The sequence below is a fragment of the Stenotrophomonas sp. YJH_SMC_127 genome (assembly GCF_059372445.1).
In genome coordinates this window covers 1-46,031 of record NZ_JCAFVO010000015.1, presented here as the reverse complement: position 1 = coordinate 46,031, position 46,031 = coordinate 1, and the positions used below count along the sequence as shown (strand labels likewise).

Below are 46,031 nucleotides of genomic sequence, written 5' to 3'. Positions count from 1 at the left end.
GGCGGTTCAGGGAGAATCCGGCGTGGGGACCCAAGCTACTTCTCGGTCGCAAGACCTGGATCCACACGGTCGCCCACGCCGGGCTCTCGGCCCCCAAGGTGCCAGATCGGCAAGAGATAAGATCCACGCCATGCGTGGATGCTCTTGCTGTTGATCTTGACCTTCCAGTCCGCCTTCAAGCGAGCCGAGCACCGGAGGTCCGGCGAGGGCGAAGAGGTGCGGGTGTCTGGGCGCAGCGAGTTCCCGCGCCGTCCCTCGACGGACCGAGGAGCGCAGGGCACCGGCGTGCGAAGCACGCCGGCTCGCGGCCGGCGGAGCGTTTCTTTGGTTACTTTCTTTGCGCGCAAAGAAAGTGCCCCCCCCCGCGGTCGCGGAGACAATCCGCCGGGAACACCCGGCGAACCCCATCAATCCTTCCCGCGCGCCATCGCCTGGAACACCCCGTCACGCCGCACCCACAGGTGGAACAGCGCCGCACCCACATGCATCAGCACCGTGGCAAACAACACATAGGCCAGCAGGCTGTGCGCATTGCGCAACGCGGCATACAGTGCCGGGGTATGGGGCACGATCGGCGGCAGGTGCACGCCGCCCCACAGCACGATCGGGTAACCGCCGGCCGACAGCATCGCCCAGCCGATCAGCGGCATCGCCAGCATCAGCGCGTACAGCATCCAGTGCGAGGCCTTGGCCGCCATCACCTGCCACACAGGAAGATCCGCCGGCAGCGGCGGTGGGCGATGACGCAGCCGGTTGTACAGGCGCAGCAACACCAGTACGCCGATAGTGATGCCCAATGGGCGGTGCAGGTCGATCAGCATCGGCCGCAGGTGCAGCGAGGCGACCATGGTCACGCCAATGAACAGCATGGCGACGATCATCAGCGCCATGGACCAGTGCAGCACCCGCGCGAGCAGGTTGAAGTGGCCGTTGCCGGTGCTCATCGTGCGGCCTCCTTCCGTTGCTCGACGTTGCCGGTGGCGCGCTCGCGTTCACGGCGGTTGAAGGACTGCGAATACACGGCCGAGCGGGCCGCCAGGATCGGATCGTCACTGCCACGCACGCCGCTGGGCAGGATCAGCGGATCGAAATTGATCTGCCCACAGGCGCCCTGTTCCTGCGACTGCATGCGGTCCAGGCTGAGTACGCCGGCCACTACCTGGTCACGCGATTCGGGCCACGGTACCGACGGATCATCGATGGCATCGCCAGGCTCGGCGGTGGTCACGACCAGGTTCCAGCGCACCGGGCCGCTGGCCAGGCGCTGCTGCAGTTCCTGGCTGAGGAAATCGACGCTGGCCTGCTTGCGGGTTTCCGCATCCATCTCCACCACCGGCGCCTGCGGCTGCCAGCGCCAGCGCACCGCGCGCTTCTGGCCCTGCGCATTGGTGAACCAGAAGCTGTTGACGCTGTTGAAGGTGGTGTCGGCCCAGCTGCTGGTCCACGGCGCGGTCTTGGCCCACTGCTGGAAAGCCTGCGCACTGGGGTATTTGGCCAGCACCGCGGCCATCTTCTGCGGATCGGGCTTGCCGGTGGCCGGGTCGGGAATGGAGGCGCGGGTCTGCTCGTAGAACGCCTCGGCGCTGGGCACGGCGAAGAACGGGAAGCTGTTCATCGCCATGCGCCATTCCTGGCCATCATCGCTGACCATCTGCACCGCGAGGCTGCGCACGCGTGCAGTGTTGTCGGCACCGTAGGGGTCGCCGCCGCCGATCGACAACCGGCCCATCACCGGCACGCGGCGCTGCGAGAACACCCGTGCGCTGGACAGGGTGGGCGCCTGCGCGCTGGGTTCGAACCAGCCGCTCACGCAGATGCCCTTGCTGTGCGCGCGGCGGAAGCCCGGGTGGGCCGGGCCGGTGGCCTCGATGGTGTCGGTGAAGCGCTGCGCGGTCAGGCGGTTTCCAATCCAGCCGGCCAGCCAGGCGAAGGCCAGCGCGACGGCACCCAGAATGAGTGCGATCAGTGCGATCCAGAGCAGGGGGGAATGCTTGCGTGGCGCGCCCGGCGTCTGGCCAGCGCGGGTGTAGCGGAAGAGCGACATGGTCGGAGTCCTGCCTTCACGGAGCGTGTGGGTGGTCGACCCACACATCCTCGCAGAACCCGGCCGGGGCCGAAATTCAATTTTTCGTCAGATTTTCCGGGGACGGGGTGCCGACCAACGGTCGGCACCCACCCGATCAGCTGTAGCGCTGCTTCAGCATCGCCCACGCCGAGCGCAGCGCCAGCGCTTCGCCACCGGCCGGACGGCCCGGGCGCTCGCCGTCGTTCCAGGCATACACATCCAGGTGCGCCCAGCGCTGGCCGTCTTCCAGGAAGCGTTCCAGGTACAGCGCGGCGGTCACCGAGCCGGCCATGCGCGAACCGGCGTTGGCCAGGTCGGCGATGCCGCTGCTCAGGTAACGCAGGTAGGGGCGCCACAGCGGCATGCGCCAGACCGGGTCGCGGGTCGCGTCACCGGCCTGCAGCCACTGCTGGGCCACCGTGTCGTCGTTGCTGAACAGTGCCGGCAGGTCCGGGCCCAGTGCGATGCGCGCGGCACCGGTGAGGGTGGCGAAATCCAGCACCAGGTCCGGCTTCTGCTCACCGGCGAAGGTCAGCGCATCGCACAGGATCACGCGGCCTTCGGCATCGGTGTTGTCGATCTCCACGCTCAGGCCCTTGCGGGTGGCGATGACTTCGCCCGGGCGGAAGGCATCCGGACCGATCGCGTTTTCCACCGCCGGCACCAGCAGGGTCAGCCGCACCGGCAGCCCGCGCGCCATCACCAGGCCGGCCAGGGCCAGTGCGTGCGCGGCGCCGCCCATGTCCTTCTTCATGTTGCGCATGCCGTCGGCCGGCTTGATGTCCAGCCCGCCGGTATCGAAGCACACGCCCTTGCCCACCAGCACCAATGCCGGATCGGTGTCCTTGCCCCAGCGCAGCACGACCAGGCGCGGCGCACGATGCGAAGCGCGGCCCACGGCGTGGATGGCCGGGAAATTCTGCTTCAGCAGTTCGTCGCCGGTAATCGCCTCGACCTGCGCGCCATGTGCATCGGCCAGCGCGCGCGCGGCGTCTTCCAGCTGCTGCGGGCCCATGTCTTCGGTCGGGGTGTTGACCCAGTCGCGCACGCGCAGGCTGGCGGCGATCAGGTCGGCCACTTCGCCGGTCGGCGAGGCCACCAGCTGCGCCGGTGCGCGATTGCGCTTGCGATAGCGGTCAAAGCGGTAGCTGCCCAGGCCCCAGCCCAGCTGCAGCAGCGCCAGTTCGGCGGCCGGCAGTTCATTGGCCAGCTGCCAGACGCTGCCTTCCGGCAGCGCGTGCGGCGCATGCGCATAGCTGTAGGCATCGGCACGATCACCCACGCCCATCACGGCACCGGCCAGGCCATCGGCGCCCGGCAGCAGTGCCACGCTGTGGGCGCCGGCGTTGAAGCCCTGCGATGCCAGCCACGCCTGCGTGGCAGCCGGCTGGCTGTCCTTCCAGGCGGCGAACTGCTCGCGGTCCAGCACGTACAACGGCAGCGCCGCAGCGGTGTCGGCAGTGAAACCAGTGATCTCGCTCATGCGTCAGGTACTCCGGGGTGCGGCGGCGTCGAGGTTGGCATCCAACCAGTCGGCCAGGCCGGTAAGGGTGTCGAACTGCAGGTCCGGCTGCAGCTGCGGATGGGTCCAGGTGGCTGCGTCGCGGTTGATCCAGCAGCCGCGCAGGCCGGCGGCAATCGCCCCGGCCACGTCCATGTCGGCATGGTCGCCGACGTGCAGCACCTGTGCCGGTGCCACACCCAGGCGGGTGCACGCGGCATGGAAGATGCTGGCTTCGGGCTTGGCCGCGCCGTGTTCGCGCGAACCCAGCTGGAAGGCGAAATGATGGGCCAGGCCGATCCGCTTCAGGTCGGCATTGCCGTTGCTCAGCGCCGCCACCGGTACCCGTGCGGCAATGCGCGCCAGCGCGTCGATCGCATCGGGATAGCACTCCACCTGGTTGCGCGCGGCGTAGAACACTTCATACGCAGGCTCCAGCAGATCGAGGCTGGCACCGCTGGTGTGCAGTGCTTCGTGCAGGGTCAGCCGGCGCAGCGCACTCAGGTCGTGGTGGAGGTACGGATGGGCGTGGTACAGCCGCTCGCGCAGTTCGCGCATCGCCTCCACCGGATACATCGCGGCGGTAGCGGGGCTGTGTTCGCACATCCAGGCGTGCAGGACCTGTTCGATGCGGGCGCCGATCGGAGCGAACGGCCACAGCGTGTCGTCAAGGTCGAGGGTGATGGCTTGGACGGGGAAATTCACCTCGCCATTCTACCCCTGCCCGCGCGGGCTTTCATGCGACGCGGCGGGCGGGTGGGCACTGTGGCTGGGCCGGGTCAGCGCAGGTTGTACGAGCAGGCGATGGTGGTCTGGCCGTCGAACTGCTGCACGTCCAGGTTGTGCCGCCCAACTTCCTTCGTGTAGGTGCCTGCTACCGGGTCGGACATCTTCGCCAGTGCCGCGACCTGTTCCACACTGGCCGAGCTGAAGTACGCGGTGAAACTGTCGATGCCATCCTCGCCGCTGTCGCCGTCATAGGACTGCAGCCGGTTCACGGGCTGGCCCAGCACCATCAAGGGCGTGGTCAGCCGGAACTCGCCGCTGGATTCGCCGTCCTGCGCCCTTGCCGGGGCCGGTGCCAGCATCCGGGCCATGGCGTCGAACTGCATGGGCGTGAGGTGCCGCTTGCAGGTAACCGCCTCAGCAAGCTGGGTGCGCGCCTGATCGGCAGTCGGCGGTGTCGCGGCGAACGCGGGAGCGGCAATGCAGGCCAAGGCAAGGCAACGCGTGGCGAGAGAGTTCATACGAGCGGATCCATCCGGGTAGGGCGCAATAGTCTGCCACTTCGTCCCTGTTTCTGGTTCCGCCACCTGCGTCAATCCGTTGTTGATGCCGTCACTCCAGCAGGCGTGCCCAGCCCTGCATGCCATCCAGGCGTGCCAGCACCAGCTTGATGCACACCAGCAGCGGCACTGCCAGCAGCAGCCCGATCATGCCCCAGGCCCAGCCGAACACCATCAGCGCCAGGATCAGCACCAGCGGCGACAGCTTCATCCGACGGCCCAGCACGATCGGGGTCACCATCTGCCCTTCCAGGGTGTGCAGGCCCAGGTAGGCGGCGGCCGGCAGCAGGGCCTGCAGCGGGTCGCGGAACTCGACGAAGCCCATCAACAGCATCAATGCCACGCCGATCAGCGGGCCCACGTACGGGGCGAAGTTCAGTAGTGCAGCCACCGTGCCCCACAGCAGTGCTTCCTGCAGGCCGATGCCGAGCAGCATCAGCACGCCGGCGAACACCAGCCCGACCAGGGTGTTGATGACGCTGATGGTCAGCACGTAACGCGAGACCTCCCGTTCGATCGAACGCAGGATGTCGGTGGTGAACCGCTGCTGCTGGCGGTTCGGGAACAGGGCGATCGCTGCGCGCTGCAGGCTCTGCCCGTAGATCATGAAGAACAGGGTCAGCAGCACCACCGCCAGCACCGACGCGGCCAGGCGCGGTGCACGGGTCAGCATGCGGTATGGATCGTCCAGCTGGGTGCGGATCACCTGCACCTTGTGGTTGCTGTCACCGCCGGCCACGCGGGCGAAGTTTTCCGCCGCCTGGTTGGCCTGCTGCACCGGCTTGGTCAGGTCCTGCACCTGCCGGGCCACCTTGCGCAGCTGCTGCGGTGCTTCCTGCGCCCATTCCATCGCCGGACCGATCAACTGCACCGCCAGCGAACCGGTCACGCCCAGCCCGGCGCCGAGGATCAGCAGTGCGCCCAGCGCGCGCGGAATCCACAGCTTCTGCAGCAGGCGCAGGATCGGGTTGCCGACCAGTGCGAAGAACATCGCCAGCAGCACCGGCAGGATGATGTCCTGCGCGGCCCACAGCGTGTAGCCCACCGCCAGGGTGGCCAGGACCACCAGCGACATCGGCCCGCGTGGACGCGACGGGGGCGGCAGCGGCGCCTCCGCACCCTGCGGATCGGCTGGTGACGGGGACAGGAGGGACTCGCTCATCGACGCACCAACCGGGAAGGGGAGCGCATTATCCGCCGGCCGCGATCGGCGCGGCGGAGTGCGTGGATCAACGTTCGGACAGCTCGGTGGCGGCTTCGGCCGGGCGCGGTTCGCGCGGTTCCGGTTCGGGTTCCGGGCGGCGGGCAGGTGCCGGCCGTGCGTTGGCGGCGGAGGCCGCCGCCTGTGCCTGTTCGCTGGCATCGTCGGCTTCTTCGGCCGCGTCATCGGCGGTCGCTGCAGCCTGTGCCGCCATCGCCGTGGCGAACGCCGCCTGGGCACTGGCGAACAGGTTCGAGACCGAACCGACCATCTGCAGCCAGCGCGCACCGTTGACCTTGCCGGGCACTTCCAGCTTGCCGGCGATGAAGCCACCGGCCAGGCCGACCACCACGATGCGCAACGGCGACCAGCCCTTTCGCCAGACGTCGCTGAGCGTGGACCAGTGGTCCTGGGTCTCGCCCAGGCGCACGGTCACCACCTGTTCGCAGCGTTTCACCCGCCGCTGCAGCGCGCCGAACTTCATGGCTTGCCCTCGGGCAGCTGCACGCCGGCATCGGGGTCGTCTTCGCTGGGCTCGTCGAACAGGCCCAGGCGTGACAGCTGGCGCCGGGTGGCATGCATGCCGGTGTGGTGGAAGAAGTAGGACACCCGCCAGATCGCGTAGCCGGTGACGGCCAGGCTCAGCAGCGAGGTGATCAGCAGCGCCTGCAGCCAGCTAAGGCCCCAGCTCTGCAGCAGGGCGATGAGGGTGGCCGCCATCAGCAGCCAGGCCGAGGCACCAAATACGATCGCCACGCCGGCCCAGGCCAGCGCACGGCCGAAGGCGCTGCGGGCCAGGGCGAAGTCGGCCGAGGCCAGCCGGCGCAGCGAGCGCACGGTGTGCTTGGCCGAATCGGCGGCGGCACGACCGGCCGCGCCGACCTGGCGGATGCTCTCATCCAGCGGCGGGGTGGCCGCCGGATCAGGGGCTTGCGCGTTGTCTTCGCTCACGCCGCGGCTTACTTGTCGCTGCTGCCGCGGGCCAGCTTGGCGATGATCCAGCCGGCAGCGAAGGCGACGCCGAACGAAGCCAGCGGACGCTCACGGATCAACTCGGCGGCGCTGTCGATCAGGTCCTTGCCCTTGTCCATCAACGCGTCAACCTGTTCCTTGGCAGCGGCACCACCGAATTCGGCGGCGGCCAGACCAGACAGTGCGCTGTCGGACAGTTCGGCCTTGACGTTGGCCTTGCCGATGCGCAGCTCGTCGGTCGCGGCACCGGTTGCGCCCTTGATCGCACCGCCGGCGGCCGTGGCGGCCTGCTTCAGGTGGGAACCGGCTTCACCCAGGTGTTCCTTCAGGTTCTCGGTATTGGTGGGGCTCATCGAATCACTCCTGTTGCGATGGGGGAACGAGTGTCGGCGGTGCCGACCTGGACTGACAGCAATAGCATTGCCGGGGTATAGGGGGTGTTACGGCAGGGCGATCAGCGCATCACGAGCTGGCCCTGCTGCTGGCCATTGTTGCGCAGCACGCGCACCACCAGGGTCGGCGGGCGCTGCTGGAAGTTGGCGCGCCAGCTGGCCAGGTCGGCGAATTCACCCACGGTGGCGTCGGTGATGATGTCGCCCTGCTGCAGGCCGTTGCTGGCCGCGCGGCTGCCACGCTTGACCTCGCTGACCAGCACGCCGCCGACACCCGACTGTCGCAGCGACTCGGGCAGGTCGACGAAGGTGGCACCGGTCAACCGCGGGTCCAGGCTCTCGCCGGTGACCGCACGCGCCTGTTCCTTCAGCGTGGCCTTGATCTGCACGGGCTTGCCTTCGCGGCGTACATCCAGCGTCATCGGGCTGCCGACCGCAGCCAGGCCTTCCACGTTGTGCAGGGCTTCGGCGCTGTCCACGCGTTGGCCGTTGGCCGAGACCACCACGTCGCCCGGCTTCAACCCGGCCGCGGCGGCCGCCGAACCGGCCAGCACGCGGGTGATCAGCGCACCGCGCGTTTCGCCCAGGCCCAGCCCCTGCGCGATCTGCGCGGTCAGGTTCTGGCTCTCCACGCCCAGCGTGCCGCGTACCACCACGCCGTGCTTGACCAGCTGGTCGACCACGCTGCGCGCCAGGTTGGAGGGAATCGCCAGGCCCAGGCCGATGTTGCCGGCCATGCTGCCCTGCGGGTTGAAGCTGGCGGTATTGATGCCGACCAGCTGGCCCTGCAGGTCGACCAGGGCGCCACCGGAATTGCCCGGGTTGATCGACGCATCGGTCTGGATGAAGTTCTGGTAGCCCAGGCCACGGATGCCGCTGCGGCCCACCGCCGAGACGATGCCGGAGGTGACCGTCTGGCTGAAGCCGAACGGGTTGCCGATGGCCACCACGAAGTCACCGACCCGCAGCTGGTCGCTGTTGCCGAGCTTGATGTCGGTCAGGTTCTGCGCCGGGATGCGGATCAGCGCGATGTCGGTATCGCGGTCCGAACCGAGGAACTCGGCCTTCACCGTGCGCCCGTCGGCCAGTGTCACCTGCACGTCATCGGCGTTGTCGATGACATGGTGGTTGGTCAGCACCAGGCCTTCCTTGGCGTCGATGATCACGCCCGAGCCCAGCGATTCGTTGATGCGCTCCTGCGGGATATCCGGGAACAGGCGGCGGAAGAACGGGTCGTTGAAGAACGGGTTGCGCACGCGCACCACCTGCTTGGTGTTGACGCTGACCACGGCCGGCATCGCCTTTTCCAGCATCGGCGCCAGCGAAGGCACCGCCTGTCCGGCCACCGCGGCCGGCAACGCGGCGGTGGTCGGCAGCACCGCTGGCAGCGGTGCTGCATCGGCACGGTTGTCCAGGTGGGCATTGATGCCGGTGGCAACGAAGCCACCGAAGGCGGCGGCGATTGCGAGCGTAAGCAGGGTGGGAAGCGGTCGCATGGTTGTCGGTTCGCTGGCGTGGGTGGGGGCGGTTCGGCCCTACGGTAAAACAAGCTGAATGAGTGTGTCGCGATCTGGATAAATGCGCCATGAAAACCGCAGGCCGCGAAAGGCGAGTGAGGAGGCTGACAGCATGGCTGTGGCGACACCGCACAGGCGACGCCTGCACCACCGAAGACGATCGCCGGGGGCGCCGACACAGACCGATACCTGCGCAGTTCCGCGCAACCGGGTGCCGCAATGCGCCACAGCACGCATCGGATGCCGCGTCCGTGCAACGGCACGCAACGGCCATCTTCGACCACGCGCTTGCTGTGGCGTAGTCCTTAAAAAAAGCGGTTTCCTGTCAACCCGCCGCTTCTGCGGCAGTGGTGGGCTACACCATGGCCGTCGCATCAGATGCGATTGCGGGCGCGTGCCCCGTTCCACGATCGTCAATGTCGGTATAGCATCGCCCCGTTTTGATACTTAAGGCCCCCAGGAGGGCAACATGAGCAACGGTAATGGTGTGTCGGTCGTGACCGACGCCGTCGAGAACGTCAAAGAAGCCGCCACCAACGTTGGCGAGACCATCGCCCACGCCGCCGAAGACGCCGTGAAGTCGGTCAAGAAGACCGTCAAGCGCGCCACCAAGGCGGCCGGTACCCGCGTTGCCAAGGCCAAGAAGGCCGTGGCCAAGGTCGAGAAGACCGTTGCCAAGAAGGCCGACAAGGCCGCCAAGTCGGTCGGCAAGACCGTTGCCAATGCCAAGAAGAAGCTGGAAGCGGCCAAGAAGAACGCCAAGGCCGAAGCCGCTGCCCTGAAGGAGGAAGTGGCCAAGAAGAAGGCCGCTGCAGGCAAGGCTGTGACCAAGAAGGCCGCTGCCGCCAAGAAGACCACCAAGGCTGCCGGCAAGAAGGTCGCCACCGTGAAGAAGGCCGCCACCAAGAAGGCCGCCGTCGCGAAGAAGACCGTTGCCAAGAAGACCGCGGCCGCCAAGAAGGTGGTCGGCAAGAAGGTCGCCACCGCCAAGAAGGCTGTGGCCAAGAAGACCGTCGCCGCCAAGAAGGTCGCCGGCAAGAAGGCCGTGGCTGCGAAGAAGGTTGTCGGCAAGAAGGTTGCCGCCACCAAGAAGGTCGCCACCAAGAAGACCGCGGCCGCCAAGAAGGTTGTCGGCAAGAAGGCTGCCGTCGCCAAGAAGGCTGTTGGCAAGAAGGCCGCCGTCGCCAAGAAGGCTGTCGGCAAGAAGACCGCCGTCGCCAAGAAGGCGGTGGGCAAGAAGGTTGCCGCCACCCGCAAGACGGTCGCCAGGAAGGCTGCGCCGCTGAAGAAGGTCGCCGCCAAGAAGGCTCCGGCCAAGAAGGCCGTGCGCAAGGTCGCCAAGCGCAAGTAATCGCGCCGTGACCGAAGGCCCTGCCACCCACCGGGTGGTAGGGCCTTTCGCGTTTCTGGGGCGCTACCTGGGGCAAGATGCAGGTTCTTCCCGCCGGAGCCCCGACCATGCGCGGTATCGACTTCAGTTCCTGGCAGGGCGTGCTGTCCACGTTGGCCGGCCTGGTCCTGATCACCCTGCTCGGCGTCGGCATCCGCCTGCTGGTGATGCAGACCCTGCAGCAGCGCCGCGAGCGCGAGAACCGGCAGATCAACGAACGGCTGCGCACGCTGATGGCCGCCTACAAGACCCTGGGCGGTTCGTTCACCGGCGAGCTGGGCGTGGATCCCAGCCATCGTCGCGACCTGCGCCAGCGCGAAGATGCCGACGGCATCGCCGAGCCGCGCTCGGACCGTGCGCGGCGCATCCGCGATGCGGTCGAGGCCGCGCTGTCGGACATTCTGCTGCTGGGCACCGACGAACAGGTGCGGCTGGCCACGCGTGCCGCCAACGAACTGGCACAGGGGCGGCCGGTGCATACCCACGAACTGGTGGTCTCGCTGCGCGACTTCGTGCGCGAAGCGCTGGATCTGGCCCCGATTCCGGCCGATCTGCAGATTCCACCGCAGGGGCCGACCCGGCCCGTTGCCAGTGGTGGCGGCAAGGGCCGTAACGACGGCGATGCCAAGGGCGGCCGTGCAGGCGGTGGCGGTGGTGGTGGAATGGGCGCCGGCATGGGCGGCATGGGCCTCGGTGCCGGCGCCGCACTGGGCGCCGGCCATGCTGCTGCCAGCGATGAAACGGACGCGCGCTGAGCACGTCCGCCGGGTTCAGCGCGTCAGCTCGTAGAGCGGCACGAAGCCGCCGTAGATCATCCGCGCGCCGTCGAACGGCATCGGATTCTTCGTTGGATCAAACCGCGGGTCCTCCATCATCTTCTTCATGCCGGCGTCGCGGGTCGGCTTGTCCGGCCATTCGATCCAGGAAAACACCACCGTCTCATCCGGCGTGGCTTTCACCGCGCCGAAGAAGTCGGTGGTCTTGCCGTGCGGCACGTCATCGCCCCAGCACTCGACCACGCGCAGCGCGCCGTACTCGATGAAAACGGGATCCCCTGTGCGTGCATGGGCGAGGAACTTCTCCTTGTTGGCGGTGGGCACCGCCAGGACGAAACCGTCGATGTAGCTCATTGCCTGCCTCCGGATGGACCGTGCCACATGCACGGCCTTCAAGTACACGACGAACCAGCGCGTAGGGAATCGACATCCCGCGTGCGCCTGTTCAGCCCGGGCCACCCGGGAGCGGGGCCAGCACCGTATCCGGTGGCTGCTGGCCGGCCAGGTGGCGCACGAAGTAGTCCCACATGCGGTGCGTGTAGGTGGCGTCGTTGCGGAACAGTTCGTGGTCCTGCCGGGCCAGGTACAGCAGGTCGTAACTACGCTGGGCCTTGTTCAGGGCCGCGGCCAGCTGCAGGGTCAGCGCCGGTGGCGCGTTCTCGTCCAGTTCGCCATAGACCAGCAGCAGATGCCCGCGCAGGTTGCCGGCCAGTGCCGCATTGTCGAGCCCGGCAAAGGGGGCCGGCACGCCATCGGCCATGGCTGCAGCTGGCACCACGCCACCGAACAGCCGGTCCATGCCGTGCAGGGCGCCGCCGTACATGCCCTGGAAATTGTGGCTGCCGGCCGAGGCCACAGCCACCTTGTAGAACGCCGGGTGGCGCAGCAGTGCACGCGCCGCGCTGTAACCACCGAACGAATGCCCGTAGATGCCGACCCGCTGCAGGTCGATGCCCCGGTAGCGTTCGCCCAGCTGGCGCAGCGCGGCCACATGGTCATCGAGCTGCACATCGGCGCCGTGCAGGAAGCTGCTGTCATGGAATGCCTTGTCGCGGCCGCCGGTGCCGCGGGCATCGATGCTGACCACCACGAAGCCGAGCTCGGCCAGGCTGGCGCGCGATACCGGGTTCTGCGCCGAAACCGCTTCGGCATAGGTCACCGGCGCATTGCTGATGAAGGCACCGCCGTACATCGCGTCGATCACCGGGAAGCTGCCGTCATCGCGATAGTCGCGGGGCAGGTAGACGGTGGCGAAGATCGGCGTGCGCCCGTCGGCGGCCAGCAGCCGTTCGCGCCGCGGCGGCCGCCAGCCAGCAGCGATGATCGCCTGCGCATCCGCAGCCTCCAGCACCATCACTTCGCTGCCATCGTCGCTGGCGCGCAGCACCGTGCGCGGCGGCTGCGCGAGGCTGGACACGGTATCCACCAGATAGCTGCCGCCGGGCGACAGCGCCTGCGGCGCGCGTCCGCCGAACAGCATGCCGGTGCCCGCATCGGCCAGGTGGTCGCTGCCATCGGCGGCCAGGCGCTGCACCGGCCCACCGTGCAGTGCTACCCGGTACAGGCCACGTACGTAGGGATCGCCGCCCTCGACACCGCCAGCACTGAAGTATGCCCAAGCGCCTGCGCTGTCCACCCCGAGCAGGTCACGCACCGCCCACCGGCCGCGGGTGAGCTGGCGCATCACCTTGCCGTCGGACAGGCGCACCCGGTACAGATGGCCCCAGCCATCACGCTGCGAGAACCACACGGCGGTGTCCTGGCCGGGCAGGATCGCAACCGAGGCACGGTTGTAGGAATACAGGCTGAGCTGCAGGCGCGCGTCGCCGGCTTCTTCCAGCACGGTGCGCAGCGCACCGCTGCCGGCATCGATCTCCACCAGGCGCAGTCGTCGCGGCGCGCCGAAGTGCGCGATCGCGGCATACAGCCGGTGGCCGTCCCAGCCCAGCACGCCGGCCTCGCTGAGGGTGTTCCAGCCCTCGGGCAGGGTGATGTCCTGCTGCCGGCCGCTGCGCACATCGACGATGTACAGGCTGTCACGCACCTGCTGTGCATCGCCCAGCAATCCCAGTTTCACCGTGTGCACGCGGGGCCGCGCGCCGCCGGCCGGGGTGCTTTCCAGATAGGGGTAGTCCCGCAGCGCACGTTCGTCGTAGCGGACGCCGGCAACATAGCGTCCATCGGGCGACCAGCCGACGGCGAACGGCCGCGCCGGCATCCGGCCCTGGCTGCGTGGAATACCGCGCAGGGTGAAATCGGGCAATACACCATAGCCATGGCCGGCGACACCGCCGGTGGTCAGCGCCCGCGGTGCCTGTCGGCGTTGCTGCAGCCATAGATTGTGGTCGCGCACCTGCAGCCAGGCCTCGCCGTCGGGTGCGGGCAGTGCATCGGCAGCAGGCATGGCGCCCTGCGTCCGCAGGCACTGCCAACGTGGCCACTGGCAGTCGATGCCGGCTTCACCGCTGAAGCGCAGGCGCAGGCCATCGGCCAGCACCTGCACATTGACCAACCGCAACCGTTGCCCGTTCACCCCCAGGGCCCCCGCAGCGCTGTCCAGCGCAGCGCGATCGAACAGGATCTGCCGGGAGGCCTGCGCCGGATCGACCAGCACGCCCTCGCGCCGGCCCTGGCCGTCTTCGCGTTCGTACCAGAAGCGGCCATCGGCCAGCCAGTTCGGCAGGAGCGAGGCATTGCGCAGCGCACCGCGCAGGTGGCTGTCGTGCACGCGCTCGGCGCGCTGGTAATCGGAGGGCTGCAACGGCCGAGCCGATGCTGTGGAAAGCACGCCGATGAAGGCGAGGACGGCGGCGCAGAACCGGAACCGCAGCGGGGCAGGTACGTGCAAGGCAACCTCCTGTTGCAAGGGTCAGCGGAATTCGAATGCACGCGCGCCGCGCGCGTATGCCAGACGCAGCCTGAATCAAGCCAAAAAATTCAGCAATGCGAAGACCGCTGTTTTCAGGGAGCGTTGTGGCGAATAACGGAGAATTTACATTCCCGATGCGATGGCGCCCTGGCGCTGCTGCACACCATAAGAAAGTAAAGGTGTACCCCCATGAAGAATTCGCTGATTGCTCTGGCCCTGGCCGCTGCCCTGCCGTTCACCGCTTCGGCTGCTGAGAACCTGTCCTACAACTACGCCGAAGCCGACTACGCCAAGACCGACGTTGAAGGCATCAAGGCCGACGGCTGGGGCGTGAAGGGTTCCTACGGCTTCCTGCCGAACTTCCACGCCTTCGGCGAATACAGCCGCCAGGAAATCGACCACACCAACCTGAAGGTTGACCAGTGGAAGGTCGGTGCCGGCTACAACGTTGAAATCGCTCCGAGCACCGACTTCGTTGCCCGCGTTGCCTACCAGAAGTTCGACCGCAAGCACGGTCTGGACTTCAACGGCTACAGCGCTGAAGCCGGTATCCGCACTGCCTTCGGCGCCCACGCCGAGGTCTACGGCATGGTCGGTTACGAAGACTACGCCAAGAAGCACGGCGTCAATCCGGATGGCCAGTGGTACGGCCGCCTGGGTGGTCAGGTCAAGCTGAACCAGAACTGGGGCCTGAACGGCGAGCTGAAGATGAACCGCCACGGCGACAAGGAATACACCGTCGGCCCGCGCTTCAGCTGGTAATTGCTGCCTCGGCGCGATTGCGCGCTGGAGACGCCCCAACAGGCCCGGCATTTGCCGGGCCTGTTGCGTTTGCGCCGTGGCAAACCGGAATGCTGTCTGACTGGCGGAATGCGCGGGCCAGCCATTGCAAGGAATTGGATTCCGCCGCTGCGGGCACCGACCTACGTTGGATGTCCCATGTTGCCTGGACATGCCGCAATGCCGCTGACCCTTCCGCCTCTGCTGCCTGATCGGCCACGACGCCTGGCGCTGCTGGACCCGCACCCGGTACTGCGGTTGGGCGTGGAAGTGCTGCTGCGCCAGCACGCGGGTGTGCAGGTACGGGTGAGCCTGTCCAGCGAGGCGCACCTGCTGCACCTGCTGGAGCGCAGCCCGACGTGTGTCGACCTGCTGCTGATCGATGCGTTGCCCATGGGCGACCTGGGCGATGGGTTGGCCCTGTTGCACGTGCTGTCGCAGCGCTGGCCGGCACTGCCGGTGCTGGTGCTCTCGGCACACTGCAATGCCAGCACGGTGGCCACCGCGATGCGTGCCGGTGCGCGCGGCTTCCTGTCCAAGTCGACGCCACCGGACGTGTTGCTGCGTGCCATTGATGTGGTCGCCCGGGGAGGGCGCTTCGTGCCACCGGAGCTGCGCGCGGAACTGAACCTGCCGGGCACGCGTGCACGCAGAATGCCGGCCCCGGCACTGGTGCCGTTGAGCCAGCGCGAACGGGAAGTGCTCGGGCTGGTGCTGAAAGGGGTCAGCACCAGCGAAATGGCCCTGCGATCGGGGCGTTCAGCCAGCACGATCAGCTCGCAGAAAACCTCGGCCTACCGCAAGCTCGGCATCCGCGGGGACGGTGACCTGTTCCGCTTCCGCCACCTGCTGGAATGCGGATGAGTGGCGTTACTCGCCCTGGTACTGCTTCTCTTCCACCAGTGCCGAACCGGCCACGCGGTTGATCTCGTTCTTCACCTGCACGCGCTCGCCATTGGTGCCATAGACGCCGCGTGCCAGCTGGATGAATGCATCATCGAACACCTGGGCCGCTTCCTTGTCGCGCAGCTGGTCCTGGATGTCCCACATACGCTCGTTGATCGCCTTCAACTGCTGCTGCAGCGCGGCCAGGGCCGGCTGTGCCTGCAGCTGCTGCTGCAACAGGGGCAGCAGGCCGTCCAGCTCGGTGCGCACGTTGGCCAGCTTGGCGGCATCGTCGATGCGCTCGGCCTTGATCTGGAGAATGGTGATCTTGTCGATCAGCTCGCCGATCGATACCGGGGTCAGGATGGCGTCCACGCGGTTGGTTCCTGGAAACAGGGCGCCATGATACCGCGCCGCTGGCGCATGGCCCCGATCCACGGGATTTACGCCGAATTTGCGCCGCGGGCCGGGCCGCACCCTCGATCCGTTACGGCCACGCGCTGGACACTGCCGTCCCGGCGGCGTGACCGCCTTCGACGAGGAACACAGTGCAGTGAACAGCAAGGGGATGATGGCGGCGGTGGTGGCCGCCCTGGCAGGGCTGCTTGGCATGGGCAGCGCGCAGGCACAGGTGCAGGTCAGTGGCAGTGCGGCCTTGACCAGTGACTACGTGTGGCGCGGCAGCTCGCAGAGCGATGGTGACCCGGCGGTGCAGGCCGGCGCGAAGATCTCGATCCCATCGGGCTGGTACGCCAGCGTGTGGGGGTCCAACGTCTCGTTCAAGCCGGACAATGGCGCGCGCAGCGAGTTCGACCTGGTGGCGGGCTGGTCCGGCGCGCTGGCACCGGGCTGGACGCTGGATGCGAACCTGACCCGCTATGTGTATCCGGGTACCGCTCGTGCGCTGGACTGGACCGAACTCAACACGACCGTGACCTGGAAGCAGCGCGCCTGGCTGCAGGTCGCGCATTCCAACGATGCGTTGGCCGGTGGCCATCGCGGAACCTATGCCCAGCTGGGCGTGCGTGTGCCGCTGCACGAACGCGTCCGCCTGGAAGCAGCGGTGGGCCAGTACTGGCTGGCCACCGCGCAGGGCCCGGATTACCTGCATGGCCAGCTCAGTGCCATTGCCACGCTGACTCCGGCATGGGAGCTGCGCGCCACCGTGCATGACACCGACAGCGCGGCCAAGCGACTGTTCCCGGGCAATGCCGGTGGACGCTGGGAGCTGGCGCTGCAGGGCAGCTTCTAGTTCGACGATGCCGCCTGGCGCGCGCGCAGCGCGCCGGGCAGCCACAGCAGCAGGGCCAGCACGGCCACGGCGGCACCGGCCACGCAGACGCCGGTCCAACCGTAGCGCTGGTAGACCTGCGCCGACAGCAGCGAACCCAGCGAGCCGCCGATGAAGTAGCCGGTCATGTAGCCGGCATTGAGGCGGTTGCGCGCCGCGGGCTGCAGCGCATAGATCAGGTTCTGGTTGCTGACGTGCAGCAGCTGTGCGGCCAGGTCCAGCACCACCACGCCGATCAGCAGCGCCAGCAGCGAGTGGGCCGACAGCCCCAGTGGCAGCCACGACAGCAGCAACAGCACCAGCGCGATGGCAGTGGCGCGTCCGGTCTGGCCGCGGTCGGACATGCGCCCGGCCAGGCCGGCCGCCAGCGTGCCGGCTGCACCGACCAGCCCGAACAGGCCGATGGTGGCATCGCTGTAGGCGTAAGGTGGCCGTGCCAGCAGGAACGCGAGCGGGGTCCAGAAAATCGCGAACATGGCAAAGCTGCAGGCACCCAGCAGGGTGCGCTGGCGCAGCACCGGCTCCTGCACGAACAGCACGCCGATCGAGCGCAGCAAGGCGAAATAGCCCAGGCCGGCGCTGTGGTGGAATCGCGGCAGGCCGCGCTGCAATGCCAGTGCGGTCAGCACCAGGGTGCCGGCAGCGATGGCATACACCAGGCGCCAGTCACCCAGGCTGGAAAGCAGGCCGGCCACGGTACGCGCCAGCAGGATGCCCAGCAGCAGGCCACTCATCAGCGTGCCGACCACGCGGCCACGATGTTCCGGCGCGGCCAGCGTGGCCGCGAACGGCACCAGCACCTGTGCCACCACCGAAAACAGTCCGGTGATCGCGGTCCCGACCAGCAGCCAGGCCAGCGACGGCGCGCAGGCACTGATCACCAGGCCACCGGCCGACAGCAGGCTCATCACCACGATCAAGCGGCGGCGCTCGAACAGGTCACCCAGTGGCACCAGCAGGATCAGTCCGGCGGCATAGCTCAGCTGTGCTGCGGTAACCACCATGCCGACCTGGCCGAACGGCACGCCGAAGGCATCTGCGATGGTGTGCAGCAGCGGTTGCGCATAGTAGTTGCTGGCCACGGCCACGCCGGTGGCGACCGACATCAGCAGCACCTGCCAGCGGTGCAGAGGGGGAAGGGACGGGCTCACGCGGTGTTCCAGGAAGCGGGGTGCACAGTGTCCGCCTGCTGCGGTCATGATGGAAATGAATCATCATCATCCTTGTCATCTGAAAACAAGATAGCTGGATGAACCTCAAGCAGCTCGAGTTTGCCGTCGCCCTGGCCGAGGAGGGCAATTTCACCCGTGCCGCCGAGCGCTGCCACGTGGTGCAGTCCGCGCTCAGCCACCAGATCGCCCACCTGGAACAGGAACTGGGTGCCACGCTGTTCGAGCGCCTGCCACGCCAGGTGCGGGCTACCGCCGCCGGCGAGGCGTTGCTGGTGCACGCACGCCAGGTGCTGGCCAGCCTGCGCCACCTGCGCGCCGACGTGGCCGCCGTCAGTGGCGAAGTGCGTGGCCTGCTGGCCATCGGGCAGATTTCTTCGCTGACCGACATCGACGTCGTGGCGATGCTGGCGGCCTTCCAGCGGGTGCACCCACAGGTGGAGTTCCAGCTGCGCGTGGACAAGAGCGAAGACCTGATCGCACAGGTGCAGTCGCGCGCGCTGGATGTGGCACTGGTCGGCCTGGCGCCGTCGGCAGCGCTGGAGGGCGTCTGCCACCAGGTGCTGCAGGAGGAGGATCTGGTAGCGGTACTGGCGCCGTCGCACCGGCTCGCCGGGCGCACGCGGCTGCCATTGACCGCACTGCAGGATGAAGCGCTGGTCGACTTCCCGCGCGGTACCGGTGCGCGCCGGCAGACCGACGATGCCTTCGCCGCCGCTGGCCTGCCGCACACGGTGCGTTTCGAGGTCAACCTGATGGAACTGGTCGAGCGCTTCGTCCGCCACGGATTGGCGGTCGGCATCGTGCCGGCGTTGATCGCCGAAGGTTTCCAGGGCGTGGTTCAGATTCCACTGCAGCCGACCCCGACCCGGCGCGTACACCTGGTCTGGCAGCGGCTGCCGACGCCGGCCGCGCGCGCCTTCGTCGAGGCCGTGCTCAGCCGCGCAGGCGCAGGCTCAGGCCCTTGAGGAAGTTGCGCAGCATCTGGTCCAGGCAGCGCCGGTAGTTGGTGTGCCCGGGCTGGCGGAACAACGCACCGACTTCCGACTTGGACACGTTGAAGCCGGCGCTGGCGAAGATCTCCATCAGGTCCACGTCGCGCAGCTGGAAGGCCACGCGCAGCTTCTTCAGCACCAGGTTGTTGTCGATGCGGGTTTCCACCGCACGCTGCGGCTGGCTCTCGTCGCGACCGCGCAGGTGCACGATCAGGCCATCGAGGAAGTGCGCCAGTGCGCTGTCGTTCATCGCCTCGAAACCGGCTTCGTCCTCGCGGCGCAGCCAGGCCTTCACCTGCTCGGTATCCACGGCGAAGGCCGGGTCGGCCATCTGGCACAGGGTGACCACGTGCTGGTCACCCAGGTCCAGGGAGTAGCGCACGCTGCGCAGGACATCATTGTTGATCATGGCGCAATTGTACCGGTCACCCCGACAAGTGGGGTCGCCGCCGGGGTCAGACCCCTTTGCTCCGCAAAGGGATCTGACCCCGGATCCGGCCGATCCGGCAACACGGGTGCTGCCGGACGGTGCCAGAATGGGGATCTGGTTTTCCCCCTGGAGTTGCCTGATGACCCGCACTGTCCTGATTACCGGCGCCACGTCCGGCTTCGGCGCCGCCGCCGTCCACCGCTTCGCCCAGGCCGGCTGGAAAGTGATCGCCACCGGCCGCCGCGGCGAACGCCTGCAACCGCTGGTCGAGCGCTATGGCAAGGACATGGTGCACGCCGCCGCCTTCGACATCCGCGATCCGGTGGCGATGGAGGCGGCCCTGCTGGCGCTGCCGCCGGCCTTCGGCGAGATCGACCTGCTGGTCAACAACGCCGGTCTGGCGCAGGGCACCGCACCGGCACAGAGCGCCAGGCTGTCGGACTGGACCACGATGATCGACACCAACATCACCGCGCTGGTGACCCTGACCCACCGCCTGCTGCCGCAGCTGGTGGAGCGCAAGGGTGCGATCATCAACATCTCGTCGGTGGCCGGCGTCTACCCGTACCCGGGTGGCAACGCCTACGGTGGCACCAAGGCCTTCGTCAGCCAGTTCTCGCTGGGCCTGCGTTCGGACCTGCACGGCACCGGCGTGCGCGTGACCACGATCGAGCCGGGCATGGCCGAGACCGAGTTCACCGTGGTCCGCACCCATGGCGACCAGAATGCATCGGACAAGCTGTACAGCGGTGCCAATCCGATGACCGCCGAAGACATCGCCGAACAGATCTTCTGGGTGGCCACGCTGCCACCGCACCTGAACATCAATCGCCTGGAGCTGATGCCGGTCAGCCAGTCCTTCGCCGGGTTCCAGGTCGCCCGCGAGGGCTGACGCCGTGTGTGGAGTCGAGCCATGCTCGACTCGGCAGAAACAAAAAAAGCCGGGCAATGCCCGGCTTTCTTCATGCAGTCCCGCAGAACGTCACTGCGCCTTGATGGCCATCGCCTGCAGGCCGGTGCCATCCAGCTTCTGCTTCGCTTCAGACAGTTCGCCGGCGCTGCCGTACGGCCCCATGCGCACGCGATACACGGTCTTGCCGTTGATCTGCGCCGACTCCACGCGTGCCGCCAGGCCCATCATGGCCAGCTTGGCCTTGGTGGCTTCGGCGTCGCCGGACGCACCGAAGGCACCTGCCTGCAGGATGTAGCGCGCGTTGTCGGCGGGCGCCGGTGCGGCAGTGGTCGCCGGCGCGGTGGGCGCGGCTTCCGCGCGCGGCGCGGGGGCGGCGGCCGTGCTGGTCGACGCCGGTGCGGTGCTGGCCGGCGGGGTTGCCGCGGCCGGGCGCTCGCTCAGCGGTGCCGGCAGCGGACGGTTGCTCGCGGTCACCGGTGCGGTGCTGGCGACGCTGGCCGTTGCGGTCGATGCCGGCGTGGCCGTGCTCGCCGGCGGCACCGGCTTGCCCTCCAGCGCGGCCTGCGCGCGCGACGCTTCGGCCTTGGCCCGGCGCTGGTCCTCGGCACGCGCGCTGGCGGCCAGTTCGGCGTCGGACATTTCCACTTCCTTGCCCGGCAGCAGGGTGTAGAAGTCGTACTGCGTCGCCGCGGGCTTCTCCGGTTCGGCCGGCTTCGGCGTGGCCGGCTGCGCGGCTGGCTGGCTGCCGACATCGCTGTCTGCATCAGCAACCGGGGCCGGCTGCGCGTTCGGGTTCGGCTGCGGACCGGCGCGCAGGAAGCCGTCGCCTTCGCCCTTGAACAGGTTCGGCGCCGCCAGGAACACCACGGCGGCGATCGCCACACCGGCCACCAGCCACACCCATCCGGGTGTGCCCTGGCTGCTGCTGTTGCGTCGTGCCTGGGTTTTGCCGCGTCGTGCTGCCATGTGTACTGCGTCTCCTGATGCTTACATTTTTTCCGGGGCGCTCACGCCCAGGAGTTCAAGGCCGTTGGCCAGCACCTGGCGCGCCGCGCAGGCCAGGGTCAGCTTGGCGTTGCGATCGGCGGCGTCTTCCACCAGCACCGGCGTCCCGTGATACCACGTGTGGAAGGCATGCGCCAATTCACGCAGGTACTGCGCCACCAGGTGCGGCTCCAGCGCCACGCCGGCCGCTTCCACCACTTCCGGATAGCGCGAGATCTCGTTCATCAACAGCAGCGAGGCATCGTCGGCCAGGTGGCCAAGGTTGGCCAGGCCATTGCCCTGCTCGTACACCAGGCCCTTTTCCTGCGCCTGGCGCAGCAGGCTGCAGACACGGGCGTGCGCGTACTGCACGTAGAACACCGGATTGTCGTTGCTCTGCTGGCGCGCCAGGTCGATGTCGAAGGTCAGCTGCGAATCGGGCTTGCGCGCGATCAGGAACCAGCGGGTCGCATCGCGGCCGGCTTCTTCGATCAGGTCGCGCAGGGTGAAGTAGCTGCCGGCACGCTTGGACAGCTTCACTTCCTCGCCGCCGCGCATGACCGTGACCATCTGGTGCAGCACGTATTCCGGCCAGCCCTGCGGGATGCCCACTTCCATCGCCTGCAGGCCGGCGCGCACGCGCGCCAGCGAGCCGTGATGGTCGGCGCCCAGTTCGGTGATCGCGCGCTCGTAGCCGCGCTGCCACTTGGACAGGTGGTAGGCCACGTCCGGCACGAAGTAGGTGAAGGTGCCGTCGGACTTGCGCATCACGCGGTCCTTGTCGTCACCGAAGTCGGTGCTGCGCAGCCACAGCGCGCCGCCTTCCTCATAGGTGTGGCCGGACGCCTGCAGCTTGGCCACCGCTTCGGCAACCTTGCCGTCGGCGTACAGCGAGCTTTCCAGGAAGTAGATGTCGAAGTCGACACCGAACGCGGCCAGGTCCAGGTTCTGCTCGTTGCGCAGGTAGGCCACGGCGAAGCGGCGGATTGCCTGCATGTCGTCCGGGTCCTTGGCGCCGACCACGGTGCTGCCTTCCAGGTCGACGCTGGCACCGGCCATGTAGGCGCGGGCGACATCGGCGATGTACTCACCGCGGTAGCCGCCTTCCGGCCAGCCGTCCTGATCGGGTGCGATGCCCTTGATCCGCGCCTGGGTGGACAGCGCCAGGTTCTCGATCTGCACGCCAGCGTCGTTGTAGTAGAACTCGCGCTTGGCGTTCCAGCCGTTGGCATCGAGCACGCGGGCCACGCAGTCGCCGATCGCCGCTGCGCGGCCATGGCCGACATGCAGCGGGCCGGTCGGGTTGGCCGACACGTACTCCACGCCCACCGTGCGGCCATTGCCGGACAGGTTGCGGCCGTAGTCGTGGGCTTCCTTGATGACCGAGGCGGTTTCGCGCTGGTACGCGGCCGGGGCCAGATGGAAGTTGATGAAGCCGGGGCCGGCGATCTCGACCTTGCTGACGTCCTCGCTGCGCGGCAGCGCCTCGACCAGTGCCTGTGCCAGTGCGCGCGGATTGCTGCGCGCGGCCTTGGCCAGCAGCATCGCGGCGTTGGTGGCGAAGTCGCCGTGGTCACGGGTCTTCGGGCGCTCGACCACGAAGTCCGGCGGCAGGGAGTCGGCGGGCAGGGTGCCATTGGCGCGCAAGGCTTCGATGCCTTGGCTGATCAGGGCGCGGAGGAGATTTTTCACGAGGCCTGCTGTGAGAATGAGCGGCGGAATCGCCCATTTTAGCGCAGATGCCCGCGCCCACGCTGACCAGGACATGCCTGCGGGGCGCCCGCCCGGCCCTGACCAGGGCCGTTCAGCCGAACAGGCGCGGCTGGGGCGGGGACAGCAGGCCCCGTTCAGCAAATGAAACGGGGCGGCCCTCGCCGACGACGAAGTGGTCGAGCAGGCGCACGTCCACCAGTGCCAGCGCCTGCTGCAGTTCATCGGTGATGCGGGTGTCGGCGCCGGAGGGCTCGGGGTCGCCGGAAGGGTGATTGTGGCTGAGGATCACCGCTGCCGCATTGTGCAGCAGGGCTCGACGCACCACCTCGCGGGGATAGACCGGGGCGGCATTGATGGTGCCCTGGAACAGTTCTTCGCAGGCGATCAGGCGGTGGCGGTTGTCCAGGAACAGCGCCATGAAGATCTCGCGGGCCTGGCCGCGCAGGCGGTGCTGCAGATAGCGGCCGACCGCAGCCGGGTTGTTGCCGACGGCCTCGCCCTGCTGAAGTTCGGCCGCCAGATAGCGGTGGGCCAGTTCCAGCCCGGCGGCCAGTGCACAGCTTCGAGCAGGGCCCAGCCCCGGCAACCGGGCCAGCTCGCGGGCCGGGCGGTCCAGCAGCACACGCAGGGGACCGTGCGCCTGCAGCAGGTCGCGCGCGGTCTGCACCGCATCGCGTCCACCGAAGCCGGAGCCGAGGAACAGTGCCAGCAGTTCTGCGTCGGACAGCGTGGCGGGGCCGCGTGCGATCAGCTTCTCGCGGGGACGTTCCTGTTCGGGCCAGTCGTGGATGGGCATGCCTGCATCATCGCCAGTGGGGGCGATGCGGCCCATCAGGGCAGGACGCATGCCCGGGTCGGCCGTTGCCTCAGTCGCGTCGCGACTGCAGGTAGGCGAACAGCTCCTGGTTGTTCTGCAGCCCCAGCTTGCGCTTGGCCTCAGCCTTCTGCCGGCTGATCGTCTTGGGGCTGCGGCCGCAGTGGACGGCGATGGCGTTCACTTTCAGCCCGGCGGCCAACAGGTCCAGCACTTCCTGTTCGCGGGCGGACAGCGCCGCCGGTTCGCGCGCGAACATCAGGTCGCGCGCCTGCAGGTGGTGGCGCAGCTGCTGCGAGACGAACACCTGCCCTGCCATGGCCGCGTTCAAGGCCTGCGGCAACTCGCCGAAATCGGCGCACTTGTCGACCAGGCCGCTGACACCCTCACGCAGCAGGCCATCGAGCAGGCCGGGGTGGCGGGCGCCGGTAAGCACCACCACGGGCATGTGCGGGTGGCGTGCGCGCAGTTCAGCGATCAGTTCCGGGCCATCCGGGCCGGTGCCCGGCATGGAGAGGTCGGTCAGCACCGCGTCGCAGCCGTGGTGCTCGACCAGCTGCAGCAGCTCGGCGCCGTCACGCGCGCTGCCGACGACCTCCATCAGGTGGGTCTGCAGCACGATGCGGATGCCGTGCAGGACGACGGGATGGTCGTCGGCGATGATGATGCGCGGGTGCACGCGGAATCCTCGAAAAGCGAAGCGGCACACCTGCGGCGGCCACTGACGATTCTGCAAACGTGGCCGGCCTACAGGTATAGGAAAGTTCCGAATCGCAGTGTCTTGAACCCCGGAAGCGCTGTGGTGCAAGTCCCATCTGCTGATAGCTGCCCGCTATGTGCGCTGTGCACCGGGACATTACCGACCATCGGGTAAGCTAATGCCCTCGTTTGCACAGGAATTCCAGGTGGCTGACTCCCCCAACGCTTCCCCCGCGCCCGGCCGCGCGCTGGAAGGCCAGAAACTGCTGTTGTGCGTCGGAGGCGGGATCGCGGCCTACAAGGCCCTGGAACTGGTGCGACGCCTGCGTGATGCGGGCGCCCAGGTGCAGGTGGCGATGACCGCCGGCGCCCAGCAGTTCGTCACCCCCCTCAGTTTCCAGGCCCTGTCCGGGCAGCCGACCCGCACCACGCTGTGGGACAGCGCCGCCGAACAGGCCATGGGCCACATCGAGCTGGCCCGCTGGGCGGACCGCATCGTGGTCGCGCCGGGAACCGCCGATCTGCTGGCCCGGCTGGCCCAGGGCCATGCCGATGACCTGGTCAGCACCCTGTGCCTGGCCAGCACCGCACCGCTGACGATCTGCCCGGCGATGAACCATCGCATGTGGCTGCATCCGGCCACCCAGGCCAACATCGCCCTGCTGCGCCAGCGTGGTGCGCAGGTGATCGGCCCGGTCGATGGCCCGCTGGCCGAAGGTGAATCCGGTCCCGGCCGGCTGGCCGAACCCGGCGACATCGTGGCCGCGCTGGCCGCCAATGGCGGCGCCGCTGCGACGGTTGCCGCGCCGGAAACCCGTGCCCTGCAGGGGCTGCGCCTGCTGATCAGTGCTGGCCCGACCTACGAAGACATCGATCCGGTGCGTTACGTCGGCAACCGCAGCAGCGGCAAGATGGGCTTTGCCCTGGCCGCCGCTGCTGCCGCGCTGGGCGCGCAGGTGGTGCTGGTCAGCGGTCCGGTACAGCTGCCGACGCCGCCGGGCGTGCAGCGCATCGACGTGCGCTCGGCCGCGCAGATGCGCGATGCCGTACTGAAGTCGCTGCCCGCCGACATCTATATCGGTGCCGCCGCGGTGTCCGACTACACGCCGCGCCAGGTCGCCGCGCAGAAGCTGAAGAAGACCGCCGACAGCCAGTCGCTGGTGATCGAACTGGTGCGTACGCCGGACATCCTCGCCGAAGTCGCTGCACAGACGCAGTCGCTGAAGCTGGTGGTCGGCTTCGCCGCCGAGACCCACGACGTGGAGAAATACGCGCGCGGCAAACTGGTCGACAAGCGCCTGGACCTGGTGATCGCCAACCAGGTCGGCATCAGTGGCGGCGGTTTCGAGAGCGACAACAATGCCGCCACGGCCTTCTGGCAGGACGGCGAACAGGTATTCCCGGCCACTTCCAAGCGCGAGCTGGCCGAACAACTGCTGGCGCTGATCGCGCGGAGACTCCAGGCATGACCCAGGCATCCACTTCCCACCCGCTGCAGGTCAAGCTGCTCGATCCGCGCTTCGGCGACAGCTGGCCGCTGCCGGCCTATGCCACCGAGGCCAGTGCCGGCATGGACCTGCGCGCGGCGCTGGATACCGCGCTGACCCTGCAGCCGGGCGACACCGCGCTGGTGCCCAGCGGCCTGGCCATCCATATTGCCGACCCGAACCTGTGCGCGGTGATCCTGCCGCGTTCCGGGCTGGGCCACCGGCATGGCATCGTGCTGGGCAACGGCACCGGCCTGATCGATGCCGACTACCAGGGGCCGCTGCTGATCAGCGTCTGGAACCGTGGCCGCGAGGCCTTCACCATCGAGCCGGGCGATCGCATCGCGCAGCTGGTGGTGGTTCCGATCGCCCGCGTCAGCCTGCAGGTAGTGGATACTTTCACCGACAGCGTGCGGGGCGCGGGTGGATTCGGCCATACCGGGGTGCGTTGACAGGGGACATCGATGAGCGGCATCGGGGAAGGACAGCGGGGACGGTCGTTGGGTCGCAGTGCACCTCTACTGGGGGTGCTGTTGATCCTGTTGGCCGGCTGGTTCGGATGGAGCGCGGTGCAGCAATGGCGGCAGGAGGCCAACGGGCAGGCGCTGGAAGAGGCGCGTGACCAGGCCGTGCAGGGCCTGCAGCAGGCTGCTGCAGGCCAGTTGCAGCAGCTGCAGCAGCAGTTGAAGAACGATCGCGTGCAGCAGGCGCTGCAGGCCGGCGACGCCGCTGCGGCGGCGCTGGCCGTTCGCGAGAGCTGGACCGGGGTCGAGCAGGTCGAGGTGCTGGCGGCCGATCTGGCCAACGCCTATGCCGATCCGGCCACCTTCGGGTATTCCCGCCTGGCGCTGCTGGAAGCGGCGCTGGCCGAGGCCAGGCCAAGCCTGCGCGTGGTCCGCGACGGCGGCGGCAACCGCCTGGGCCTGGCCGCGCCGGTGCAGCTGGGCAGCCTGGGGCCGGCCGTCATCTATGTCCGCCAACCGCTGCTGCGGCTGACGTCGCCGCTCGACCAGGTCAGCGCGCCGTCCGCCGGCTTCCTCGGCCTGCGCCAGGGAGCATTCGATCTGGTCACCCAAGGCGACCCGAGCCTGGCCGAAAGTGCGGAAGCGCTGGCGCGCCCGGTTGCAGGCACGCCGTTGCGGCTGGTCGCGTCGGTGCCGAATGTCGAGGCCGGTCCGCTCGGCCTGGGCGCGCTGGCCAGCGCCATTGTGGCGTTGCTGCTGGCGTTCATTGCCGTGCTGCTGGTGGTGGGGCGCGACCGGCTACCGAAGTCGCTGCCGTTGCCGCGCCGCGCCGCCGCGTCCGAGGCCGACCATGGCCCGACCCTGAGCGAGAGCCTGCAGCAGGCGCCGCCACCGGTGGCCGCCGCGACCGGCAGTGGCGATGCCACGCCACCGCCGCCACCGCCGGTGCCTGCCGAAGAGCTGGCCGCCGGCATCTTCCGCGCCTATGACATCCGCGGCGTGGTGGGCAGCGAACTGACACCGAAGACCGCGGCGCTGATCGGCCAGGCCATCGGCACCGTGGCACTGGAGCAGGGCCTGCGCGAGGTGGTGATCGGGCGCGATGGCCGCCTGTCCGGACCCGAGCTGACGGCCGGGCTGGCCGAGGGCCTGCGCCGTGCCGGCTGCGCGGTGATCGACATCGGCCTGGCGCCGACCCCGCTCGTGTACTACGCCGCCTTCCATCTGCGTACCGGCACCTGCGTGGCGGTCACCGGCAGCCACAACCCGCCCGAGTACAACGGCTTCAAGGTGGTGATCGGCGGCGAGACGCTGTCCGGCGACGCGGTCACCGATCTCTACCAGCGCATCGTCGAGGGCCGCCTGGTGCAGTCCGCCGAGCCGGGTGACTACCAGCAGCGCGATGTCAGTGCCGACTACATCCAGCGCATCGCCGATGACGTGCAGCTGGACCGTCCGCTGAAGGTCGTGGCCGATGCCGGCAATGGCGTGGCCGGCGCACTGGCCCCGCAGCTGCTGGAAGCAATCGGCGCCGACGTCATTCCGCTGTACTGCGATGTCGATGGCACCTTCCCCAACCATCATCCCGACCCGAGCGAGCCGGCCAACCTGGAAGACCTGGTGCAGACGGTCAAGCGCTTCGGCGCCGACCTCGGCGTAGCCTTCGATGGCGACGGCGACCGGTTGGGCGTGGTCACCGGCGAAGGCAGGATCATCTATGCCGACCGCCTGCTGATGCTGTTCGCTGCCGACGTGCTGATGCGCAATCCGGGCGCGATGGTGATCTACGACGTCAAGTGCACCGGCAAGCTGTCCGACCATGTGCTGCGCAACGGTGGCAGCCCGCTGATGTGGAAGACCGGGCATTCGCTGATGAAGGCGAAGATGCGCGAGACCGATGCCGAGCTGGCCGGTGAGATGAGCGGCCACTTCTTCTTCAAGGAACGCTGGTTCGGTTTCGACGACGGCCTGTACGCCGCTGCGCGCCTGCTGGAGATCCTGGCCCAGCGCGAGGAGACCCCGGACGAAGTGCTGGGCGAACTGCCGGAAATGGTCGCCACGCCGGAGCTGAAGGTAGCGGTGGCCGACGGGACGCCGCATGCGCTGGTGGCGATGCTGGTGGCGGCGGCGCAGTCGCCGGACAACCCGTATGTGGGGGGCCGCCTGTCGACCATCGATGGCCTGCGCGTGGACTTCGCCGATGGCTGGGGCCTGGTGCGCGCCTCCAACACCACGCCGGTGCTGGTGCTGCGGTTCGAAGGCAACGACGAGGCCGCACTGGAGCGCATCAAGGCCTTGTTCCGCAGCCAGCTGCAGCCGGTGCTGGGCGACACGCCGCTGGGGTTCTGAGGTGGGGCCGGGCGGCGCCCGGCACCCGCCGAATCAACGTCAACGTCAAAGGCCGGCTATCCGTAGGATGCGGGGTGGGTCCGGTTACGGGGGACGCTGCAAGTCCCCCTCCGGGGCCCGGCCCAGCCGCTGGCGGCTGGGCGTTCGGGCGCTTGCGAAGCAGTGCTTCGCAAGCAAAGCGCCCTCACCCATGTAAGCTCGGTCGCCGCATCCATGCGGCTCACGCCCCCGCCACCGGACCCACCCCGCCTTCGACAGATTTCCGCGATCTGTCCGAACCGCATGAACTGCTCTTGGTAGGTGTCGACCTTGGTCGACACAGCAGAGATCCACGCCATGCGTGGATGCTCTTCCGAATTTGCTTTGGTGGGTGCCGACCGTTGTTCGGCACACCCTCACCCCTTGAATCGCAAGCCCACGCCCGGTTCGGTGAACAGGTAGCGTGAATCCAGCGCCGAATCGCCCAGCTTGTGCCGCAGCTTGCCGACCAGGATGCGCAGGTAATGGGTATCGTGCTGGTGGGTCGGCCCCCAGATCTCCTGCAGGATCTGCGGCTGCGTCACTACCCGCCCTGCATTGCGCAGCAGCAGCGACAGCAACGCGTACTCCTTGCGGGTCAACGCCACCGGTTCACCCTGCAGGGCGACTTCGCGGCGCACCAGGTCCACGCGCAGGTGGCCGTCGTCGAACACCGGTGGCGTGCCATCACTGGGTACGCTGCGCGTGCGCAGCAGCGCCCGCACCCGCGCCATCAGTTCCTGCGTGCCGAACGGCTTGGTCACGTAGTCGTTGGCGCCGGTATCCAGTGCGCGCACCTTCTCGGCTTCGCCGGCGCGCACGGTCAGCATGATCACCGGCACCTGGCTCCACTGCCGCAGCTGTTCAAGTACCTCGTGGCCTTCCATGTCCGGCAGGCCGATATCCAGGATCACCAGGTCCATGTCCTCGCTGGCGGCCAGCTGCAGGCCTTCCTGGCCGGTGGCGGCCTGTCGCACCTGGTAGCCCTGCGCGCGCAGGCTGATGTCCAGGAACCGGCGGATCTGGGTTTCATCATCGATCACCAGCACGCGCGCGGCCGGCACGCTGGCATCAATCGGGGTCGGGCTCATCGTGGGAGGCTGGCTTGAGCAGGGGCAGGGTGATGCGGATCAGGGTACCGCGACCGTCGCGTCCGGGCAGCGCCTGCACGCTGCCGCCATGTGCGCCGATCATGCCCTGGCAGATGGTCAGGCCCAGGCCGGTGCCGTGGCGGCCGCGGTCGCCGCGCTCGACGCTGTAGAACATGTCGAAGATGCGCGCGCGCTCGTCGTCGGGAATGCCGGGGCCGGCATCGATCACGTCGATGCGCAGCTGGCCGTCCAGTTCGCGCGCCTGCACCTGCACGGCGGCGTCGGGCGGCGAGAACTTGGCCGCGTTCTCCATCACGTTGAACACGGCCTGTTCGACCAGTGCCGGGTGTACCCAGATCGGCGCCAGCGTGGACGGAATGTCCAGCTCCAGCCGCACCTTGGGCTGGTAGCGCTGCAGGCGCCGTGCGGCCGAGCCGATCAGCTCGTCCACGCCGATCCAGTCACGGTTGATCTTCAGTCCTTCGTGGCCCAGGCGGGTCATGTCCAGCAGGTTCTGGATGTAGCGGTCCAGCCGCTCGCCTTCGACCAGGATGGTGTCCAGCAGGGCACGGCGATCAGCCGTGTCCATCGCCGCGCCGTAACTGGCCAGGCTGTCGGCCGAACCGATCATCGCCGCCAGTGGCGAGCGTAGGTCGTGCGACACCGAAGAGAGCAGGGCCGAGCGCAACCGCTCGGTCTCGTTGCTGACATGCGCCTGTTCCAGTTCGGCCACCAGCCGGGTACGCAGTGCGGCCTGTGCGATGTCATCGACCATCGCTTCGGCAAGCTGCCGCTGTTCGGGCAGCAGGCGCGCCTGTGCGCCGGGCAGGTACAGGCCGGCCACGCCGATCGCGCGATCTTCGCCATCCAGCAATGGCAGGAACCACCACTGCGCACCGGCCAGGGTGTCGGTGAAGCGGCCGCTGGGCTGGCCGTGGCGCAGCGCCCAGTCGGCGGCAGCCAGGTCGGTATCGCCGGGTTGGCTGCGGCCACCGGCGGCAGTGTCCGCGCCGATCCGCAGCCACGCCGGCACATCCATCGCCTGCTCCAAGGCATGCCGACCTGCCTGTGCCACCTCGCCGTTGCCAGCGGCGCTGGCCAGCTGACGGCCCAGCTGCTGGCGTGCACGTGCATGGCGGTTGGCCGCACGCAGCGCAATGACCTGCATGCGCAGGCGCGAGGCCAGCCGTCCGGCCACCAAGGCGGCGGCCAGGAACAGGAACACGGTGATCACGCCCTGGCGCGCACCGATGGCGAAGGTGAAGCGGGGCGCGATGAACAGGAAGTTGTAGGCCAGGAAGCACAGGATCGCCGCCATCACCGCCACGCTGGCGCGCGTACGTGCGGCCACCAGCACCACCGCCACGATGAACACCATCGACAGGTCGGCCATGCCGACCCAGCGTTCGGCCAGCCAAGCCACCGCACAGGCCAGCGCGGTGGCGATCAGTGCCTGTACCGGCTCGTAGCTGATGCCGCGCATCGGTGGCAGCAGACCTTCGCGGCGCGAGCGCGCCCGGGCCTGCGGCGTGCTGATGATGGTGATCTCGTAGTGCGCGCCGCGCTGGATCAGCTGCTGGGTCAGGGTTCGGTTGAACATCCGCGCCAGCGGGCGCTCACGGGTGCGCCCCAGCACCAGGGTCGACACGCCGTTGTGCGCTGCATGGTCGAGCAGGGCATCGGCAATGCTCGATCCATGCAGCAGTTCGGCGTCGCCTCCCAGGCGACGTGCCAGGGCGAAGGCCGCATCGATCTCGCGCCGCGTGGCCTCGTCCTGGCGCCGGCCCTGCACGGTCACCACCGTCCACGGTGCGTCGCGGCGCTCGGCGATGCGGCGCGCCACCCGTACCAGGTACTCGCTCTGGCCGCCGCCATCGATGGCCACCAGCACGCCGCGCCGCAGCGGCAGGTTGCCTTCGCCCCGTGCGGCGCGGGTTTCACGCAGGCTGCTGTCGACGCGATCGGCGGCTTCCTGCATCGCCAGCTCACGCAGGGCGGTCAGGTTGGCCGGCGAGAAGAACGCCTGCAGCGCCTGCGCGGCCTGTTCGGGCACATAGACCTTGCCCTGCTGCAGGCGCGCGATCAGTTCGCGTGGCGGCAGATCGACCAGCACGATGTCGTGCAGGCGATCGAGCACGCCATCGGGCACGGTCTCGCTGACCCGCACGCCGGTGATGCGCATCACCACGTCGTTGAGGCTTTCCAGATGCTGGATGTTGACCGTGGTCCAGACGTCGATGCCGGCGTCGAGCAGCTCCATCACATCCTGCCAGCGCCGCTCATGGCGGCTGCCGGGCGCATTGCGATGGGCCAGTTCGTCCACCAGCACCAGCGCTGGATGCCGTGCCAGAACGGCATCCAGGTCCATCTCCTGCAGGGCGTGGCCGTGATAGGCCACGTCCTTCAACGGCAGCTGCGGCAGACCTTCCAGCAGGGCCTGGGTTTCGGCGCGGCCATGGGTTTCCACCAGCCCGACCACCAGGTCCACGCCGCGGCGCAGCTGCTCCTGGGCACGGGTCAGCATGGTGTAGGTCTTGCCCACACCCGGCGCAGCGCCGAGGAACACGGTCAGCTTGCCACCGGCTTCGCGTTGCAGGCCTTCCACCAGGGCATCGGCCTGGCGGGTACGCGCATCAGTCATGGGGGCCGCTGTCATGGCCGCCATTGTGCGCGCAGCCGATGCAGGCCGGCATCACGGCGCCTTGGCCGTATGGTCCAGCGCGAAGTTCAGCGTCACCACGTTCACCCGCGGCTGGCCGAACACGCCCCACTGGCGCCCTTCAGTATGTGCTTGCACCAAGGCCTGCACGCGCTCGACCGGCAGGCCGCGGGCACGTGCCACGCGTGCCACCTGCAGCTGCGCCGCCGCCGGCGACAGCTGCGGATCCAGCCCGCCGCCGGACTGGGTGACCAGGTCGGCCGGCACCAGCGCCGGGGCGACACCTTCGCGCGCGGCCACCGCCGCCGTGCTGGCGGTAACTCGCTCGGCCAGCGCCGGGTTGCTGCGCGCCAGGTTGGAACCGGCCGCGGCCATCGGGTCGTAGTTGGCCGCCGACGGCCGTGCCTGGAAGTAGCCATCGCCGGTGAACGGCTGCGACAACCATGCCGAGCCGCGCACCTGGCCGCTGCCATCGCGCAGCAGGCTGCCCTCGGCCTGGGTGGGGTAGGCCAGGCCGGCGAAACCGGTGGCGATGCCGGCGTAGACCGCGCCGGCCAGCAGCAGGGTGGCCAGGCCCAGGCCGATCGCCGGGCGCCAGCCGGCGCCGTCCTGCAGGCTGGCCACGCGGGCTTCGGCCTTCGGTTCGCGGGGCAGGGTGGTGGAGGTGGAAGCAGAACGGTTCATGCGCCGAATACCAGGACAAGGAAGAGGTCGATCAGCTTGATCGCCGCGAACGGCAACAGCACGCCGCCGAGGCCGTACACCAGCATGTTCCGCCGCAGCAGCGCGGTGGCCGTGGCCGGGCGGAAGCGCACGCCACGCAGGGCGAGCGGGATCAGCGCGGGAATCACCAGCGCGTTGAAGATCAGCGCCGCCAGCACCGCGTTGCGTGGGCTCGACAGCTGCATCACGTTCAGTGCGGCCATGGCCGGAACCGCAGCGGCAAACAGCGCCGGCAGGATCGCGAAGTACTTGGACACGTCGTTGGCCAGCGAGAAGGTGGTCAGCGCACCGCGGGTGATCAGCTGCTGCTTGCCCACTTCCACGACCGCCAGCAGCTTGGCCGGGTCTGAATCGAGGTCGACCATGTTGCCGGCCTCCTTCGCCGCCTGCGTGCCGGAGTTCATCGCCAGGCCGATGTCGGCCTGGGCCAGCGCGGGAGCATCGTTGGTGCCATCGCCCACCATCGCCACCAGGCGGCCACCGGCCTGTTCCTGGCGGATGCGTGCCAGCTTGTCTTCCGGACGGGCCTCGGCGATGTAGTCGTCAACGCCGGCTTCGGCGGCGATGGCGGCAGCGGTCAGCGGGTTGTCGCCGGTGATCATCACCGTGCGGATGCCCATCGCCCGCAGCTGTGCGAACTTCTCGCGCATGCCGTGCTTGACCACGTCCGACAGCTCGATCACGCCCAGCACGTGGCGGCCCTCGGCCACCACCAGCGGGGTGGCGCCATTGCGCGCGACCTGCTCGACGCGGCCGGCCAGTTCAGCCGGCACGTTGCCGCCCAGCGCCTGCACGTGGGCGCGGATCGCATCGGCAGCGCCCTTGCGGATCTGCCGCCCGTGTTCCAGATCGACGCCGGACATCCGGGTCTGGGCACTGAACGCCAGGTAGTCGGCACGGTCCGGCTCGGCGGTGGCGCAGCCCTGTTCGCGCGCCAGGCGCACGATCGACTTGCCTTCCGGGGTCGGGTCGGCCAGCGAGGACAGCAGTGCGGCCTCGCGCAGCTGGCTGGCGTCGATGCCGGCCAGCGGATGGAAGTGGCTGGCCTGGCGGTCGCCGTAGGTGATGGTGCCGGTCTTGTCCAGCAGCAGCACGTCGACGTCGCCGGCCACTTCCACCGCCTTGCCCGACTTGGCCAGCACGTTGGCAGCCAGCGCACGGTTCATGCCGGCGATGCCGATGGCCGGCAGCAGGCCGCCGATGGTGGTCGGGATCAGGCACACCAGCAGTGCGATCAGCAGCAGTGGATCGACCTGCACGCCCACGGCCGCGCCGATCGCCGGCAACGTGGCCACCACCACCAGGAAGGTCAGCGTCATCGCCGCCAGCAGCAGGGTCAGCGCGATCTCGTTGGGGGTCTTCTGGCGATTGGCACCTTCCACCAGCGCGATCATGCGGTCCAGGAAGCTGTGGCCCGGCTCGGCGGTCACCCGCACGATGATCTGGTCGGACAGCACCTTGGTGCCACCGATCACACCGGAACGGTCGGTACCGGCCTCGCGCAGCACCGGTGCCGATTCGCCGGTCACTGCCGCTTCGTTGATGGTGGCCAAGCCCTGCACGATCTCGCCATCGGCCGGCACCAGCTCACCGGCACTGACGATCACATGGTCGCCCGGGCGCAGCTCGGCGGCCGGCACCTGGGCTTCGGCTGCGCCCGGCTGCGGCGCCGCCAGCCGGCGCGCCACCAGGTCCTGGCGCGCACGGCGCAGCGAGGCGGCCTGGCCACGGCCACGCGCTTCGGCCACTGCCTCGGCGAAATTGCCGAACAGCACGGTCACCAGCAGGATGGCGGTCACTGCCAGGCCGAAGCCCAGCGGTGCATTGCCGGTCAGGGTGACGATCGCGGCGACGATCGTGCCGGCCATCACCACCGCCATCACCGGGCTGCGCACCAGATGCATCGGCGCCAGCTTGCGCACCGCTTCGACCAGCGCACGGCGCAGGCCGGCGCCATCAAGCAGGGCAGGGCGCGGTGCATGGGTACTACGGGTTGAACTTGCTTGGGTACTCATCAGGGTGTCCTCAGCGCAGTCCCAGGCTCAGGTGATCGGCGATCGGGCCGAGTACCAGCGCCGGCATGAACTGCAGCACGGTCAGGATGACGATCACCGAGACCAGGGTCAGGGCGAAGGTCGGGGTTTCGATCTGCAGGCTGCCGGCAGACTCCGGCGCCTGGCGCTTGGCGGCCAACTGTGCGGCCACCACCAGCGGAATGATCAGCAGCGGGAAGCGGCCCAGCAGCAGTACCAGCGAGCAGCTCAGGTTCCACCACAGCGTGGCGTCACCCAGTCCTTCGAAGCCCGAACCGTTGTTGGCGTAGGCCGAGACATACTCGTAGAACACCTGGCTGATGCCATGGAAGCCGGGGTTGGAGGTGCCGGCCAGGCCGGGCACGGCCAGGGTGATCGCAGTGAACACCAGCAGGGTGATCGGCTGCAGCAGCACCAGTAGGGCCAGCAGGCGCACCTGGGGCGTCTCCAGCTTGCGGCCGAACAGTTCCGGCGTGCGCCCGGTCATCAACCCGGCCAGGAACACACCCAGCAGCAGATAGACGATGAACTGCTGCAGGCCACAGCCGATGCCGCCCCAGATCGCGCTGACCAGCATGTTGACCATCGCGATGCCACCGCTCAGCGGCGCCAGTGAATCGTGCATGCCGTTCACCGAGCCATTGGAGACCTGGGTAGTCACCGCCGCCCACAGCGCCGTGCCGTCGGCGCCGAAGCGCACCTCCTTGCCTTCCATCAGCAGCGGGGTGGCGGCGCTGGCGCTATGCCCTTCGCTCCACATCATCGCGCCGGTGGAAAGCAGCGACATGCCCAGCATGCAGCTGAACACCAGGGCGCCGAAGCGACGCCGGCCGGTGAACGCGCCGATCATGAAGATCACCGCCATCGGCACCAGCAGGATGCCGACGATTTCCAGCGCGTTCGACAGCGGGGTCGGGTTCTCCAGCGGGAAGCTGCTGTTCGGGCCGTACCAGCCGCCACCGTTGGCGCCAAGCTGCTTGGCCGCGACCATCGCCGCCACCGGGCCCAGCGGCAGCTTCTGTCCGGTCATGCCGGCGCTGGCATCGATCGGCGTGGCCTGCGGGCCACCGGCCATCGTCGACGGCACACCCTGGCTGGTCAGCAGCAGGGTCCACACCAGGCACAGCGGCAACAGGAAACGCACGCACAGGCGCACCACGTCCACGTAGTAGTTGCCTACCGCCACCTGGCGGTCATCGCCGGCACCGGTGGCCGCCGCAGCCTGCGGCGCACGCGAGAACAACGCGCGCAGCGTCGCCACCGCCAGCGCCAGGCCCATCATCGGCGTCACCACCTGCAGGCCGGTGATGCCGGTCATCTGCGAGAGGTAGGACAGCTGCGCCTGGCCCGAATAGTGCTGCTGGTTGGTGTTGGTCAGGAACGAGATCATCGTGTGCAGCGCGGTGTCCCAGCGCATGTTCGGGATCTGGTCCGGGTTCAGTGGCAACCAGGCCTGGGTCATGAACACCGCCTGGGTCAACACAGCGACCACCACGTTGCTCAGCACGAAGGCCAGCACGTAGCCGCGCCAGGACATCGCGCGCGAGGGATCGACGCCGAACACCTTGTACAACGGCTTTTCGATCCAGTTGAACAGCACGTCGACCTTCATCGGCGTGCCGCGCATCACGCGGGCCAGGTACAGGCCCAGCGGCCACGCCAGCAGCAGGCTGGCGGCAAGAATGACAAGCATCTCAGTCATGGCCGGCTCCGTTAGAACGATTCGGGCCGCAGCACGACATAGAGAAGATAGGCGGCGGCGACCAGCACCAGCACGCCACACAACAAAGACAGCCAGGGGGACATTTCAATAGCGACCTGGTGGAACCCCTCCACCTCAGGCCGTCATCGTCGTCCTGCCGCCCATAAACGCACTACGCGCCGGACCGGGCCGACGCGTAAAGAGTGCATAAATTCCGTGGGCCAACCCGTAACCAGGCGCCGCCTGCTGTAGAGCCGAGCCCATGCTCGGCTGCCCTTTCCCAAGGTCACGCGGAGTCGAGTGTGGGCCCGACGCTACAGGCGAATCACGGCGCCTGGCTCGCCTGCGCCACGCCCTTCAGCTCGCGATAGCGCTGCAGCGTGCTGTCGATCTCGGCCTTCAGCGCCTGCTGCTGCTGCAGGAATCCGGCCTGCAGGCGTTGCTGCGACTGCAGTTGCACGTGCCGCTGACGGATCGCCTCGGCCTGCTTGTCGGCCACCTTGCCACCGGCCAGTTCGCGGTCACCGGCGGCCGACAGCAGCGCCACCAGCGATTCGCGCAGGCTGGTGACGTTGTACTCGGCGGTCTTCAGGTTGTTGTCCAGCACTTCCTGGCGTTCGGCGAACACCCGGCGCAGATCGTCCTCGCTGCCATAGGTGGACAGCATTGCCTGCTCGGTGCGCTGGCGGGTCTGCTCGGCCATCAGGTCCAGCTGCTGCTGCTGTGCCACGGTGCTGGCTGCGGCGCGCTCCTCGTCGGTCAACGCGCGCTGGACCTGCGCATTGCGCAGGCCGCTCTTCGCGTTGAACTCCTCGCGGGCGTGATTGACCGCATCGGCCGGCAGCGAATCACTGCAGATCCGCTCCTTGCCCTCGTTCCAGCAATACAGCTTCTTTTCCACCTTGCCGCCGTCGCGCGACTGCGCCGGCACGGTGAACGGCACGGCCAGCAGCAGGCCGGCAAAGAGAACAGCAGGAACTCGGGACATGACCTTTCCCCTGGTCGGTCAGCGGATCGAACGGACGCCGTACTGGGCCCGGTAGGCTTCCAGCGGCTGCCGGTAACCGACAAGTTCCGGGTTGCCGGAGGCGAAATCAAGCAGATCGGCCAGCGACGCCACGGCGATCACCGGAATGCCGGCTTCTTCGGCCACCGACTGTGCCGCCGAGCGACGGTCGGCTTCCGAGGCGATCTCCTGGCGGTCCAGTGCCACCACGATGCCGGCCGGGGTGCCGCCAGCAGCGCGGATGATGCCCAGCGCTTCGCGGATCGCGGTACCGGCGGTGATCACGTCATCGACGATCAGCACGCGCTTGCCATTCAGGTCGGCGCCGATCAGCTGGCCGCCTTCACCATGGTCCTTGGCTTCCTTGCGGTTGAACGACAGCGGCAGGTCGCGGCCACGCTGGGCCAGCTCGCAGGCCATCGCGGTGGCCAGCGGAATGCCCTTGTAGGCCGGGCCGAACACCACGTCGTACTTGATCCCGGTGGCATCGATGGCATCGGCGTAGCAGGCGCCGAGCTGCGACAGCAGCGAACCGGAGTCGAAACGACCGGCGTTGAAGAAATAGGGGCTCAGCCGGCCGGACTTGAGGGTGAACTGGCCGAAGCGCAGGGCGTCGGCAGTCAGGGCCAGCTGCAGGAAACGGTGGCGGTGGTCGCTCATCAAAACTCGATTCATCTTCATTTGGAGCACAAATCCTAATCCAGCTGGGCGTTTCGCGCTCGTCCAGCGCCATGTGAAAGCCGTCCAGGCCCCGCCTGGCGGACTGCGCAGCCCTGCGGGCAACCGGTATGCTTGCCCGGTTTCCCGCCGCAGGTCCCCCGCATGCGCATCATCAGTTTCAACGCCAATGGCATCCGTTCCGCCGCGACCAAGGGCTTCCTCGACTGGTTCCGTGCCCAGGACGCCGACGTCCTGTGCATCCAGGAAACCAAGGCCCAGGAAGACCAGCTGACCGACCCGATGTTCCGTCCGGACGGCCACCACTGCTTCTATCGCGATGCCATCACCAAGAAGGGCTACAGCGGCGTGGCGATCTACAGCAAGCGCGAGCCGGACCAGGTCATCACCTCGCTGGGCTGGGCGCCGTTCGACGACGAAGGCCGCTACATCGAGGCGCGCTACGGCAATCTCAGCGTGGTTTCCTTCTATATCCCGTCGGGCAGCTCGGGCGACCTGCGCCAGGGCTTCAAGTTCGAAGTGATGGAATGGCTGCGGCCGATCCTCGAAGCGTGGGCGCGCAGCGGCCGCGACTACGTGCTGTGCGGCGACTGGAACATCGTGCGTTCGGCGCTGGACATCAAGAACTGGAAGTCCAACCAGAAGAACTCCGGCTGCCTGCCGGAAGAGCGCGACTGGCTCAACGCGCTGTGCGCCGACCACGGCCAGGCCACCGATGTCGCCGCCGGCCGTGGTTGGGCCGACGCCTATCGCCTGCTCAACCCCACCGGCGAGGACTACACCTGGTGGAGCAACCGTGGCGCGGCCCGTGCCAACAATGTCGGTTGGCGCATCGACTACCAGTTCATCACCCCGGGCCTGCGTGACCGACTGCGCAGCTGTTCGATCTACCGCGACGAGCGCTTCTCCGACCACGCCCCGTTCACCGTGGACTACGACCTGTGACCGAGGCCGCCACGCCGGTCAGCTACAAGGGCTGGGCCGGCATCAAGCGCGCCTTCGGTACCCCGTCGGCGCTGACCATGGCCATGCTCGGCTTCGGCAGTGGCCTGCCGTTCCTGCTGATCGCCTCGCAGACCCTGTCCACGCGCCTGCGCGACGTCGGGCTGGACCTGGGCAGCATCGGCCTGATCAGCCTGGCCAGCTTCTTCTACCTGCTCAAGTTCCTGTGGGCACCGCTGCTGGACCGCTACGCCTTCCCGCTGCTGGGGCGGCTCGGCCGCCGCCGCTCCTGGCTGCTGGTGTCGCAGGTGCTGGTGCTGGTCGGGCTGGTCGCGCTGGCCTTCGTGCGGCCCGAACAGGGCGTGTGGCCGTTGGTGATGTGGGTGCTGGTGGCGTCGTTCGCCGGCGCCACCCAGGATTCGGCCGTCGATGCCTACCGCATCGAGATCGCGCCGCAGACCGCCCAGGCGGCGCTGGCCGCCACCTATACCCTGGGCTACCGGATCGGCCTGATCCTGGCCGGTGCCGGCGCGCTGTACCTGGCCCAGTTCGAAGGCTGGATCGTCGCCTACCTGGCGATGGCCGCGCTGATGCTGCTGCCGATCGTCACCACCCTGCTGTGCGCCGAACCGCAGCGCCCGGCCACCGCCGTGCAGCGCCGCATCGATATTGCCGAAGCGTTCGTCCAGCCCATCTCCAGCTTCTTCAGCCGCAATGGCGTGGCACTGGCGCTGGTGCTGCTGGCCTTCGTCGGCCTGTTCAAGTTCCCCGACCAGGTGATCGGAGTGATGGCCGGGCCGTTCTATCTCGACTCGGGGTTCGACAAGGCCGACATCGCCACCGTCTCCAAGCTGTTCGGTGTGTGGATGGGCATCGGCGGCGCGTTCCTTGGCGGCATCGCGGTGGCTGCGTTCGGCTTCCGCCGCATGCTGCTGGTGGCCGCGCTGGGCGTGGCGCTGTCCAACCTGGCCTTCCTGCTGATGGCGCACAATCCGGGCAAGCTGTGGGCGTTCTACGCCGCGCTCAGTGCCGACAACCTGTTCCAGGGCTTTGCCGGCACCGTGCTGGTGGCCTTCATGTCGTCGCTGACCGACCGCAACTTCACCGCCACCCAGTACGCATTGCTGGTCTCGCTGGCCAACCTGCCGGGCAAGTTCGTCGGTGGCGTCTCCGGCTACATCGTCGAAGCCACGTCCTACAGCACGTTCTTCATCCTCAGCTCGATCACCGTGGTGCCAACCCTGCTGCTGCTGGCGTGGCTGTGGCCGCGGATCGCCGATCGCGGGCCGCCGCCGGTCGCCTGATTGCCTGCCCGCCCGGACTGCGGGATCATCGCCCCCGACGCGCCGAGGGGGCGGTGCCTTGCGAACGGGGAAGTGAGCATGGCCGACGTTGTGCTGCGGGACCTGGACCCGCTGCTGCTGGAACGCATCCGACGGGTCGCGGTCGCCCGCGGCTGGACCCACGAACAGACCTGCGCCGCCTTGCTGGAGCAGGGGCTGTTCAGCAGTGAACTGGAGGTCCGCTCCGGCTTCGGCGATCCCGAAGTGGACGCCCTCTCCGCCGCGATTGCCGCCCTGCAGGCCCTGCCGGCAGGGCAGGGCTTCGATTAGCGCCTTTGTAGAGCCGAGCCATGCTCGGCTGCTCTTGGCCCGGCCCGCGCTAAGCCGAGCAGGGCTCGGCTCTACAACGGCGCCTCACCTGCGCGGACGGCCCACCTCACGCCAGGTGGATCGCCCCCAGGATCCGCGGGCCCGTCGCCCCGGTCACGCTCGGCAGGTTGCCCGCCAGCCCGTCCATCGTCCGCTGCGCCAGCCAGGCGAAACCCATCGCCTCCACGTACTCCGGGTCCAGCCCATGCACCGCGCTGGACTCCACCTGCACCTCCGGCAGCCGCGCCGCCAGCCGCTTCATCAGCTGCCGGTTGCGCACACCGCCGCCACAGACCAGCAGGCGCCGGGTCTGCGGCTGCTGCGCCAGCAACGCATCGGCCACGGTCGCCACGGTCAGCTCCAGCAGGGTGGCCTGCACATCGGCAGCGGCGTACTCGCCTTCCCCCATATGGGCTTCGGCCCAGGACAGGTGAAACTGTTCGCGCCCGGTGCTCTTCGGCGGCGGCAGCGCGAACCACGCGTCCGAGCGCCAGCCGGCCAGCAGGCCCTCGTCCAACGTGCCACTGGCAGCGTAAGCGCCATCGGCATCGAAGGTGCGGCCGGTATGGCGCTGGCACCAGGCGTCCATCAGCGCATTGGCCGGGCCGGTATCGAAGCCACGCACCGCGCCTTCGCGCGGGATCAGGGTCAGGTTGGCGATGCCGCCCAGGTTGAGCACCGCGCGGTCTTCGTCGGCGGTGCCCAGCATGCCCAGGTGGAAGGCCGGCATCAGCGGCGCACCGTGGCCCCCGGCCGCCACGTCGCGGCGGCGGAAGTCGGACACCGTGGTGATCCCGGTCAGTTCGGCAATGCGGTTGCCGTCGCCCAGCTGCACGGTGAACGCCGGGTCGGCCAGCGGGCGGTGGCGCACGGTCTGGCCGTGCGAGCCGATCGCGCGCACCTGGCTGCGGTCCACGCCGGCCTCGGCCAGCAGTTGATTGGCGGCCCCGGCGAAGTTGATCGCGATCCGCGCGTCCAGTTCGCCCAGTTCCTCCAGCGACTCCAGCGGGCCACCTTCGCCCAGCGCCACCAGCCGCGCGCGCAGCACCGGCTCCCAGCGGGCGGTCAGGCCGTGCACGAAGCGGCAGCCACCGCCGGCGGGGAACTGCACCAGCGCGGCATCGATGCCATCGGCGCTGGTGCCCGACATCAGGCCAAGGTACAGGGGGGCGTCAGCGTCGGCAGTCGTGTTCATGGCAGGCATAAAAAAAGGACGCGGCAAGCTTGGGCTGCCGCGTCCTTCTTCGTCAACGCAAGACGCTCAGCCGCGCTTGCGGCCGGTTGCCTGCTTGTCCTTGGCGCTGGCCACCTCGGGCGCAGCCTCGTCGCGGCTGGTCGGTGCCGGGCTGGCGTCGGCGTAGATCAGCTTCTCCATGCCCTGGATGCGCGCCATCGCCGGCGCGGTCTGCGCGCGGAAGGCGACCAGCTCGGCGCCCTTCAGCGGTTCCGGCGGCGGCATGGTCACGGTCAGCGGGTTGCGGTGCTCGCCGTTGACGCGGAATTCGTAGTGCAGGTGCGGCCCGGTCGCCAGGCCGGTCGAACCGACGTAGCCGATCACCGTGCCCTGGGCCACGCGCTGGCCGGTCCTGATGTTCGCAAAGCGCGACATGTGGCCGTACAGGGTGGTGTGGCCGCGGCCATGGTCGAGGATCACCACGTTGCCGTAGCCGCGCTGCACGCCGGCGAACTGCACGCGGGCATCGCCCGCGGCCATGATCGGAGTGCCGGTGCGCGCGGCGTAGTCCACGCCCTTGTGCATGCGCATCTTGCCCAGCACCGGGTGCTTGCGCGCGCCGAAGGTCGAACTCAGCCGCGCGAACGGGATCGGCATGCGGATGAAGCTCTTCTTCAGCGAACGGCCGTTGATGTCGTAGTACTCGGACTTGCCGTTGCGGTCGAAGCGGAAGCCGGAATAGGTCTTGCCACCGGTGGTGAAGGTCGCCGCCAGGATCTTGCTGGTGTCCACCTTCTCGCCTTCGCGCCAGGTTTCATCCATCACCACGCTGAAGCGGTCGCCCGGCTGCAGGTCCTTGGAGAAGTCGATGTCGTACTTGAAGATGTCGTCGGTCATCGTCGCGATCGCCGACGGCGACAGCCCGGCCCGTCGGGCCGCGGCATACAGCGAACTGGTGATCTCGCCGCTGGTGACCACGGTGCGCGTGGAGGACTCGCGCTTGGTCACTTTCTCCTTGATGTCATCGCCGGCCAGGCTCAGTTCCACGCGGTTGTCGGCATCGCGGTCGAAACGGATGCTGCGCAGGTCGCCGGACAGCGGCATGTCGAAGGCGATCTCGGCACCCGGGCGCAGCTTGGTCAACGCCTCACGCGCGCCGGGGTGGTCCAGCACCCGGTGCAGGGTGCTGGCCGGAATGCCAGCCTTGTCGAACAGGTCGCTCAGGGTCTGGCCACGCTGCACGCGCAGCACCTGCCAGCTGTCACCCGGCACCTGCTGCTGGCGGGCCATGGTCAGCGGCGGCAACGGCAGCGCCAGGCTGGTGTGGCTGTCGGCGTAGGGGGCATCGATGGTGTGCGAGAAACCGGGGACGATCGTCGCCACCAGGGCGCCGATGGTCGCAAACAGGCTGGCATGCATCCAATGGCGGCGGGTCCAGCGCTCATTGAAGGCGGCGGGAAGATGTTGCCTGAGCTTCCGATGCAGGGTGTTGTCGTGCAGGACGTGGAGGCGTTCCTGGAAGCGCTGCTTGCGTGCGCGCCCTTGTTCGGAATTGTGCATCGGCGGTTTTTTCCTGGCGGCCTGGGAGTGCGGGCCTGATCGCCGGTTACCATAGACACCTGAGAAAACCGCGTCAAACCCTTGTGCCCATTGGCTTTTGTGAAGCCAATCGGGTTAACTTCGCTTTAACACCCCACACAAGAATCGGCGTTGCCGGGAGTAGTCACGTGTCCTCGATTGAAGAAGCCCTTGCCCTGATCGGCCGTGGTGCCGACGAGATCCTCAAGCTCGAGGATCTGCGTTCGCGCCTGCAGGAAGGCCGTCCGCTGCGGATCAAGGCCGGCTTCGACCCCACCGCGCCCGACCTGCACCTGGGCCATACGGTGCTGCTGAACAAGATGCGCCAGTTCCAGGACCTCGGCCACCAGGTCATTTTCCTGATCGGCGACTTCACCGGCATGATCGGCGACCCGTCCGGCAAGAGCCTGACCCGCAAACCGCTCAGCCGCGATGACGTGCTCGCCAACGCCCGTACCTACGAGGAACAGGTGTTCAAGGTGCTCGACCGCAGCCGTACCGAAGTCCGCTTCAACTCGGAGTGGTTCGGCAAGATGGGCGCGGCCGACATGATCCGCCTGGCCGGCCAGCACACCGTGGCGCGCATGCTCGAGCGCGACGACTTCGCCAAGCGCTATGCCGCCCAGCAGTCCATCGCCATCCACGAGTTCCTGTACCCGCTGGTGCAGGGCTACGATTCGGTGGCCCTGGAGGCCGACGTCGAACTGGGCGGTACCGACCAGAAGTTCAACCTGCTGATGGGCCGTGGCCTGCAGGAACACCACGGCCAGAAGCCGCAGGTGGTGCTGACCATGCCGCTGCTGGAAGGCCTGGACGGCGTCAACAAGATGTCCAAGTCGCTGGGCAACTACATTGGTATCAGCGAGCCGGCCATCGACATCGTCACCAAGACCATGAAGGTGGACGACACCCTGATGTGGCGCTGGATCGAACTGCTGTCCTTCGACATCAGCCAGGCCGAAGCCGTGCAGCTGCGCGAGCAGGTGGCCAATGGCGGCTTGAACCCGCGTGTGGTCAAGCTGCGCCTGGCGCGTGAACTGGCGACCCGTTTCCACGACGCCGCCGCGGCCGAGCAGGCCATTGCAGGCTGGGAAGCAGCGGTGACCGGGCAGGGTGACATTACCCAGCTGCCGCTGCAGGAGGTGGCGATTCCGGCCGAAGGCCTGCGTATCGCTGCGCTGCTGACGGCGGCCGGCCTGACCCCGAGCAACTCTGAAGCCAACCGCAAGCTCAAGGAGCGCGCGGTCAAGGTCGACGGTGAAGTGGTCGAAGATGGCCAGCAGGTGCTGCAGCCGGGCTTCGAAGGCCTGCTGCAGGTCGGCAAGCGTACTTTCGCCCGCGTGCGCCTGGTCACTGCCTGACAGCAGGGAAGGGCCGGCGCCAGCCGGCCCTTCCTTATGCTCTTGTAGAGCCAAGCCTACGCTTGGCTGCGCTTCGCGGGTTCCTACCGCAGCGCGACGGATGAACAGATGCAACATCCGGTGAAAAAAATCGCCACAACCCCTTCACAAACGATGTGGATGGGGCCATACTTCTCCTCCCCCGTCGCAGGGGTCGCCACCAAGGGGCTTCAGCGACAACAGGGTGCCCACCACCGCCGAACGAGATGATCGAACGAAGGTGTTGACGGACTGAAAAAGTCTGGCATAATGGGCGGCTCGCTACGAAGGAAACTTCGCAGCACACGGGAATGGCGCTGAGGCCACTTCCCCGGATCTTTGAAAGTATGCGCAGGTATCTTGTGAAGGCGCCTGCAGGAAGGATGATTGTCCATCTTGCAGACGTTTGATCAAGCAACTATTAATTGTTTTAAAGCAAGCGATACGTTGCCAG

Annotated in this window: 43 protein-coding genes; 14 read left to right on the top strand and 29 right to left on the bottom strand. The window is 68.2% G+C overall.

Annotated elements, in window-relative coordinates:
• Positions 1 to 407: 407 nt before the first annotated feature.
• The 10 genes from AC5QAB_RS20550 to AC5QAB_RS20505 form a co-directional block, all read right to left on the bottom strand.
• The gene (locus AC5QAB_RS20550) at positions 408 to 944 is read right to left on the bottom strand and encodes a cytochrome b (RefSeq protein WP_069118114.1); all 537 of its coding nucleotides are present in this window, start codon (positions 942 to 944) and stop codon (positions 408 to 410) included.
• Positions 941 to 2,044: a catalase family peroxidase gene (locus AC5QAB_RS20545; RefSeq protein WP_032961465.1), complete on the bottom strand. Its 1,104-nt coding sequence runs from the start codon at positions 2,042 to 2,044 to the stop codon at positions 941 to 943. Before AC5QAB_RS20545 ends, AC5QAB_RS20550 begins: the two co-directional genes overlap by 4 nt.
• 136 nt (positions 2,045 to 2,180) lie before the next feature.
• Positions 2,181 to 3,548: a leucyl aminopeptidase family protein gene (locus tag AC5QAB_RS20540; protein WP_053495700.1), complete on the bottom strand. Its 1,368-nt coding sequence runs from the start codon at positions 3,546 to 3,548 to the stop codon at positions 2,181 to 2,183.
• A gap of 3 nt (positions 3,549 to 3,551) precedes the next feature.
• A complete protein-coding gene (locus AC5QAB_RS20535) occupies positions 3,552 to 4,271 on the bottom strand; it encodes an HAD family hydrolase (RefSeq protein ID WP_032961460.1) in 720 nt (239 codons plus the stop codon).
• 74 nt (positions 4,272 to 4,345) lie between these two features.
• Positions 4,346 to 4,813 (bottom strand): hypothetical protein, encoded by a 468-nt coding sequence (locus AC5QAB_RS20530; protein ID WP_032961458.1) that lies wholly within the window; start codon positions 4,811 to 4,813, stop codon positions 4,346 to 4,348.
• Positions 4,814 to 4,904: 91 nt separating this feature from the next.
• Entirely contained in the window at positions 4,905 to 6,014 is a 1,110-nt protein-coding gene (locus tag AC5QAB_RS20525; protein WP_032961455.1) for an AI-2E family transporter, read from the bottom strand.
• Positions 6,015 to 6,081: 67 nt separating this feature from the next.
• Positions 6,082 to 6,537 carry a protein sip-5 gene (locus AC5QAB_RS20520; protein WP_164110690.1) on the bottom strand — a complete coding sequence of 152 codons (456 nt, stop codon included), beginning with the start codon at positions 6,535 to 6,537 and terminating at the stop codon, positions 6,082 to 6,084.
• On the bottom strand, positions 6,534 to 7,004 hold the full coding sequence (locus tag AC5QAB_RS20515; protein ID WP_014645651.1) for a phage holin family protein: 471 nt from the start codon (positions 7,002 to 7,004) through the stop codon (positions 6,534 to 6,536). Before AC5QAB_RS20515 ends, AC5QAB_RS20520 begins: the two co-directional genes overlap by 4 nt.
• Before the next feature lie 8 nt (positions 7,005 to 7,012).
• Complete coding sequence (locus AC5QAB_RS20510) at positions 7,013 to 7,378, bottom strand: hypothetical protein (protein ID WP_004153835.1); 366 nt, start codon at positions 7,376 to 7,378, stop codon at positions 7,013 to 7,015.
• Between the two features lie 101 nt (positions 7,379 to 7,479).
• Positions 7,480 to 8,913: a Do family serine endopeptidase gene (locus AC5QAB_RS20505; RefSeq protein ID WP_014645652.1), complete on the bottom strand. Its 1,434-nt coding sequence runs from the start codon at positions 8,911 to 8,913 to the stop codon at positions 7,480 to 7,482.
• A 490-nt stretch (positions 8,914 to 9,403) separates the two neighbouring features.
• Here AC5QAB_RS20505 and AC5QAB_RS20500 point away from each other — a divergent pair, with 490 nt between their 5' ends.
• Entirely contained in the window at positions 9,404 to 10,285 is an 882-nt protein-coding gene (locus tag AC5QAB_RS20500) for a histone (RefSeq protein ID WP_495233595.1), read from the top strand.
• 107 nt (positions 10,286 to 10,392) lie between these two features.
• The gene (locus tag AC5QAB_RS20495) at positions 10,393 to 11,079 is read left to right on the top strand and encodes a hypothetical protein (protein WP_014645654.1); all 687 of its coding nucleotides are present in this window, start codon (positions 10,393 to 10,395) and stop codon (positions 11,077 to 11,079) included.
• Between the two features lie 15 nt (positions 11,080 to 11,094).
• Here the strand turns inward: AC5QAB_RS20495 and AC5QAB_RS20490 are convergent, their stop codons facing one another.
• The gene (locus tag AC5QAB_RS20490) at positions 11,095 to 11,454 is read right to left on the bottom strand and encodes a DUF1428 domain-containing protein (RefSeq protein ID WP_014645655.1); all 360 of its coding nucleotides are present in this window, start codon (positions 11,452 to 11,454) and stop codon (positions 11,095 to 11,097) included.
• Positions 11,455 to 11,545: 91 nt separating this feature from the next.
• Positions 11,546 to 13,948, bottom strand: coding sequence for a S9 family peptidase (locus AC5QAB_RS20485; protein WP_495233594.1), 2,403 nt, complete (start codon positions 13,946 to 13,948; stop codon positions 11,546 to 11,548).
• A 210-nt stretch (positions 13,949 to 14,158) separates the two neighbouring features.
• Here AC5QAB_RS20485 and AC5QAB_RS20480 point away from each other — a divergent pair, with 210 nt between their 5' ends.
• Positions 14,159 to 14,731, top strand: a complete 573-nt coding sequence (locus AC5QAB_RS20480; RefSeq protein WP_014645657.1) for an OmpO family porin — start codon at positions 14,159 to 14,161, stop codon at positions 14,729 to 14,731.
• A 198-nt stretch (positions 14,732 to 14,929) separates the two neighbouring features.
• Positions 14,930 to 15,613 (top strand): response regulator transcription factor, encoded by a 684-nt coding sequence (locus tag AC5QAB_RS20475; RefSeq protein ID WP_032961444.1) that lies wholly within the window; start codon positions 14,930 to 14,932, stop codon positions 15,611 to 15,613.
• A 6-nt stretch (positions 15,614 to 15,619) separates the two neighbouring features.
• Here AC5QAB_RS20475 and AC5QAB_RS20470 read toward each other — a convergent pair whose 3' ends face one another.
• Positions 15,620 to 16,009 carry a DUF6165 family protein gene (locus AC5QAB_RS20470; RefSeq protein WP_010486915.1) on the bottom strand — a complete coding sequence of 130 codons (390 nt, stop codon included), beginning with the start codon at positions 16,007 to 16,009 and terminating at the stop codon, positions 15,620 to 15,622.
• Between the two features lie 178 nt (positions 16,010 to 16,187).
• Here AC5QAB_RS20470 and AC5QAB_RS20465 point away from each other — a divergent pair, with 178 nt between their 5' ends.
• Complete coding sequence (locus AC5QAB_RS20465; RefSeq protein WP_032961475.1) at positions 16,188 to 16,886, top strand: TorF family putative porin; 699 nt, start codon at positions 16,188 to 16,190, stop codon at positions 16,884 to 16,886.
• Here the strand turns inward: AC5QAB_RS20465 and AC5QAB_RS20460 are convergent.
• Complete coding sequence (locus AC5QAB_RS20460; protein ID WP_343238362.1) at positions 16,883 to 18,031, bottom strand: MFS transporter; 1,149 nt, start codon at positions 18,029 to 18,031, stop codon at positions 16,883 to 16,885. The genes AC5QAB_RS20465 and AC5QAB_RS20460 overlap by 4 nt on opposite strands.
• A gap of 143 nt (positions 18,032 to 18,174) precedes the next feature.
• Between AC5QAB_RS20460 and AC5QAB_RS20455 the strand changes: the two genes are divergently transcribed.
• The gene (locus AC5QAB_RS20455; protein WP_032961439.1) at positions 18,175 to 19,062 is read left to right on the top strand and encodes a LysR family transcriptional regulator; all 888 of its coding nucleotides are present in this window, start codon (positions 18,175 to 18,177) and stop codon (positions 19,060 to 19,062) included.
• Here the strand turns inward: AC5QAB_RS20455 and AC5QAB_RS20450 are convergent.
• Positions 19,031 to 19,498, bottom strand: a complete 468-nt coding sequence (locus AC5QAB_RS20450; RefSeq protein ID WP_014645662.1) for a YehS family protein — start codon at positions 19,496 to 19,498, stop codon at positions 19,031 to 19,033. The genes AC5QAB_RS20455 and AC5QAB_RS20450 overlap by 32 nt on opposite strands.
• Positions 19,499 to 19,658: 160 nt before the next feature.
• Here AC5QAB_RS20450 and AC5QAB_RS20445 point away from each other — a divergent pair, with 160 nt between their 5' ends.
• Complete coding sequence (locus tag AC5QAB_RS20445; RefSeq protein WP_495233593.1) at positions 19,659 to 20,411, top strand: SDR family NAD(P)-dependent oxidoreductase; 753 nt, start codon at positions 19,659 to 19,661, stop codon at positions 20,409 to 20,411.
• Between the two features lie 90 nt (positions 20,412 to 20,501).
• Here AC5QAB_RS20445 and AC5QAB_RS20440 read toward each other — a convergent pair whose 3' ends face one another.
• The 4 genes from AC5QAB_RS20440 to AC5QAB_RS20425 all read right to left on the bottom strand — a co-directional run bounded on the left by AC5QAB_RS20440 (position 20,502) and on the right by AC5QAB_RS20425 (position 24,622).
• Positions 20,502 to 21,398 carry an SPOR domain-containing protein gene (locus tag AC5QAB_RS20440; protein ID WP_495233592.1) on the bottom strand — a complete coding sequence of 299 codons (897 nt, stop codon included), beginning with the start codon at positions 21,396 to 21,398 and terminating at the stop codon, positions 20,502 to 20,504.
• Positions 21,399 to 21,419: 21 nt separating this feature from the next.
• The gene (gene argS / locus AC5QAB_RS20435) at positions 21,420 to 23,108 is read right to left on the bottom strand and encodes an arginine--tRNA ligase (protein WP_032961431.1); all 1,689 of its coding nucleotides are present in this window, start codon (positions 23,106 to 23,108) and stop codon (positions 21,420 to 21,422) included.
• 112 nt (positions 23,109 to 23,220) lie between these two features.
• Entirely contained in the window at positions 23,221 to 23,925 is a 705-nt protein-coding gene (gene radC, locus AC5QAB_RS20430) for a RadC family protein (protein ID WP_014035697.1), read from the bottom strand.
• A 70-nt stretch (positions 23,926 to 23,995) separates the two neighbouring features.
• Complete coding sequence (locus AC5QAB_RS20425; protein WP_049408686.1) at positions 23,996 to 24,622, bottom strand: response regulator; 627 nt, start codon at positions 24,620 to 24,622, stop codon at positions 23,996 to 23,998.
• Positions 24,623 to 24,821: 199 nt separating this feature from the next.
• On the opposite strand from AC5QAB_RS20425, the gene coaBC reads away from it, so the two are divergent.
• Genes coaBC through AC5QAB_RS20410 form a run of 3 tightly spaced genes read left to right on the top strand, consistent with a single transcriptional unit; the run spans position 24,822 to position 28,942 of the window.
• Positions 24,822 to 26,111, top strand: a complete 1,290-nt coding sequence (coaBC, locus tag AC5QAB_RS20420; RefSeq protein ID WP_014645667.1) for a bifunctional phosphopantothenoylcysteine decarboxylase/phosphopantothenate--cysteine ligase CoaBC — start codon at positions 24,822 to 24,824, stop codon at positions 26,109 to 26,111.
• On the top strand, positions 26,108 to 26,581 hold the full coding sequence (gene dut, locus AC5QAB_RS20415; RefSeq protein ID WP_014035700.1) for a dUTP diphosphatase: 474 nt from the start codon (positions 26,108 to 26,110) through the stop codon (positions 26,579 to 26,581). Before coaBC ends, dut begins: the two co-directional genes overlap by 4 nt.
• Positions 26,582 to 26,593: 12 nt before the next feature.
• Entirely contained in the window at positions 26,594 to 28,942 is a 2,349-nt protein-coding gene (locus tag AC5QAB_RS20410) for a phosphomannomutase/phosphoglucomutase (protein WP_495233591.1), read from the top strand.
• A gap of 395 nt (positions 28,943 to 29,337) precedes the next feature.
• Here AC5QAB_RS20410 and AC5QAB_RS20405 read toward each other — a convergent pair whose 3' ends face one another.
• The 8 genes from AC5QAB_RS20405 to pyrE all read right to left on the bottom strand — a co-directional run bounded on the left by AC5QAB_RS20405 (position 29,338) and on the right by pyrE (position 38,834).
• A complete protein-coding gene (locus AC5QAB_RS20405; protein ID WP_032961423.1) occupies positions 29,338 to 30,051 on the bottom strand; it encodes a response regulator transcription factor in 714 nt (237 codons plus the stop codon).
• Positions 30,032 to 32,692, bottom strand: coding sequence for an ATP-binding protein (locus tag AC5QAB_RS20400; protein ID WP_014645670.1), 2,661 nt, complete (start codon positions 32,690 to 32,692; stop codon positions 30,032 to 30,034). The genes AC5QAB_RS20405 and AC5QAB_RS20400 overlap by 20 nt, the downstream gene beginning before the upstream one ends.
• Before the next feature lie 51 nt (positions 32,693 to 32,743).
• Positions 32,744 to 33,394 (bottom strand): potassium-transporting ATPase subunit KdpC, encoded by a 651-nt coding sequence (gene kdpC, locus AC5QAB_RS20395; protein ID WP_495233590.1) that lies wholly within the window; start codon positions 33,392 to 33,394, stop codon positions 32,744 to 32,746.
• Positions 33,391 to 35,448, bottom strand: coding sequence for a potassium-transporting ATPase subunit KdpB (gene kdpB / locus AC5QAB_RS20390; RefSeq protein WP_049441858.1), 2,058 nt, complete (start codon positions 35,446 to 35,448; stop codon positions 33,391 to 33,393). The genes kdpC and kdpB overlap by 4 nt, the downstream gene beginning before the upstream one ends.
• A 10-nt stretch (positions 35,449 to 35,458) precedes the next feature.
• Positions 35,459 to 37,168, bottom strand: a complete 1,710-nt coding sequence (kdpA, locus tag AC5QAB_RS20385; RefSeq protein WP_014645673.1) for a potassium-transporting ATPase subunit KdpA — start codon at positions 37,166 to 37,168, stop codon at positions 35,459 to 35,461.
• 11 nt (positions 37,169 to 37,179) lie between these two features.
• Entirely contained in the window at positions 37,180 to 37,272 is a 93-nt protein-coding gene (locus AC5QAB_RS20380) for a potassium-transporting ATPase subunit F (protein WP_005407770.1), read from the bottom strand.
• Between the two features lie 221 nt (positions 37,273 to 37,493).
• A complete protein-coding gene (locus AC5QAB_RS20375) occupies positions 37,494 to 38,156 on the bottom strand; it encodes a hypothetical protein (protein WP_032961414.1) in 663 nt (220 codons plus the stop codon).
• Between the two features lie 18 nt (positions 38,157 to 38,174).
• On the bottom strand, positions 38,175 to 38,834 hold the full coding sequence (pyrE, locus tag AC5QAB_RS20370) for an orotate phosphoribosyltransferase (protein WP_032961411.1): 660 nt from the start codon (positions 38,832 to 38,834) through the stop codon (positions 38,175 to 38,177).
• Positions 38,835 to 38,996: 162 nt separating this feature from the next.
• Between pyrE and AC5QAB_RS20365 the strand changes: the two genes are divergently transcribed.
• From AC5QAB_RS20365 to AC5QAB_RS20355, 3 genes are all read left to right on the top strand, one after another.
• The gene (locus AC5QAB_RS20365; protein ID WP_049405785.1) at positions 38,997 to 39,797 is read left to right on the top strand and encodes an exodeoxyribonuclease III; all 801 of its coding nucleotides are present in this window, start codon (positions 38,997 to 38,999) and stop codon (positions 39,795 to 39,797) included.
• Complete coding sequence (locus AC5QAB_RS20360; protein WP_014645677.1) at positions 39,794 to 41,098, top strand: AmpG family muropeptide MFS transporter; 1,305 nt, start codon at positions 39,794 to 39,796, stop codon at positions 41,096 to 41,098. Before AC5QAB_RS20365 ends, AC5QAB_RS20360 begins: the two co-directional genes overlap by 4 nt.
• A 78-nt stretch (positions 41,099 to 41,176) precedes the next feature.
• Positions 41,177 to 41,407 (top strand): hypothetical protein, encoded by a 231-nt coding sequence (locus tag AC5QAB_RS20355; protein ID WP_014645678.1) that lies wholly within the window; start codon positions 41,177 to 41,179, stop codon positions 41,405 to 41,407.
• A 106-nt stretch (positions 41,408 to 41,513) separates the two neighbouring features.
• Here the strand turns inward: AC5QAB_RS20355 and AC5QAB_RS20350 are convergent, their stop codons facing one another.
• Complete coding sequence (locus AC5QAB_RS20350) at positions 41,514 to 42,641, bottom strand: anhydro-N-acetylmuramic acid kinase (RefSeq protein WP_495233589.1); 1,128 nt, start codon at positions 42,639 to 42,641, stop codon at positions 41,514 to 41,516.
• Positions 42,642 to 42,707: 66 nt separating this feature from the next.
• Positions 42,708 to 44,180 carry a M23 family metallopeptidase gene (locus AC5QAB_RS20345; RefSeq protein ID WP_401735160.1) on the bottom strand — a complete coding sequence of 491 codons (1,473 nt, stop codon included), beginning with the start codon at positions 44,178 to 44,180 and terminating at the stop codon, positions 42,708 to 42,710.
• Positions 44,181 to 44,347: 167 nt separating this feature from the next.
• Here AC5QAB_RS20345 and tyrS point away from each other — a divergent pair, with 167 nt between their 5' ends.
• The gene (gene tyrS, locus AC5QAB_RS20340) at positions 44,348 to 45,559 is read left to right on the top strand and encodes a tyrosine--tRNA ligase (protein WP_414934761.1); all 1,212 of its coding nucleotides are present in this window, start codon (positions 44,348 to 44,350) and stop codon (positions 45,557 to 45,559) included.
• The last annotated feature ends 472 nt before the right edge of the window (positions 45,560 to 46,031 follow it).

Coding starts and splice junctions, on each gene's coding strand:
- AC5QAB_RS20550 (WP_069118114.1), bottom strand. CDS start 944: ATGAGCACCGGCAACGGCCACTTCAACCTGCTCGCGCGGGTGCTGCAC.
- AC5QAB_RS20545 (WP_032961465.1), bottom strand. CDS start 2,044: ATGTCGCTCTTCCGCTACACCCGCGCTGGCCAGACGCCGGGCGCGCCA.
- AC5QAB_RS20540 (WP_053495700.1), bottom strand. CDS start 3,548: ATGAGCGAGATCACTGGTTTCACTGCCGACACCGCTGCGGCGCTGCCG.
- AC5QAB_RS20530 (WP_032961458.1), bottom strand. CDS start 4,813: ATGAACTCTCTCGCCACGCGTTGCCTTGCCTTGGCCTGCATTGCCGCT.
- AC5QAB_RS20525 (WP_032961455.1), bottom strand. CDS start 6,014: ATGAGCGAGTCCCTCCTGTCCCCGTCACCAGCCGATCCGCAGGGTGCG.
- AC5QAB_RS20520 (WP_164110690.1), bottom strand. CDS start 6,537: ATGAAGTTCGGCGCGCTGCAGCGGCGGGTGAAACGCTGCGAACAGGTG.
- AC5QAB_RS20510 (WP_004153835.1), bottom strand. CDS start 7,378: ATGAGCCCCACCAATACCGAGAACCTGAAGGAACACCTGGGTGAAGCC.
- AC5QAB_RS20505 (WP_014645652.1), bottom strand. CDS start 8,913: ATGCGACCGCTTCCCACCCTGCTTACGCTCGCAATCGCCGCCGCCTTC.
- AC5QAB_RS20500 (WP_495233595.1), top strand. CDS start 9,404: ATGAGCAACGGTAATGGTGTGTCGGTCGTGACCGACGCCGTCGAGAAC.
- AC5QAB_RS20495 (WP_014645654.1), top strand. CDS start 10,393: ATGCGCGGTATCGACTTCAGTTCCTGGCAGGGCGTGCTGTCCACGTTG.
- AC5QAB_RS20490 (WP_014645655.1), bottom strand. CDS start 11,454: ATGAGCTACATCGACGGTTTCGTCCTGGCGGTGCCCACCGCCAACAAG.
- AC5QAB_RS20480 (WP_014645657.1), top strand. CDS start 14,159: ATGAAGAATTCGCTGATTGCTCTGGCCCTGGCCGCTGCCCTGCCGTTC.
- AC5QAB_RS20475 (WP_032961444.1), top strand. CDS start 14,930: ATGCCGCTGACCCTTCCGCCTCTGCTGCCTGATCGGCCACGACGCCTG.
- AC5QAB_RS20460 (WP_343238362.1), bottom strand. CDS start 18,031: ATGTCGGTCGCCACCGGCGTGGCCGTGGCCAGCAACTACTATGCGCAA.
- AC5QAB_RS20455 (WP_032961439.1), top strand. CDS start 18,175: ATGAACCTCAAGCAGCTCGAGTTTGCCGTCGCCCTGGCCGAGGAGGGC.
- AC5QAB_RS20450 (WP_014645662.1), bottom strand. CDS start 19,498: ATGATCAACAATGATGTCCTGCGCAGCGTGCGCTACTCCCTGGACCTG.
- AC5QAB_RS20445 (WP_495233593.1), top strand. CDS start 19,659: ATGACCCGCACTGTCCTGATTACCGGCGCCACGTCCGGCTTCGGCGCC.
- AC5QAB_RS20440 (WP_495233592.1), bottom strand. CDS start 21,398: ATGGCAGCACGACGCGGCAAAACCCAGGCACGACGCAACAGCAGCAGC.
- radC (WP_014035697.1), bottom strand. CDS start 23,925: ATGCCCATCCACGACTGGCCCGAACAGGAACGTCCCCGCGAGAAGCTG.
- coaBC (WP_014645667.1), top strand. CDS start 24,822: ATGCCCTCGTTTGCACAGGAATTCCAGGTGGCTGACTCCCCCAACGCT.
- dut (WP_014035700.1), top strand. CDS start 26,108: ATGACCCAGGCATCCACTTCCCACCCGCTGCAGGTCAAGCTGCTCGAT.
- AC5QAB_RS20410 (WP_495233591.1), top strand. CDS start 26,594: ATGAGCGGCATCGGGGAAGGACAGCGGGGACGGTCGTTGGGTCGCAGT.
- AC5QAB_RS20405 (WP_032961423.1), bottom strand. CDS start 30,051: ATGAGCCCGACCCCGATTGATGCCAGCGTGCCGGCCGCGCGCGTGCTG.
- AC5QAB_RS20400 (WP_014645670.1), bottom strand. CDS start 32,692: ATGACTGATGCGCGTACCCGCCAGGCCGATGCCCTGGTGGAAGGCCTG.
- kdpC (WP_495233590.1), bottom strand. CDS start 33,394: ATGAACCGTTCTGCTTCCACCTCCACCACCCTGCCCCGCGAACCGAAG.
- kdpB (WP_049441858.1), bottom strand. CDS start 35,448: ATGAGTACCCAAGCAAGTTCAACCCGTAGTACCCATGCACCGCGCCCT.
- kdpA (WP_014645673.1), bottom strand. CDS start 37,168: ATGACTGAGATGCTTGTCATTCTTGCCGCCAGCCTGCTGCTGGCGTGG.
- AC5QAB_RS20380 (WP_005407770.1), bottom strand. CDS start 37,272: ATGTCCCCCTGGCTGTCTTTGTTGTGTGGCGTGCTGGTGCTGGTCGCC.
- AC5QAB_RS20375 (WP_032961414.1), bottom strand. CDS start 38,156: ATGTCCCGAGTTCCTGCTGTTCTCTTTGCCGGCCTGCTGCTGGCCGTG.
- pyrE (WP_032961411.1), bottom strand. CDS start 38,834: ATGAGCGACCACCGCCACCGTTTCCTGCAGCTGGCCCTGACTGCCGAC.
- AC5QAB_RS20365 (WP_049405785.1), top strand. CDS start 38,997: ATGCGCATCATCAGTTTCAACGCCAATGGCATCCGTTCCGCCGCGACC.
- AC5QAB_RS20355 (WP_014645678.1), top strand. CDS start 41,177: ATGGCCGACGTTGTGCTGCGGGACCTGGACCCGCTGCTGCTGGAACGC.
- AC5QAB_RS20350 (WP_495233589.1), bottom strand. CDS start 42,641: ATGAACACGACTGCCGACGCTGACGCCCCCCTGTACCTTGGCCTGATG.
- AC5QAB_RS20345 (WP_401735160.1), bottom strand. CDS start 44,180: ATGCACAATTCCGAACAAGGGCGCGCACGCAAGCAGCGCTTCCAGGAA.